Here is a 57,671-nt window from a genome sequence, read left to right as displayed (position 1 = left end):
TTACGTTGGGACTCTTTAGGTGAATTCTTAGCACTAGCAGCTTCTCTAGAGCATCTAGCGGTCGTTTCTGGTAAAGAAAAAGCGAATGTACTAGCGAAAGCTCTTGATGAAGCAACAGGCAAGTTCCTAGACAACAACAAGTCGCCATCACGTCGCGTTGGTGAGTTAGACAACCGTGGTTCTCACTACTATCTAGCTCTATACTGGGCTCAAGCACTAGCTCTTCAAACAGAAGACAAAGCACTAGCAGACGAGTTCGCGCCAATTGCAGAGCACCTTGCATCAAACGAGAGTGTTATTGTTTCTGAGCTAAACAATGCTCAAGGCGTTGCAGGCGATCTTGGTGGTTACTATCAATTTGACGATGTGAAGACTTCAACGTTAATGCGTCCAAGCTCCACATTGAATAACATTGTTGGCTAATCGCTAAACATCGAATTGTGAAAGGCATAAAAAAACCACCGAAAGGTGGTTTTTTTATAGGTCGTGTCTTCTGTAATGGGTGATTGTTTTGTGAAACTACTTCGCTATGTCACCTTCGACAGGCGTAACTGAGCTAGCGTGATAGCCCTTTGGCCCTTCTTCTACTTCGTAATTCACTTGTTGACCCGCTTTCAGAGTACGGTAGCCATCCATCTTAATAGTGGAGTAGTGTGCGAAAATGTCACCATCCTCGCCTTCTGGACAAATAAACCCAAATCCTTTGGCGTTGTTAAACCATTTTACTGTACCTGTAGCCATGCTATACATCCCTCATGCATTTTTTGTTACTGAAGTCGCTTTGAAGACACTGACCAATCGTGTTTGCTTCTTCTTTGCTGTGATTCAAACTAACTAACCACAACCTAAGTCGTGGCTCTATACCACATTCATCCGTTTTGAATGTGTTTTTTGCTGTAAGGGTATTCTTACTTTGTGGGGAATACCGATGCAAAACTTGTTAAATTTTAGTCACTAATTAACCACTGTAGTCAAACATTGAGCGGAGTCAATAGGAAAGTCGTATAAATAACTACATATTCTATACATATGCGCTTTGGTTTTAACAAAAGTGTAAAATCTATCTTCTGTTTGCATGAGCTTCATGTATTCTATTTATGAGGGAGGCGAAAGTTTTTTCAACTTGGCTCATATGTGACACACACTAATAGCATTGTTTTGTTTGCAGCGATACAATTGGTGCATTAGTCTCTTAATAGAGATGTTTTTTGAGTGTTGGGTCTCAGGTGTTTTTAGCGACGCTTTTAGCATTGAAATTCAGCACAGTGTTTTGTAATTAAAAGAAAACTCTCAACATTTGGCCATGAGTAAAAATTTTGAATGGGTGACTCCAGACTCAGACTTACTGGAGAAAGAAAAAACTAAGGTTGAGCCGCCGGCAATGTACAACGTTGTGTTAAACAACGATGACTATACGCCGATGGACTTTGTAGTAGAAATCTTGGAACGCTTTTTTTCACTCAACGAAGACAAAGCGACTCAAGTGATGTTAGCGGTGCATTATGAAGGTAAAGCTGTCTGTGGCACCTACACATCCGAAGTCGCGGAAACGAAAGTTGCTCAAGTGACCATGTATTCAAGGGAAAATGAACACCCACTTTTGTGTACCATGGAAAAAGCCTAATTTTCGCATGAATGACGTTTGTCATTCCTTAGGAGGTACTTATGCTTAATAAAGAATTAGAATCGAGTCTGAACGGCGCATTTGCTCGTGCTCGTGATAAAAGACATGAATTCATGACCGTAGAGCATCTCCTTTTAGCTTTGTTGGAAAATGACTCGGCTAAAGAGGCACTAACTGCTTGTAACGCAAATTTAGAGAATCTGCGTAATGAGCTCGACATTTTCATTGATCAAACAACTCCTCTTATCCCTGATGCCGACGACACGCGAGAAACACAACCTACTTTAAGTTTCCAACGTGTTCTTCAACGCGCCGTATTCCATGTACAGTCTTCTGGGCGCAGTGAAGTAACAGGCGCTAACGTCTTAGTAGCGATTTTTAGTGAACAAGAATCACATGCTGCTTACCTTCTTAAGAAAAATGACATTAGCCGTTTAGATATCGTTAATTTTATTTCTCACGGTATTACCAAAAACATCGGTCCAACTGGTGACGAACCATCGAGTGGCTCACTTGGTGGCGGTAGTGAGAACATTGAAGAAGCCAACGGTGAAGATCGTCTTGAAAGCTTTGCAACGAATCTGAACCAAGTGGCGAAAGCAGGCAACATAGACCCTCTTATTGGTCGCGATAAAGAACTTGAGCGTACGATTCAAGTGCTATGTCGCCGTCGTAAGAACAACCCATTGTTGGTGGGTGAGGCCGGTGTTGGTAAGACTGCTATCGCTGAAGGTTTGGCTTGGAGAATCGTTGAAGGCCAAGTGCCAGATGTTATCCAAAACAGTGTTATTTACTCTCTCGATATAGGCTCGCTACTTGCGGGTACTAAATACCGCGGTGACTTCGAGAAACGCTTCAAAGCGATTCTCAAGCAATTGGAAAAAGAAGATGACGCCATTCTGTTCATTGATGAGATCCATACAATTATCGGTGCAGGAGCGGCTTCTGGTGGACAAGTAGACGCAGCAAACCTTATTAAACCTCTTCTAAGCAGCGGAAAACTGCGCTGTATTGGCTCTACAACTTACCAAGAATACAGCAACATTTTTGATAAAGAGCGTGCACTATCTCGTCGATTCCAGAAAATCGATGTAGTGGAGCCTTCTTTAGATGATACGACTAAGATCTTGATGGGTCTTAAACCTAAATATGAAGAGCACCATGAGGTTCGTTACACTAACAAAGCGTTGCGTGCTGCCGTTGAATTGTCAGCGAAGTACATCAACGAGCGCCATTTACCTGATAAGGCTATTGACGTTATCGATGAGGCGGGCGCACGCAGTCGTTTGGTTCCGGTGAGCCGTCGTAAGAAAACGGTTGGTGTGGCTGATATCGAAGCGATGGTTGCCAAGATGGCGCGCATTCCAGAGAAGTCTGTATCTTCTTCAGACAAGGATATTCTTCAAAACCTTGATGACAAGATGAAGATGCTGGTCTTTGGTCAAGACAAAGCCATTGACGTGCTTTGTGAAGCAATCAAGATGACTCGCGCTGGATTAGGTAATGATGATAGACCTGTTGGCTCATTCTTGTTTGCTGGCCCAACTGGGGTTGGTAAAACGGAAGTGACCGTTCAATTGTCTAAGCTATTGGGTATCGAGCTGCTTCGTTTTGACATGTCGGAGTACGGTGAGCGTCACTCAGTAAGCCGTTTGATCGGTGCTCCTCCAGGTTATGTAGGCTACGATCAAGGTGGATTGCTAACCGATGCGGTTATCAAGCATCCACATTCTGTAGTATTACTGGATGAGATTGAGAAGGCGCACCCTGATATCTTCAACTTGCTACTGCAAGTCATGGATAACGGTACGCTAACGGATAACAATGGCCGAAAAGCTGACTTCCGCAATGTAATTTTGGTAATGACGAGTAACGCAGGTGTTGCTGAGACTGAGAAGAAATCTATTGGTCTGATTCAACAAGACCACAAACCAGACGCGATGGGTGCCATTAAACGTGTGTTCACTCCGGAGTTCCGCAACCGTCTTGATGGTATCATCTGGTTCAACAGCCTAGATGACACGGTTATACATCAAGTGGTTGATAAGTTTATTGTTGAACTTCAAGCGCAGTTGGATTCTCGAGGCGTTTCGTTAGAAGTGTCTGATGATGCTCGCGATTGGCTTGCGATTAAGGGTTACGACAAGACAATGGGTGCAAGACCTATGGGTCGTGTTATCCAAGACAAGCTTAAGAAACCACTGGCGAATGAACTCTTATTTGGTTCGTTGGTTGATGGCGGAACAGTGAAAGTGTCCCTTAAAGATGATGATTTGGCGTTTGAATATGTAGGCGCTAAGGAAGAAGCAGAAGCGCATCACTAGCGCTTCTTCATCTGAATCACTACTTAGTGGGTAACAAAAAACGGAGCCTAAGCTCCGTTTTTTTGTGTTCGTTTAAACGTTGAGATTAACGAGCACGGAAGACGATGCGGCCTTTAGTTAGGTCGTATGGAGTCATCTCTACAGTTACTTTGTCACCAGTAAGGATACGGATGTAGTTTTTACGCATCTTACCAGAGATGTGCGCAGTAACTACGTGACCGTTTTCTAGTTCAACACGGAACATTGTGTTTGGTAGAGTATCAAGGACTGTACCTTGCATCTCAATTACGTCTTCTTTAGCCATTTAATCCTCTTTCGAAATGCGGCGTTTTAACGGCAGGCATTGTGCCGTTAAAATCTTAATAAGTAAAGTTGCGGTGTATTCTACCCTCGCCATCGCTGATTTACTAGCCTTTGATGACGTTGGAACCGTGTTTTGTAGTTCATTGCTGAACAATCATCGATTTGGTAGCCCAAATAGAGCCATTGTTTGTTATATCGTTGGCAGTATTCAATTTGACACAATACAGCGTACGTACCGAGAGATAACGTATAGTCAGGGTCGAAGAAGGTATAAAAAGCACTGGCGCTATCAGAGAGAATATCGGTGATGGCGATCCCTATCAGCTTATCATCGTCAAAGATGTGCAGATAGTGCAAGGTCATCCATGAACACTGTGCAAACTCAAAAAACTCTTGTTGTCTTGGTGGATACATACTGCCTGTTGAATGACGTTTCTCAATATAGCGAGAGTAAAGATCAAACCATTCTTCGTCTAATGTTGGTCTTATCTCCCAGTGAAATGATTTGGTTTTGGCAAGCAGACGTTTCTGGCTCTTAGATAGCTTAAAATCATCGATAGCTACTCTGAGCGCATGACAGGCACTGCAATGGTCACATTGAGGCTTATAAATGGCGTCCCCACTTCTTCTAAAGCCATTAGCTAATAACATTTCGTATTGATTGGCTTCATGCAGTTCTTTTTCCAAAACAATAGCCACTCGCTCCTGTTGAGCGGGCAAATAGCTACAGTCTTGTTTGCGACTCAGACCAATTCGGATCTGTTGGACAGCCATGTTCATCAACTCATCTCCTGTTGTATAGGAAATGATAGCTCTTGTTGAGAAAAACAGGAATCTTGTACGGTTTGTTCGCGTAAATCATGCAAAGCCGTTATAAACTGCTCGCGGGTCAGTTCTTGTGCTCCTAGTGAGTTCAAGTGCGGATTCATAACTTGGCAGTCGATGAGTTTGCCTCCATGGTTTTTAAAGTGATGACAAAAGTACCAGAGAGCAATCTTGGAAGCATTAGTTTCCAGAGAAAACATCGATTCGCCACAAAAGACTTGGCCAATGGAAAGTCCGTAAAGCCCACCAACTAGGGCATTATCGTTCCAAACTTCGACGGAATGACAATGACCTTTTTTTGCTAACTCTCCATACGCAGAACGCATATCCTCATTTAGCCAAGTTTCTTCGATAGGGCGTGTACTTGCACAATATTCTATGACTTGCGATGTGCATGTATTCATCGTGACTCGATAATCTGCTTTGCGCTGAAATTTACGCAGGCTTTTTGCCGGACGGAAAAGAGATGGATCAAATACGGCTCTCGGGGCTGGACTCCACCATAGAAGTGGTTCATTTGGGCCAAACCAAGGGAAAACACCATGTTGATAGGCAGACAGCAGTCGTTGTGGGTTGAGATCACCGCCAAACGCTAGCAAGCCATTGGGCTCATCAAGCGCTTCGAAAGGAGAGGGAAATGTAAAGTCATTGCTGTCTAGTTCTGTCAGGTAGATCGTCATAGTGCTGTAATGTCGCGTTCCTTTCTATTAATTATAAGCAATACCGACTCATTTATTAATTTTCATTAGTACTAGTTGGCTAGTACTGAGTGTCGAGATATTGACCATCTAGCGGTGTATTAGCTCTGGTGTTTACCTTGTATTTTAGTTACGCTGCAATTACCAAGAATTATTTAAGACGCTTCATTACAAGGACTGAAGTGTCTACAAAGGATTAGATTCAACTAATGGAAAGCTTAACACTCCAACCCATCCAAAAAGTATCCGGAACGGTTAACCTTCCAGGTTCAAAAAGTGTCTCGAATCGTGCTTTATTGCTTGCTGCGTTGGCAGAAGGTACGACCACACTCACCAATCTTCTAGATAGTGATGATATTCGTCATATGCTTAACGCCCTCACCAGTTTGGGTGTCGAGTATCAGTTATCCGAAGATAAAACTCAATGCATCGTTAAAGGTTTAGGTCAACCATTCAGTGTCTCGGAACCAAAAGAACTATTTCTTGGCAATGCAGGTACTGCGATGCGTCCTCTAGCAGCTGCGCTTTGCCTTGGTGAAGGCGAATATGTTCTTACTGGCGAACCAAGGATGAAGGAAAGACCCATTGGTCACTTGGTTGATGCGCTTAAGCAAGCTGGTGCGGACGTCGAATATCTAGAAGCAGAAAACTATCCGCCTCTAAAGATCGTTGGTACCGGTTTGACAGGTGGACTGGTCAAAATTGATGGTTCCATTTCCAGTCAGTTTTTAACAGCATTCTTGATGTCTGCACCACTAGCAAAGGCTGATGTCACTATCGAAATAGTCGGTGAATTGGTATCAAAACCATATATCGATATTACGCTGCATATAATGGAGCAGTTTGGTGTCAAAGTTGAAAATCGTGACTATCAACAGTTTATTATTAAGTGTGGTCAACAATACCAGTCTCCAGGCCAGTTTTTGGTAGAAGGGGATGCGTCTTCAGCCTCCTATTTCCTTGCTGCTGCAGCCATTAAAGGCGGTGAGATAAAGGTGACGGGTATCGGTAAGAACAGTATTCAGGGTGATATTAGATTTGCCGACGCACTAGAAAAAATGGGTGCAGAGATTGAATGGGGTGATGACTACATTCTGTGTCGTAAAGGTGAATTAGTGGGTATTGATATGGACTATAATCATATCCCTGATGCCGCCATGACTATTGCTACGGCGGCACTCTTTGCAAAGGGCACAACTGCAATTCGTAACGTATATAACTGGCGAGTAAAAGAAACAGATCGTCTTGCGGCTATGGCTACCGAATTGAGAAAAGTAGGTGCTACAGTAGAAGAAGGTGAAGACTATATTATCGTCGAGCCAACCGATGACCTAAAACATGCTGCGATTGACACGTATGATGATCACCGAATGGCAATGTGTTTCTCTCTCGTTGCGTTGAGTGACACACCAGTGACGATCAACGATCCTAAGTGTACGTCAAAAACGTTCCCTGACTACTTTGATAAATTGGCAGATTTAAGCCAGTAACATAGTGAATAATAACGCCCCTGAATCGGGGCGTTATTATTTAGTTCTGTAGAGTAAACTCTTTCGAAAGGTGGTGTGCAAGGTATTTAAACATATTAAATACCGCCGTTGTTTTCTCGGTTGGTAGCCCTTTATCATCGAGGAAGTAGTTACCTTTGAAAACTAGGACACCGTCTTTTTCTTCGACGCTGTCTGCACGCATTCCTTCAATGAAATCATCATGTTCCTGAATGATTTGGTTGGCGATGAGCAACAAATCAAACTCTGTGATGGCGGTTTTCTGTGACATATTGATGTCCTCTATATAAAACATTACCGCGTAGTGTATGAGTGCCAACACATTTTGCAAGGACAAATATCTCGGCTATAGTTAGCAGCAATTTGTGATAAGCAACAAATTTTGGTGAATGTTGCTAGGCAACAATCATAAATGGCGTTTAATATTGCGCCATTTTTCAAGCGATGAGTTCTATTTGATCGGACATTTGTCGAGCAATCAGAATCTAATTGCAAAAAAACTGGTTGATCTTCTTTTGTTCTCGCTCAATAGTAAAAAGAAGCATAAATTTCGAACATCGTGCGATTAAATGTCGCAATGTGATATAGGACGTTAGTGTCATTATGGGAAAGTCACTGGTTATAGTGGAGTCACCCGCTAAGGCTAAAACCATTAACAAATACCTCGGTAAAGACTTTATAGTGAAGTCGAGTGTAGGTCACGTGCGTGACTTACCAACTGCAGGGCAAAGTACTGGTAAAAAAGCAGCAGCTGTCTCTACAAAAGGCTTAAGTGCTGAAGAAAAAGCACGTATTAAAAAAGAAAAAGACCGCAAAGCGCTAATTAAAAAAATGGGTATTAACCCATATGATGATTGGGCAGCAAACTATCAAGTATTGCCTGGCAAAGAAAAAGTAGTTGCCGAGCTACAAAAACTTGCGAAAGACGCTGACCATGTTTATCTCGCAACCGATTTGGACCGCGAAGGAGAGGCTATCGCATGGCACCTTCGTGAGATCATCGGTGGCGATGAAGAGCGATATAAACGAGTAGTATTTAACGAAATTACCAAAAACGCGATCCAACAGGCATTCCAAGATCCTGGTGAACTGAATATGGATGGCGTGAATGCACAGCAAGCACGACGTTTCTTAGACCGTGTTGTTGGTTTTATGGTGTCTCCGCTTCTTTGGAAGAAGGTCGCACGAGGCCTATCTGCTGGTCGAGTCCAGTCAGTTGCCGTTAAGCTTCTAGTAGAGCGTGAGCGTGAAATTAATGCGTTTATCCCAGAAGAATTTTGGGATATTCATGCGGATACTAAAACTTCGGATAAAACAGATTTCCGACTACTAGTTGCACAAAAAGCGGGCAAGGCGTTCAAACCATCTAATGAAACAGAAGCGCAAGCCGCTGTTTCTGTATTGGACAAGGCGACGTACGAAGTTTGTAAACGTGAAGACCGTCCAACTCAAAGTAAGCCATCAGCACCTTACATCACTTCTACGCTGCAGCAGGCAGCAAGTACGCGCCTAGGTTATGGTGTTAAAAAGACCATGATGTTGGCTCAAAGGCTGTATGAAGCGGGTTATATCACCTATATGCGTACCGACTCTACCAACTTGAGTGCAGAAGCCGTTGATGCAGTCCGTGGCTATATTGATAGTGAGTTTGGTGGTGCCTATCTTCCTGAAAAACCAAACTTCTACGGAAGCAAAGAAGGTGCTCAGGAAGCGCACGAAGCGATTCGTCCTTCAGACGTTAACGTGAAAGTTGATGATCTTTCAGGTATGGAAGCCGACGCTCATAAGCTATATGCACTTATCTGGAATCAGTTCGTTGCTTGTCAAATGACACCAGCGAAGTACGACTCCACAACGATCAGCGTGAAAGCTGATGAGTATACGTTGAAAGCGAAGGGACGTATTCTTAAGTTTGATGGTTGGACTCGTGTTCAGCGTCCAATGGGCAAAAACGAAGATGCTATCCTTCCTGCAGTACAGCTGGGCGATAAGCTTGACCTTGTTGCGTTAGATCCTAAGCAACACTTTACCAAGCCACCCGCACGTTACACCGAAGCGGCTTTAGTTAAAGAGCTAGAGAAACGTGGAATTGGTCGTCCTTCTACTTATGCGTCAATCATCTCAACGATTCAAGATCGTGGTTATGTAAAAGTTGACCAGCGTCGTTTCTATGCTGAGAAGATGGGTGAGATAGTGACCGATCGTCTTGATGACAGCTTCACTGATTTGATGAACTACGACTTTACTGCTCGCATGGAGCAGAAGCTCGATCAAATCGCCGAAGGTGATGCAAGCTGGAAAAATGTATTGAACGAATTCTTCGAAGAGTTCACTACTGATTTAGGCAAAGCTGAGCAAGACGAAGAGCATGGCGGTATGAAGCCAAATCATATCGTTATGACAGAAATTGAATGTCCTACATGTTCACGCCCTATGGGTATTCGTACTGCTTCAACTGGCGTATTCTTGGGCTGTTCTGGCTATGCTTTACCACCTAAAGAGCGTTGTAAAACGACGATTAACTTGGGTGATGAAGAAGGCATTATTAACGTTCTTGAAGAAGACGTCGAAACGGCAGCTCTGCGTGCTAAGAAACGTTGCCCAATTTGTGAGACGGCAATGGATGCTTATCTGATTGATGATAAGCGTAAGCTTCATGTTTGCGGTAATAACCCAAATTGTGAAGGCCATGTAGTTGAACAGGGTGAGTTTAAAGTTAAAGGTTATGATGGCCCGACGGTCGAATGTGACAAGTGTGGCTCTGAAATGGTACTTAAGAACGGCCGTTTTGGTAAGTACATGGACTGCACCAGTGAGACCTGTAAAAACACCCGTAAGATCCTTAAAAACGGTGAAATAGCACCTCCTAAGGAAGACCCAGTTCATTTCCCAGAGCTTCCTTGTGAAAACTCGGATGCTTACTTTGTACTGCGTGATGGTGCATCAGGCCTATTTATGGCTGCTAGCAACTTCCCTAAATCTCGTGAGACTCGCGCACCGCTTGTAAGTGAACTTGCGAAATACAAAGAACGTTTATCGCCGAAGTTCCACTATCTTGCGGATGCACCAACAGAAGATCCAGATGGTAGACCAACGGTAGTTCGTTTCAGTCGTAAGACTAAAGAGAATTATGTTCGTTCTGAAATCGACGGTAAACCATCGGGTTGGACGGGGTTATATGTTGATGGTAAATGGGAAATTACCGATAAGCGTAAAAAGCCTAAAAAATAATCTCTGAACGTTCTAATTAACAGCACTCATTTGAGTGCTGTTTTTTTATCCTCACTATTAAATCCTTAATTTTGTAAATGATTGTATATATTTAGTACATTCATTATCTATATATATCCATTAAACTGGTCATAGCAGTTTAGCTCATTGTTTTTCAGGCAGTTTTCATCAAAGAGTGGTTGAGGTGAATTGCATGTTAACAATATGTATTGATAAGGTGATGTCGGTATGCCATTCTGTGATTAAAGGCATAAGTTTTGATGCAACTGTGTTCAATGCCAAATAATGCGTCATGATGCATTGTAATCTTATTTCAAAACGATAATTTAGATAAAAACCATATTAAAAAAATGGTTGGCCTAGGTTGATAATTAAACAACTTGGCCTCAAGCCTATTTTATATACAAGATTCAACGTTTGAATGGTCGATGAAATAATCGACATTGTCATCCGTTAATAAAGAAGTCGGGTACCCCCAAATGTAATTTAACTGCCCGACAATAAATGGAAAAAAGCTGTAATAAAACGGAGATATCAATGGCTGGTGTATTGGGAATGATTCTTGCTGGTGGAGAAGGCTCTCGCCTACGTCCTTTAACCGAATCACGTAGCAAACCTGCGGTACCATTTGGAGGAAGCTATCGTCTGATTGACTTCGCTCTGAACAACTTTATCAATGCTGACTTAATGCGAATTTATGTCCTCACTCAATTTAAGTCTCAATCACTTTATCAACACATGCGTAAAGGTTGGAATCTAACGGGAATCACCGATAGATTCATTGACCCCATTCCTGCACAAATGCGTGATGGTAAACGTTGGTATGAAGGTACTGCGGATGCGATTTATCAAAACGTTCGTTTTATCGAGTTAGCCAATCCTGAGCACGTATGTATCTTTGGGTCTGATCATATCTATAAAATGGACATTCGCCAGATGCTAGACTTTCACAAACGCAAGGAAGCGAAACTAACCGTTTCAGCACTGCGAATGCCATTAGAGGAAGCGTCAGAATTTGGCGTGATTGAAGTTGATGAAGAAGGCAAAATGATTGGCTTTGAAGAAAAGCCACAAAACCCGAAGTCAATTCCTGGTCATCCTGATATAGCGTTAGTGTCTATGGGTAACTATATCTTCGAAGCAGAAAGTCTTTGCAATGAGCTACGTATAGATGCCGAGAATACTGAGTCTAGCCATGATTTTGGTAAAGATATTATTCCTAAGATGTTCCCTGAAGGTGATGTCTATGTTTATGATTTCTCTACCAACAAAATCAGCGGTGAGAAAGACACTACTTACTGGCGTGATGTAGGTACGATCGACTCGTACTGGGCGGCTCATATGGATCTACTTCAAGAAGACGCTCAGTTCTCGCTATACAACCGTAAATGGCCGCTTCACACTTATTATCCACCATTGCCGCCAGCAACGTTCGTTGACGCTGAGCATCAAAAGATCAAGATTACTGACAGCTTGATTGCGGGCGGTAGTTATGTTCGTGGCTCATCAATCTATCGCTCTGTATTAGGTTTTAGAAGTAATATTGCCGCTGGTTCTGTGGTGAGTGAATCTGTTATCCTAGGTGACGTAAAGATTGGTGCTGGTTGTACAATCAAGCGCGCGATCATTGATAAGAACGTAGAAATTGCCCCTGGGACTGTGATTGGTGAAGATCTTGAGTTGGACGCGAAACGTTTCCATGTCTCCCCAGGTGGCGTTGTAGTCATCAAGAAAGGGACGAAAGTTGGATTCTAAAATGCGAAACATAGATGTATGGTTTCCAGTTTCAGAAGCGCAAGGACTTGTAAAAAGTGGAGGCTTGGCAGATGTTGCCAAGGCTCTGCCTAAAGCTCTGCAAGAACTGGGTAAAAACGTAGCCATTACTTTACCCGGTTACCAGTCACTGCCTAACAAGGATCAGTATGAGTTTGTACTAGCTACGGAGTTAGAGCACTGGCCACATACACCGTACCAAGTTAAGAAAACGCAACTCGACGGCGTTGATGTGTTCGTGATCGAATGTGATCGATACTTCGATAGGCCTGAATTGTATGCTGAGCACAATCGAGCTTATGCTGACAATGGCGAACGATTTGGTTTCTTCGCGGCAGCGAGTCTGGATGTGTTACCGAAACTCGGTATTCGACCTTCTATTGTTCATGCCAATGACTGGCATACTGGTTTGATCCCATTCTTGCTTAAAACACGCTACGTTGATGACGAGCGTTTTGCAGGAATGAAGTCAGTTCTAACGGTTCACAATGCTATTTTTAAAGGCATCTTTTCCTACAGTCAGCTGGAAGTCATTCCGGAACTTCGTCTTTCTGGAATGGAATTTCTACAGTATGGGGACGGTTGGGTAAGCACACTTCGTGCGGGCATTGCCTTCGCAGATAAAATCAACGCAGTAAGCCCTAACTATGCCGCTGAACTAGTGACCCCTCTAGGTTCACATGGTTTGGTAGACGATTTTGTTCATCGTTCCAAAGATCTTCATGGCATCGTTAATGGCTGTGACTACTCAGAGTGGAACCCTAAGCTTGACGACTTTCTTCCGGTCAATTACGACGACGAGTTAGAGAGTATGCTAAATGGTAAGCTCGCCGCCAAGCAGGCGTTGCAAAAGGAGCTATCGCTGCCAGTACGCAATGTTCCAATGGTTGGCATGGTATGTCGATTGACTCACCAAAAAGGTTTTCATTACATACTGCCAATATTGGATAAGTTTCTGAAAAACGATGTTCAGGTTGTCATTATCGGAACTGGTGAACCACAAATCGCTTCCCATCTTAACGATATTGCTGAGCAGTTTTCTGATAAGTTGGCGTTTGTAGAGGCGTATAGCAACCGATTTGCTCATCTAGTAGAGGCTGGCTCAGACTTTTTCCTAATGCCTTCTGAATTTGAAGCATGTGGTCTGAACCAAATCTACAGTATGGCTTATGGTACCTTGCCTATTGTACGTAAAGTTGGTGGGCTGAAAGATACGGTAATCGACTTTGATGACAATCCACAGCAGGCAACGGGCTTTGGGTTTGATGAGCCTTGCCATGACGCGCTGTTGATTGTCTTACAGCGAGCGCTTCTGTTCTATTTGCAACACCCAGAAGAGATGCGTGAGATGCAACTTCGAGCAATGCGCAAAGACTTTAGCTGGATAGAATCTGCCAAGGAATACATCAAAATGTATGATTTGGCGCTTGAAGCCTCACATAGCTAATATCATTGGAAGAGCGGCGTAATGCCGCTCTTTTATATGCACTTGTTGGCATTTTTTGACACAATTGGAAATCATTTTTTCTAAATTTCCGCGCAATTTTCTCCTGAGACGTGTAGAGTTGTGATAACTTTATTTTCGTACTACTAACCAATCCGAGAACTATGTCCGAAAGCCTACTATTTCATAAAACGTATACCCATCCTACAAGTGATGAATGGGTGGTATTTGTGCATGGGGCAGGGGGCAGCTCATCTATATGGTTTAAGCAGATACGAGCTTATCGTGAGCACTTCAACTTACTGTTCATTGATTTGCGTGGACATGGTAAATCAAATCAGTTCTTAAAAGATATCATGGCCAACAAGTACACATTCAAAACGGTAACAATGGATATCGTTCGTGTACTGGACCACCTTAAAATACAATCGGCCCATTTTGTCGGCATGTCTCTTGGTACCATCATCGTGCGCAATATTGCTGAACTGGCAATGCCAAGAGTGCGCTCGATGGTTCTGGGTGGAGCGGTAACGCGCTTTAACACACGTTCACAAATACTGGTAAAAATTGGCAACATGAGTAAGCACATAATCCCTTATATGTGGCTCTACAGCTTATTTGCGTACATTGTGATGCCTCAGAGGGGACAGAAAGAGTCTCGCCACTTGTTTGTTAGAGAAGCTAAGAAACTGTGCCAAAACGAATTTAAGCGTTGGTATCGACTAACTACGGAAGTCAACCCACTGAATCGTTACTTCAAGGAGAGGGAACTACCGATTCCGACCCTGTACCTAATGGGTGAGAAAGACTACATGTTCATCAAGCCGGTGAAAGAAATGGTGGCTGAACATAAGTCCAGCCAACTATTAGAGATTAAAGATTGTGGCCATGTTTGTAATGTCGAGAACCCCGAAGAGTTCAATCGTCACTCAATTGCCTTTATTAAGTCGGTGACACCTCAGTAGGCGCTAACGCTTGGCAACTCCAACAGGCGCCAAACTGCGCTTCATTCACTTCATGACACCTTGGACACACCCAATCCCTTTTTTCCAAATCTGCTTTTAACTGTTCTTGCCACTCGGCTATGATAGCTTTCGCTTTAACATGTTGTTTGTTATCGATTAGCCAGACATAAGGCAAGGTATTTTCATCAAATGGCACTTCACCTCGAAGCGTGTAAACCCCTTCACCTCTAACTTCACAAAGGATTCCTTCATTTTTCAATTGTTGTTGAACGATATGTGCTTCCGTCGGACTATTGCCAATAAAAACCTTCATTATTCTTGTACCTGTGGTGAGCGAGAAATTCGCGCCATAATCCACTTAGCAATCAGTGGAAATAATCCCAACAAGGCAAATGAAGCTAAAACTGCTGGGGAAACGATACCTGACAAACTGTTAATATTGGCGAGCTGTGTACCGGCATTTAAGTAAACCGCAGTTCCAGGCAACATGCCTAGCTGGCTCACTAAATAGTACTTTGACACTTTAATTGGTGTTAAGCCCATTAATAGGTTGATTAAAAAGAACGGAAATACCGGAATCAATCTTAGCGAGAATAGATAAAAAGCCCCGTCCTTTTCTACACCTTTATTGATAGTTTCTAACTTTGAACCGAACTTGCTTTGAACCCAGTCACGCAATAAAAAGCGACTACTCAAAAATGCAATGGTTGCACCAATGGTACTAGCAAAAGAGACAAGAAGAAGGCTGGTCCAAAAGCCAAATAAAGCGGCACCTAGTAACGTAACGACTGCAGCTCCCGGAATTGAGAATGCGGTAATGGCAATATAGGCAAAAAAGTACACTAATGCGGCAGTAACAAAATTCTGACTGATATATTCGCTGAGTGCAGCTTGCTGAGCCTGAGCATTTTCCAGTGTTAAATATTGTCCAAAATTAACACCTAGAATGATAATGACGGCGAGAAGTGCGATTCCGAGTATTAGCTTTTTGCTCATGATGCTGTCCTTGTGACGACTCTGTATTAGTTTAGTAGACAGGGCGTGGATAGATTTACTTTCATCATAAACTAAAAAAATCAGCCGTTAGGCTGATTTTTTGTATAGAGCGATAAGGGCTAGTTTATAAGACTGGCCAATTCTTCTCTTTTATTTTGCGGAATCACGGACCAGTGCGTGCCATTAATGGCACCCTCTAGCGCCCAAAGTAACTCAAGACCTACAGTATTTGAGTGAGTTCGTTGGATTGCTTTAAAAGCCTCCACAGAACCTTGCTCTTGCAGATCGTATACCGATTCAATTCCAGCTTTCTTAAGCATACGCTCAGTAGCCAGTCTTAAATTAGGTAAATCTTTGAGTCGATTGGGTTTTGTTTCCGACTGTTGCACTTTTTCTGTTTTTGCGAACTCTAAGGCAGAGCGAGCATGAGTCAAGATAACATCCTGATCTTGCCAACAGTCCTCAGGGAGTGCGAAATACTTAGTGACAACGGGGAACCCACGCTTCTTATAAACGTATGGCTTGTAGCCAAGTTGCTTAAATTTAGCGATCGTCTGACGGTTAGTTCTGATATGTAATTTGTTATTCACTGCTAATGCAAACATGGTATCGTCAATAAAGATACCAAATCCACCAAACATAGAACGAGACTTAACTCTTCCAAGCTGAGCGAACAATTGCATCGAGTTTTTTAGTATAGGATTGTCCATGCTTATTCTTTTCTCGGTGTTATTGATTGTGTCACCAAAATCAGGTCCGAGAGTATAGCAAACGGGTGTCAGCCTTCTGTTAGCGGTAAACCAAAAGAATGCTAATACCTTTGCCATCGGTAACCCCGCTACCTATCAAATAAATTTGGTTTAGGCCGGTGGCTTTGCGTCCCACCCTTTCAAGTGGTTTGCCCTGTGCGTGACATATTTAGAATAAATGAAAATGACTCACATCTATGACGGTTGTATGGTAAAAGTGTGATATTGCTTCAGATAATCGATTGGGATTTGTGCGGGAGAGTGTGTCGAAACAAACAATAAAGCGTTCAGTTTATTGGATGAGGATCAAAAAAAAGTGCCTAGAAAGGCACTTTTTTCAGGATTATGTGAGTTTTTTGACAGAATCACGTTCTACAATCTCAGGGTGCATTTCGAAAATGCGTTTTTCGTGACCTTTATCTTTGATTCGTTCTAGAAGAATCTCAAACGCATTCTTACCTACACGACGCTTCGGTTGGTGCACTGTTGTCAGTGGTGGAGAGAAATACTCAGCCAATTCGATATTGTCATAACCGATAACGGAAATATCTTCTGGAACTTTTACACCTAATTGTTGCAGGCGACTCATTAAACCGAATGCCATGGTGTCGTTGAAGCAGAATACGGCAGTTGGACGAACTTCCATTGCTGCAATGCGGTTAGCGGCAATCACGGCCGTATCACATTCGAAGTTACCTTCTAAGATTCGGTCATCTTTCATCTCGATACCCGCTTCCGCTAGAGCACGCTGATAGCCGACAATACGCTCTTGGCAAACGGCTTTCTCTAGGTGTCCGCTCAAGCATGCAATGTCAGTATGACCGTTATCGATCAGATATTTAGTTGCGAGATAGCCGCCTTCTTCCGAGTTATCAATGATCTTGTCGGCTTGAGAGCTTTCTGGGCCCCAGTCCATAATCACTTTCGGAATATCTGAATGACGGTCTAGCATTTCTAGTAGCTCTTCAGTTAAGTCGGAGCACATAACCAAAATGCCATCAACACGTTTTTCTGCGAGCATGCGAATATAGTCGCGCTGTTTCTCGTAGACACCACCCGTGTTACATAGGATTAAAGTATAGCCTTGGCGATAGCAGTAGCTTTCAACACCGTCGATGACTTCCGAGAAGAACAAGTTTGTAGATTGAGTGACAAGCATTCCAATCGTTTTGGTCGAGTTACATTTCAAACTACGAGCAACCGCACTTGGTGCATAGTTAAGTTCATCTACCGCTGCCATCACTTTTTCTTGTGTGGCTTCTGCTACAAAACGAGTTTTATTAATTACGTGAGAAACGGTGGTCGTTGAAACGCCAGCCAGACGGGCGACATCTTTGATTGTTGCCATAGCTATATCCTTTTATCGCGGAGTGCTATTAATAGCCAATACCGCTTCGAATTCTGGAAGCCAATATATGGGTTCCTAATAAGTAGTGCATTCTGAATGAAAAAACCGCTTTTCAGCGGTTTGGTTCAACAGTTCGACAGATTATTATTGTGCTTGTTGAATACCAAAGCGGCTTTTGCATTTAAACGGCGGATTGTAGTCTTCCCCATTGATACAAGCAATCACTTATACAACAAATTTATAGATAAGACGCACTTTTGTCTGTAACGGTGAGGGATAAACAGTACGTGCGCCTCAAAATCTTAAGCTTGATCACCTTTTAAGTAATCAAGATCTAGCTTGATGAGTGCTTGAAGTACTGTTGATACCGCAGCGTAAAAACCAAACTCATCGTGCTGCTGACATTTAGTCACGAATTGTGGCACCCAAGTTAGCAGGTGTTGTTCAATAAACTCTGCTTGCTGCTCCATCGCCTCATTCATGTGAGCTTCTGACTCTAACTCGTTGGAACGAATAATGAGGTTCCCGAGAAAATCGAGCTCAATAGCCAAATGATCCGCTGGTTCGTTTAAGTTTTCAGTTACCGCAATATTGTGCTCCGCAAGCAACTCTGACATTACTTGAGCGGGTTTGTCGTTTAACAGACCTGACTCACCAATATATAAAGAAGCATAAGGTAGTGCCCCATGCTTATCTGTTTTCAAAAACAGATCACAAAAATCAGCAGACAACTCAAGTTGGGCATCTTCTCTTACTTGCAGTCTGTTTAGTGCGTCGACCATAGAGGCGATAGGAGCTGATAGTGTTGGGTTTTCACCCAGTCCAGTAAGGAAAGCGCGTATATCTGGGCTTTGATATTTCTCGAGTTCTTCTGTGGTTAGTTCTCTAGCAAAGAGGCTCGAAAGCCACCAGTATAATTCAGCACGTTGTTCGTTAAATGCTTTGATTTCTTGCATTTTCTTATCTCCAAAAGTGTTATCTCTATTTTAGCTAATAAAGATGAACAACAGTAATCATTGATGTGAAAAAAAAAGATGAAAAATGAAGGGTTGTGAAGACGTGGTCATGTGGAACAAGGTTTTCGGATAAATCTCTGTTGCATATCTGAAGTTAAGATTTCTATTTGTTTTGAATCAAGAAAAAGCAAGTTTTCTTCAATTCACGTCAATGTAGGCTAGAATTGTGACTAATTATGAATAGAATGACTCTGTCATTGAAAGATTGAGATAGAAAGACATGAAATATCACGTACTAGTAGTGGAAGATGATGTCGTTACGCGCAGCAAACTAGCGGGTTACTTCGAAAGTGAAGGTTACTTGGTGAGTGAAGCGGAGAGCGGCGAACAAATGCGTCAGATTCTACAGGAAGCCAGCATCGACTTGGTGATGTTAGACATCAACTTGCCGAAAGAAGATGGACTGATGCTAACGCGTGAATTAAGAAGTCAATCGGATATTGGCATCATTCTAGTGACGGGTCGCACAGATAGTATCGACCGTATCGTTGGTTTGGAAATGGGCGCAGATGATTATGTGACGAAACCATTCGAATTGAGGGAACTCCTAGTCCGCGTCAAAAATTTGCTATGGCGTATTTCTCTAGCCAGAAAACAACCTATTATTGAAGAATCGGTGCAGAATGAGAACTTGATTTACTTTGGTGAATGGGTGTTTGACAAGCAACGCCGTTCGCTAAGTAACAATGGAGAGCCAGTAAAACTCACTAAGGCAGAGTACGAACTCTTAGTAGCACTATCGGCATATCCTAACCAGGTACTTAGCCGAGAGCGTATACTTAATATGATTAGCCATCGAGTTGACGCGCCAAACGACCGCACTATTGATGTTTTAATTCGTCGCATGCGTGCGAAGATGGAGCTGGATCCGAAGAACCCACAGATTTTCATTACTGTTCACGGTGAAGGGTATATGTTCGCCGGTGATTAGCTTTCTATTCTGTTGCAATCATGACATAAAGTCCGTTGCAACTAGACTTTTTGAATAGTCGAAAAAAACGCCTCACTTTATAAGTGTGGCGTTTTCTTTTGTGCCTGACTTTTATTGAGCGTTTGCGGCTTCTTGCGGTTCTTCAGGAGCAAGCTGCGCTTCAATGTCTTGCTCAGTGATCTTATCTACACCCTCAGAAGACTCTAACTCAGAAACGGAAGGTAAAAACTCTTGGTTACCTTCGTTAGCCACCCAATCACGAAGGTTTTGCCATATTAACCCCATGGTCTCGTGCCAGTACCGCTCAGTTTGCTCCAAGTAGCGAGATGATGGCGTATATTTCTGCCATGCTTGCTCGATGTCTTTTTGTGCTAGGAAGTTAGTTGGCGCCGGGAGTGGGTTTAAGCCTGCAGCTTCAAATTCGTGCATAGCGCGCTTCATATGGCTAGCTGACGTCACCAAAACCAGCTTCTTATTTTGCACGAATCCAGCAGCTTGTCGGGCTTCTTCCCATGTGTCTTTTGCTGTTTCCAACAAAATGATATCCGGTTTAGCAATACCTAAAGCAAGGGCAACTTTCGCCATGGTTCTAGCGTGACTGACACCGGTACCACCATCATAACCAGATAGAATTAATTTAGCGCCTGGATACATTCTGAGAATCCGGATACCTTCACTTAAGCGCATTAATGAAGCTCGGCTCAGTTCTGAAGTGGGCGGAATTTGGTCGTCGACCACGTGCCCACCACCAAGGACCATCACGTAGTCGATGGTTTCATTAATGGGTAAGAACGCACTGTATTGGCGCTCAAGTGGCATTAACAGGCGGCTAGATAAGGGTTGGAATGAAATAAGAAAAGTCCCACACAGAGACACGAGAATAATCAGGCTTCCTAGTTTACGGCGTGCCGTAAACATGATGAGAACTAAGCCCAAGAAGCCAAGAATTAACATGGCAGGTAAAGGCATTAGTAATGAAGACACAACCTTTTTCAGCTCAAACATAGAATAATAGTCCGAAAAAACACCACTTAACGCTAAAAAAGGGAGTTGCCCCTTTATTCCTGTCACTTATATGACAGAATAGCTGTACAACTGGTTATCTTAACTCAATATACCGTGATGCAAGACCGAAATTTCGACGATATCGCCCACAAATTTGCAAAAAATATTTACGGCTCAGAGAAGGGTGAAATCCGCCAAACTATTGTTTGGGAAGACTTAACCCAAGCTCTCGCTGCGCTGGATGATACAAGAAAAAAACTAGAAGTTTTAGATGCAGGTGGTGGATTAGGGCAAGTTTCGCAACGAATTGCTGAGAGAGGACACAAGATCACATTGTGTGACCTCTCTTCTGAAATGCTCAAGTTGGCCAAGGCAGATGTTGAAAAAAACGGGCTACTCTCGCAATATCGCTGGATACATAGTCCAGTACAGCGTATTGCAGAACATATGAGTCAACCAGTAGACCTGGTGTTGTTTCATGCCGTTATGGAATGGTTAGCTGAACCTAGACCCGCTCTAGAAGCGGTTTTGCAGCAAGTGAAACCTGGTGGTATCGCTTCTGTCATGTTTTACAATCATCATGGATTGGTATTTAAGAACGTCATATGTGGCAATATTCCTCATGTACTTGAAGGCATGCCACATAGAAAAAGATTTAAGCTTCAGCCACAAAAAGGGCTGAAGCCAGAGGAAGTGTATCAATGGATAGAGGATGCGGGATTTGAAATATGTGGCAAATCTGGCATTCGTTCATTCAGTGATTACATTGGCAATATGCAATACATGGGAGACTACACCGCTGAAGATGTTCTAAAAATAGAACAGCAGCTGTGTCGCCAAGAACCCTATCTCTCCATGGGCCGATACATACATGTATGGGCGAGGAAAAAACAATAACAGGAAAGACCATGAGTGATAACACTCTGATTGCAGATGACCGACCGATTGATGAACTTGTCGGCTGGGTCAAACAGCATGATTTTGCATTGAATCTTTCCACTGAACGGTTGGCATTTCTCATATCCATTGCGGTATTGAGTAATGAAAGATTTGATGAAGAACTTGGGGAAGGGGAACTGCATGATGCGTTTAAGATCGTCACCCAACAGTTCGAGCAAACGGGCGAAGCGACCGCGTTTCGTGCCAATAATGCAATTAATGAATTAGTTAAACAGAGGCTGCTAAGTCGTTTTACCAGTGAGGTAAACGATGGCGCGAGCATCTACCGTCTCAGTCCACTTGCGATTGGCATTACGGATTACTACGTCAGGCATCGTGAGTTCTCCAAGCTCAGACTCTCTATTCAGCTTTCAATGGTGGCGGATGAAATGGCGAAAGCCATTCTCGCGGCTCAAGAAGGCGGAACGGTTGGTCACTGGCGCAAGAACGTATTTGGCGTTTTGAAATACTCAGTGGGTGAAATCTTCGACCAGATTGATTTGAACCAACGAGTTATGGATGAACAGCAGCAGTCAGTCAAAGTGCAAATCGCAGAGCTACTCAATAAAGACTGGCGAGAAGCGATCAACAATTGCGAAGCTTTGCTGTCTGAAACCTCCGCGAATCTTCGTGAGCTTCAAGATACTCTGCAAGCAGCTGGGGATGAGCTACAAACTCAAATTCTAGATATCCAAGAGATCGTCTATGGTGACGATGAGCTTGAGTTTGTGGGAGAGGCGCTCTTTGGCTTGCAAATGAAGCTGGATCGAATCATTAGCTGGGGTCAGCAAGCGATCGATTTATGGATTGGTTACGATCGTCACGTACATAAATTTATTCGTACTGCGATCGATATGGATCAAAACCGTGCATTCAGCCAAAGACTTCGCCAGTCAGTAACGGACTACTTTGATGCGCCATGGTATTTAACCTATGCCGACGCAGAAAAACTCACAGATCTTCGTGATGAAGCTTTGGTGCTTCGTAATGACGAAGTGACGGGAGCTGTGCCACTTGAAGTGGAATATGAAGAATTTGAACAAGTGAATGATGAACTAGCCGAACGTATTGGAGACATGCTGAAAGTGCATAAAGAGCAGGGTGCTCCAATTGATTTAGGCATAGTGCTTCGAGATTATCTTGCAGCACACCCATACACTCATCATTTCGATCTCGCAAGAATCGTTGTGGATCAAGCAGTTCGGTTGGGCTACTCCCAATCCGATTACTCAGCCATTCAACCAGATTGGCAAGCTATCAACGATTTTGGTGCAAAGGTACAAGCAAATGTCATCGACAAATATTGACGAATACATGTCAGAAAAACTGGCAAAAGCGATAACAAATCCGCTTTTTCCTGCACTAGATAGTGCACTTCGTGCGGGTAAACACATCTCCTCAGAGGACATGGATAATCACGCCCTTTTGTGTGATTTTGATGTGGAACTGGCGAGTTTCTATCAGCGTTATAACACCGAATTGGTGAAAGCGCCTGAAGGATTCTTCTATTTACGCCCTCGTTCGACCACGTTAATCGGTCGAAGTGTGTTGTCAGAATTAGATATGCTGGTGGGCAAAGTACTGTGCTTTTTGTATTTAAGCCCAGAGCGTCTAGCTCATGAAGGCATCTTTACCAATCAAGAACTGTATGACGAGTTATTGGCACTCGCTGATGAAAAGAAACTGATGCGCCTCGTCACTAATCGCGCAACAGGATCGGATCTCGATAAAGAAAAACTGTTTGAAAAAGTACGTACGTCTTTACGACGTCTACGCCGCCTAGGTATGACGATCTCTATTGGCGATACTGGTAAGTTCCGTATCAGTGAGGCGGTGTTCCGCTTTGGTGCCGACGTTCGGGTTGGTGACGATATGCGTGATGCTCAATTGAGACTAATTCGCGATGGTGAAGCGGTAGCGCATACTCAAGCACCATCACAAGGTAGCTTAATTCCTAACGAAGAAGTGAAAGAGACAGAGTTAACCGAACAATTGGATATTCAGCAAGATGATCAGGAGGCTGACGTATGATTGAAAGAGGTAAGTATCAATCAATGACGATGGTCAACTGGAACGGCTTTTTCGCGCGTACTTTTGACATTGATAGCCTAGTGACCACGTTATCTGGAGGTAACGGTGCGGGCAAATCTACTACAATGGCGTCATTCATCACGGCTCTGATCCCCGACCAAAGCTTGCTTCACTTTAGAAATACGACAGAAGCCGGCAGTTCTCAGGCATCGAGAGACAAAGGCCTATACGGTAAGCTGCAACCAGGTACATGTTACTCGGCACTCGACGTTGTGAACTCACGCAATCAACGAGTCTTGTTCGTGGTTAAATTGCAGCAAGTTGCTGGACGAGATAAAAAAGTCGATATTAAACCGTTTATTATTCAAGGTTTGCCAAGCAGCGTTAAGCCAACCGATATCCTAATTGAAGCAGTGTCTGACAACCATGCTCGTGTCCGCCAAATCAATGAAGTGAAAGATGCGGTCAGCGGTATGGAAGGCGCTCACTTTAAAGCGTTTAATTCTATTGTTGATTATCATGCGCAAATGTTTGAGTTTGGTGTCTTGCCAAAGAAATTGCGCAATAGCAGCGACCGCTCGAAGTTTTATCGCCTGATTGAAGCCTCGCTATATGGTGGTATTTCAAGCGCCATTACTCGCTCGCTTCGTGACTATCTATTGCCTCAAAATGGTGGCGTGAAAAAAGCATTCCAAGATATGGAATCGGCACTGCGCGAAAACCGTTTGACCCTAGAAGCAATCAAAACGACGCAAGCCGACCGCGACCTGTTCAAGCACCTAATCACCGAATCAACGAACTATGTTGCTGCAGATTACATGCGCCATGCCAATGAGCGCCGTAATAAGCTCGAAAGTACAATGGCGATGCGCAATGAGTTGTTTGGCTCAAGACAGACCTTGATTGCACAGAATGAATTGCTCAACAAGGTTCAGCAAGAATTGTCTATGCTTCTCGAAAGCGAATCTGGACTCGAACAAGATTATCAAGGCGCGCAAGATCACTTACTGTTGGTTCAAAATGCTTTGCGCCAACAAGAGAAGATCGAACGTTATCAGGAAGATCTTGAGGAGCTCAACGAGCGTCTTGAAGAGCAAATGATGGTGGTTGAAGAGGCCACCGAACGCAAGTTAGCCGCAGAAGAGCAAGCGACATTCGCTGAAGAAGAAGTGGATAGCTTAAAAACGCAGCTCGCAGATTACCAACAAGCTCTGGACGTGCAACAGACCCGCGCGCTGCAATATCAGCAGGCGGTCCAAGCGTTAGAGAAAGCGCGTGAGCTGCTTGATGATGATGCTCTTGAACAACATGGTGCTGTGACTAAGCTAACCCAGCTGAAAACTGAAGAAGCTGAACGTACTACTCAATTGCTGGAATTTAAGCATAAGCTGGATATGTCTTCTGCTGCGGCGAAGCAGTTTGAACTTGCATTAGAACTCGTCCAGCAAGTTGCAGGCGATGTACCTCGTAATAAAGCAGCAAGCGCAGCGAGACTAGCGTTAAAGCAAGTGGATGAGCAGCGTCAACTGCTAGGCAATGAATCCCAGTTAAGAGCACAGTTCCGCGATACTGAAAAGAATATTGAACGTAAAGAGCAAGCTCAGCAACTGGTTAACGATCTCCATAGTGTTGGCGTCACAATAGCCAATGAGATGGATATTGAGATAGAAGCGGAGCGTCAGCGCGAAAAAGTGCTAGAAGGCGAGCAACGACTTGAGCAGTTACGTGAATCATCAAGTGACGCGAAGCAGCGTGAACAGGAACTCGTTTCTGAAATTAGTAAACTTGAACGTTATGCTCCTCAATGGATTAAGTCATACAATGCGCTAGAAGAGTTAAGAGAGCAAAGTGGCCTGGAACTGACAGATCGAGCGGATGTTATCAGCTCAATGCAAGAAGTGAATGATAACGAACGTAAGACCTCATTTGAGCGCGACTCACTAGCGAAACGTCGTGAAGAACTTGATCTTGAGATTGAACGTCTTGCGTCTCCGGGTGGTTCAAATGATCCACGCTTGAAAGGCTTGGCAGATACATTGGGTGGCGTGCTTCTCTCTGAGATTTACGATGACATTACTATTGATGATGCGCCGTACTTTAGCGCAATGTATGGTCCTGCTCGTCATGCGATTGTAGTGTCAAACCTTGACGGAATTAAAGAAAAGCTGGTAGAGCTTGATGACTGCCCTGAAGATCTGTACATCATCGAAGGCGACATCGATGCATTTGATGATAGTTCATTTGATGCTGACGAATTAGATGGTGCAGTGTGCGTACAGCTTAATGAAAGACAGTTACGTTACTCGCGTTTTCCGAAGATCCCTCTATTTGGCCGAGCGGCGCGTGAACAGCGTTTGGAGTTACTGCGTGAACAACGTGAAGAGACCGTTGAAAAACACGCGAAAGCGGCGTTTGATGCTCAAAAGCTGCAACGTCTATACCAAGCATTCAATGCTTTCGCAGCACAGCATATGCAGTTAGCATTTGAATCCGACCCTGAAGTACAGCTAGCGCGTCTGCGTGAGCAACGAAGTGCTGTAACTCGCGAGCTAAGCGATCACAAACAACGTGAACAGCAGATCAACGCGCAGCTGGTGGCGACAAAACAATCCGTTGGTTTACTTGACCGATTGGCGATTTCATCAAATGTCTTGTTTGATGAGACATTGGTTGAGCGATTTGCAGAGCTGCAATCGCAAATGGAACAGCTAACCTCAGCGAAAGCGTATGTTAATCAACATGGTTCTGCATTAGAAAAACTATCTAGTGTAGTCAATGCGTTGGATAGTGACCCTGAACAGTTTGAAGCGTTAACGGAGCAATACCAATCTGCGGACAAAAATCTACAAGCATTAAAAGCTCAGATCTTTGCTGTTGCCGATTTGGCTGAGCGTCGTCCTTACTTTGCTTATGCTGATTCCATAAATATGTTGAATCAAAGTAGTGAACTTAGTGAGCAACTTAAAACGAAGTTGGTGCAAGCTGAATCAACGCGTGCTCGTTTGCGCGAAGGCTTAAAGCAAGTTCAGGAGCAAGCCAACCAATACAACCAAGTATTGGCATCTCTAAAGAGCTCACATCAAGCTAAACTGGAGACGGTTCAAGAGTTTAGATCAGAGCTTCAGGAATACGGTATTGTCCCTGATGAGTCTGCATTGGAACGCGCAGAGCAGCGTCGTAATGAGCTTCAGTTAGCGTTGCAAACATCTCGTACTCGTAAGAGCGAGTACGAGAAAACCATGACGTCCACTGAACTTGAAATGAAAGGTTTGGCGAAACGTCTGAAAAAGGTTCAGAAAGAGTACGTTGAGTTACGTACTTATGTGGTAGCAGCAAAAGCGGGATGGTGCAGCGTATTACGTCTAGCCAAAGCTAATGACGTAGAACGTCGATTACACAAACGTGAACTCGCCTACATGAGTGCTGGTGAATTGCGTTCAATGTCGGATAAGTCACTGGGTGCACTGCGTTTGGCAGTTGCTGATAATGAAGACTTGCGTGATTCACTGCGTCAGTCGGAAGATACTTCAAAACCAGAACGCAAAGTCCTGTTCTATATCGCTGTATATCAACATCTAAGAGAGCGCATCCGTCAGGATATCATCCGCACCGATGATCCTGTTGAAGCTATTGAAGAGATGGAAGTAGAGCTGGCCCGCTTGACCGAAGAACTGACGCAACGCGAAAACCGTTTGGCTATTAGTTCGGAATCAGTATCAAGCATCATCAAGAAAACGATTCAGCGTGAGCAGAATCGAATTCGTATGCTTAACCAAGGTTTATCGAATATTCATTTTGGTCAGGTGAAAGGCGTAAGACTTAATGTCAAGATTCGTGAGAGCCATGAGCAATTGTTAGTAGCTCTAACGGCTGAGCACAAAGACTTGTTCGAGACAACGCGTTATACCTTCTCTGAAGCGATGGCCAAGTTGTTCCAGCGTGTTAACCCACATATCGATATGGGGCAACGCTCTCCGCAAGTATTGGGTGAAGAGTTACTAGACTATAGAAACTATCTTGAGCTCAGTGTCGAGGTTAACCGTGGTTCTGATGGCTGGTTACAGGCAGAATCGGGCGCACTATCGACAGGTGAAGCCATCGGTACAGGTCAGTCAATTCTGTTAATGGTAGTGCAGAGCTGGGAAGAAGAATCGCGTCGTTTACGCAGCAAAGATATCTTGCCTTGTCGTTTACTGTTCCTGGATGAGGCTGCGCGTCTTGATGCTAAATCCATCGCGACATTGTTTGAACTTTGTGACCGCCAAGGGATGCAGCTACTCATAGCCGCACCGGAGAACATTAGTCCAGAAAAAGGGACGACGTACAAATTAGTGCGTAAAGTGTTCAAAGATCACGAGCATGTTCATGTTGTCGGTCTTCGCGGTTTTGGTGAGAATAAACGATTAGATGACGCTGAAAAGTTAGTTGAACAAGCAACAGCGTAAAGAAAAACCAAAAAGCCTTCTTGTTAGAAGGCTTTTTTTACGGCTTATGAAGTTTGGGTAGAGATTTTGGCCTAAGAGTTCTCCGCTTTTCTTAATAGATCGCTTTTCACGATTTCTAGCGCCTTGAGTGCCACTTTAGGATCAATCTCATTACTTTCCAGTAGAAAGATGAGATCAACGGCAAGTTTGATTTCTTCAGGTGCGTTATCGAGCCCAGATTCAGAAGACATTATATAAACCTCATCTTTTGATTGATGGTGTGCTGAATCGCATTCATAGCATTGCGGCAGCGTTGTAAACGTTGTTCGGTCGAGATAAGTTGTAGTTTGGTAGTTTGATCATCTATCAGGCACTGTTCTTGTTGCCTCACAAGAGTGCACAACTTTTGTTCCCAAACTTGATGTTGTTTAAGATCAGCCCTCAGTTGTTCGAGGGACTTGCATTCTAAAGCAGTATCAGTGTGTGTATTAGCAATGAGCAAGACTCGCTCAATCGCTTCAAGCTGCTCGGTAAACTTTGTCACCCAAATCTCTGAAGAAGAGCCGCTAATAGCTTGTTTACTCAATGTGATGATTTTATCTAAGTTTCGCTCGGCTTCTATAACGCAAGGTTGAAGCTGTAAGTTGGAAGCGGAGAAAAGGTGTTCATCAAAGAGTGGCTTTTTATGACCACGATTTTGAAAATCAAATTCTTGAGCATCTTGATGGAGTTGTTTTAGTCGAGCTTTAACTTCTGACAATTTCATTGCAGCTCCCCTTTCTCTTCTATCAAATTATAACCAAGCATCATACGCTAGTTTGATGGCCAGAATGCTTACCACGGTAACAAAGATAGGTCGAATGAACTTGGCACCAAATCGAATAGCGGAATGTGCGCCGATATAAGCACCAGCCATTAAGCACAGTCCCATGGTTAAGCCCAAGACCCAATTAATATGGCCCAATACCGCGAACGTTATCAGTGAGGTAAAGTTACTGGTGAAGTTCATAGCTTTTGAGAGACCGGAAGCGAATAAAATGTTCAGCCTGTATAAAGCCATTGAACTGACTGTCCAGAATGCACCAGTACCGGGACCCGCAACACCGTCGTAAAAGCCTAAAGACAGTCCTTGCAAGTACTGCTTTCGATTAAACTTTGGACAGCCCACATGAACCTTGTTCTGTTCATCGCCTTGAGGTGCTTTTTGAAATACCGTGTAGAGCGCTGCAGCAAGAATAATAAGAGGTAGGATCTTCTCTAACCATTCGGTGCTGATCATATCAACAACGAGAGTACCAATAGTCGCGCCGATGAGGGTCGCAATAAAAGCACGATACCAGCATTCAGGGCTAAATAACCTTTTGCGATAGTACGTAAATGCCGCGGTAGATGAAGCGAACGTAGCTGCCAGTTTGTTGGTACCAAGTGCTATGTGTGGGGGAAGTCCTAGCGATAGCAGCGCAGGTACCGTTAGCATTCCACCACCACCTGCGACCGCGTCAATAAAGCCAGCAGCAAAGGCGACAAGCGCCAAAACAACCAACATGCTAGGTTCGATAAATTCCATCGAGATTTGAGACCTTAGTATTCTATTGTTCTTTTAAAAGGGGGTAGGGAATCGAGCAGAGACTTGCCATACCTTTTTGTGACGATTCGCCTATCGAGAATATAGAGAGTTCCACAGTCTCTTTCTTTACGTAGCAAACGGCCTGCAGATTGTATCAGTTTTTTACTCGCCTCTGGAACTGTAATCTGAAGAAACGGATTGCCACCTTTGCTCTCTATATATTCGGCGTGTGCTTGCTCGATGGGAGATGTGGGCACCGCAAAAGGTATTTTAGTGATAATCAAGTTCTCTAGTAGCTCCCCTGGTAAGTCTAGCCCTTCGGAAAAGCTTCCTGTTCCAAAAAGCACACTGGTTTTTTGACATTGAGTCAGTGTTTTATGTTTATTTAGAATTTCTGTACGTGATTTCTCGCCTTGAATCTGCAGATGCCAACCTTTTAGAGCGAATTTCGATCGCACCTCATCGGCAACTTTATTCATTTGCCAATAAGAGGAAAACAGCACCAAATTACTTTTGCCGTCCTGAATAAAGTCGAACAGCTTCTCCGTCAACTCTTCTGTAAATTGAGGAACCTGCGGTTCATTACGCATTTTGGGCACAACAAGCTCTGCTTGTTCTGCATAATTAAAAGGTGACGCTAAAGCTAAAAATTGAACGCCATCTTCAGATTTCTGACTGATACCTGCTTGGTTACAGAAAAAAGCGAAGGAATTGAGCGCACGCATCGTCGCTGAGACGAGGACGGCGCCTACGCATCGGGACCAAAGTTGTTGATCTAGTTGCCAACCTACTTCAAGAGGAGCGACACTTATAACGTGGTCACCCTCACGCTCTTTGCTTTTTTCTACCCAGCGTGCCAATGGTGCACCTTTCTCTTTTTTAGGTTCAGCCATGAGTCGCCATACCGCAGCTAGATTATCAAATCGTTGAATATAGAAACCCAATTCGGCTAAAGCGGGTTCGGCTAGTTTTCCTGAAACCTCTCCGTCTTTGAGTCTTTCTGAAATGAGGTCAGCGATTTTGGCTGATGCTTGTGCGCCTTTTTGAGAAAACTGTTTGAGTGCTTTAGACTGTTCTTCTAGCCAACTGGGTAACTCACCATTCTCGAAACGACAGCTTTCTTCTTCAAATGGAAGACCTGAGCAATAAGTGTTGACCTCGTTTAATAATGGGATTAATTGTTGTATGGAATCCTGCAGTTCGTTGCGAAAGCGACCAACCCGCTTCTCATCAGCTAAACCAGAGAACTTACTCGCAGACTGATCCAATCTTTCTAACCAAGAGGAGGCACCCTTTAAAGTAGCCGCAGCGGATGCATGGTCTCGAGCTACGTGCGGTAGATGGTGAGCCTCATCGAAGATAAAAATGGTATTTTCGGGATCTGGGAGGATGACGCCGCCGCCAAGGTCTGCGTCCGCCATTACCAAGCTATGGTTGGCAATAATGACATCATTTTTATCCAGTTCAGATCGCGCTTTAGCGAAAGGGCATCCTCGGTGAGCTGGTAAACTGTTATTGCAGCTATGCTTCTCACTGACTATCGTTTGCCAAATGACATCATCAATGGGCTTCGGCCAGGAGTCTCTGTCTCCGTCCCATTTACCTTGAGCTAGCCTCTCGTACATGAGTTGAAGCTGTTCGATATCAGATTTTTTAGGCTTACTTTCAAACATGGCCAATTGACCACCATCGGCACCGCATGCCACGGCCAATTTCTCGGCGCAGCAATAACGCTGTCTTCCTTTAGCAATAATAAAAGAGAAGTTTTGATCGGTAATACGTCGGAACAGTGGCAAGTCTTTATCAAGAAGCTGTTCTTGCAAGGCAACTGTTGCGGTAGAAATAACCACCTTACGATTATTTTGAACGGCAACAGGTATAGCTGCCATTAAATAAGACAGACTTTTTCCAATCCCAGTACCTGCTTCTGCAACAATCATACGAGTTGATTTGTGATACTGGCCACAAAGTGTTTTAGCGATCTCTGAAACAAGATAGTTCTGAGCTCGACGCGGAACAAAGTTTTCTAGCTGATTCTGAAGGTTTTGATAACTCTGGCGAATGGATTGTTGGATTTTACTGGTAAGCATAAACAGCCCTAATTTGACGACGAGCGAGTGTAGCACACTTTAGCTAGTGAAAAATATGTTCAAAAACAGTCGCATCTAGTGTGGGTATTTAGATCAAAGTCACAAAAAATAAGTGAACTTTCATACTAGGTTATATTTTTCGCATGATAAAAAATATAAAACGCCAAAAAACCCATTTGTAACGAATAAAATTCTATTAAGTGTTTGTAATGTGCACTATTTATAGAATTATATTTATGATTGTTACCTAAAAACAAGACTGGAGTTGCAATTGAAAGGTGTTCAAAAAATTTGCGATACATCACTAATAAATTTGTAACTCATTGATTTTTTTGGTTTTACATATATTTATTTATTTCGTTTAGAGTGTTTGACATTGTCTGATAACTTTTGCATTCTTGGTTTCGAGATTTAAAGACGCTGAATCAACCAAAGGACAAAAGGTTGTCGTTCTGAAGGAAGGTTTAGACGTCACATATATTAAAAAAGGGAACCGAAAAGGAATTCCCATCTAAGAAAAGGCAGTGGATTATCATGAAAAAAACTCTAGTAGCTCTAGCTGTACTAGCAGCGGGTTCTGCGCAAGCAGGTATCGAAATCTATAACGAAAACAAAGTTACTGTTAACCTAAAAGGTGACATTGAAGTTGTTTACTTGAAAGATGTGACTGATGGCGCTGAATTCCAACAGCAGATTCAAGACGCAGACTTTGGTTTTGATACTCGCTACGCAATCAACGATGACCTTCAGTTTGGTGCATATTGGGAATTTGATGGCGCAAACGACAGTGTAACTAAAGGCACAAGCAAAACAGTTGAAGCTGGTAACACTTACGTAGGTGTTTATTCTCAAGCAGCTGGTTCTTTGATCGTTGGTCGTCTTGACTCAGTCCTAGATGATGCAGGTATTGGCTCAGATTACCAATTTGGTGTGAACTCTTTCTTCTCTAAAGGTTCTCCATTTGGAGCTGACGAGTCGGTTCGTTACGACCTTGATAAAGGCATGTTTTATGGTGCTTTAGCGTATAAGCAAGACAAAAACGGCAACGCAAGTCTTGGTAAAGACGGTTACATGTTCGATGGTAAAGTTGGTGTACGTGTAGCTGATTTTGACTTTACAGGTTTCTACGGCAATGCAGATTTCTCTGGAGATGATGCACGTCTAGGTGGTTCAGAAACTAAACTTGAAGGTAAAGAAACTCTTTACGCAGTAGAAGGTCGTTGGGCTGGTGTTGAAAATCTAAACCTAGAACTAGGTTACTACAACATGAAGCTAGATCCTACTGGTGATGAGTCACTTACACGTCAAACTTACGCGTTTGCTGCAGACTACACTATCAATCAAATTATCATCGCAGCAGGTGTGAGCCAATCTAAGTATGATGAAGACCTATCTGATGGTACTGCTAACGGCACATGGGATACACAAACTAACTGGTTTGTTAACGCTGGTTATCTTGTAGCTCCAGGTGCGACTGTTTATGCTGAAGTTGGTGGTAACGATGGTTACTCGAACCTAGGTACTACAGCTGCCCCAGACATCAAGCAAAATGGTACAGGTTTCGCAGTTGGTGTTAAAGCTGAATTCTAATAGCTGAAACTAAAATCTTATATATTGAAAGAGCCACCTAACGGTGGCTCTTTTTTATGCGGGGAATCAACATTTTATGGCCAAATATTCTTAAATATGGCTATTTTAGTACAAAAATCTGTGGCATTCTAAAGCCATAGCCCAATTGTATTTTGTAAGGGAGTAGGGTCTGTGAAAAAAAGTATGGTGGTCGCGTTAGTTGCTCTTTGCTATTCATTTTCAGTCAGTGCAGCGACACTCATTCCGTTGAAAGGTGTCTCAGTTTTTTTCATTAATGGTCAGGAAGCGGATAATAGAATCGGGGAAAACGAGCTGGTACCCGGAGAAAACCAAGTCGTCGTTAGAATGGATAAAAAGGTGGGTAAGGGAGGCAGTGCAAGTGTATATACTTCTGCTCCTTACGTTATCACATTCAATGTTTCTGGTGATGAAGTAAAAATCAATCATCCGGTTGCCAGAAGTGAGCAAGAGGCAAAAGCCGCATTTAGAACAGATCAACCTGCCTGGCGCATCACACAAGACGGCAGTACCCTTTCCTATTCCCAAGAGAAACTTCAAGCACAAAGCGGTTTCTTACCTTATATGAAAATGGATGAGCTGATTGCAGCACACAATGCTGAAAGAGGTATTGTCTTCGATAATGGTCAAATGACTAAGGCGGAACAAGCTGCTACAGCAACCATAGTGACAACAGCTGCGGTAGCAACTTCTAAGGATGTTACTGCTGTAAATAATAACGTTCCGAAAACTACAGTAAAAGCTGAACCGACAAAAGCAGAAAATGTCGAGCAGCTGAAAGCTTGGTACCTTAAGGCCTCAAAAGAAGAACGTAAAGAATTCCGCAAGTGGATGATTGATCAGGAATAATCACTTCATGTGATGAATATTACAAAAAGGAGGCGTCTGCCTCCTTTTTTTATTAGTCGGGTCTGACAGGAAGTTAACCAACGTTTAGTGATTTTAGGCTATCATTGCTTTAACTAACGTTTGTCTCAAATCTTACTGTGAACCGATTTATCTCTCATATTCTACGCTTTCCTAAACTAACACTTTTTCTCGTCCTTTCTCTGACCGCCCTTTGTGCTTGGTATGGTCAACAACATTTTAAAATGAACGCGGATTTGTCTTCTCTAGTAAAACAAGAGGGGCAATGGGTTGAGAATTTAGCAACGTTAGATCGCACGTTCCCTGATACTGGGAATGTCGTATTGCTTATTACTAGTAGTAGCGACCCGCAGTTAAAGCAGCATGTTGACGATTTATCGGGCGCTTTAGCAAAAGAGGCTTTGTTTAAAGACGTATTCGCGCCAAGCTCACTGTCTTGGTTTGAACAATACTCGCTGGGCTTCTTTTCAGATACAGAATTTCAACGTTTATTAGAGACAGCACAGGATGAAATTGCCCCCGCAGCTCAAGCAGCAAGATCACGAAACATTAACCAATACTTTGGCTCCCTCGATAAGCAAGATCAAGCATCCCTTGGACCTCTGCTGTCAGCGATTGATAGCAAAGTAGTGGATTGGCAACAATTATTAAAAACTAACATAGAGCTACCTAAAGCGTTTGCTATTACGATAGTGGCTCAGCCTAACGAGACAGTAAAAGAGCCCAATAGGGCGATAATAGAAACTATTCACCGTGTTATCGAATCTCAGAATTTACCGAATGACATCAAAGTCCAAATTACTGGCCAAGCAGCCTTAGACTTTGATGAAATCGCCGATGCGAACAACAGTATTACTATTGCTGGGTCTGCGTCTTTGTTAGGTTTGGTTCTAATACTAGCTATTGGCATTCGCTCTCTACGTGTCATTCTTGCTTGCTATGTAACAGTACTAGTCGGCTTAGTATGGACATTTGCGGCAGGTCTATTTGTTGTTGGTTCTTACAATACGATATCCATCGTATTTATGGTTATGTTTATCGGTTTAGCCGTCGATTTTTCCATTCACCTCTGTTTGCATATTCATGAACTGAGAACGAGAGGTGATAGTAGTGTGACAAGTTTGAAAGAGGCAGCAGCCCATTCCATTAGACCGCTTACACTGTGTGCTTTATCTTCGGCCCTAGGGTTCTTAAGCTTCTATCCTACTAGTTACACTGGTTTAGGTGAATTGGGCATTATATCTGCGTTGGGTATGATTTTAGGTCTAGCCGCCACGTTTATCATTATACCGTTGTTCTTCACTTTGTTTGGGTATCCAACCGTGAAGCACCAAGTGGATACTCACCGATTTGTATGGTTTGGAAAAAAACTGAATGAAAACAAAAAGCTGGTAGTCGCAGCTTCATGCCTTCTTGCTGTCGGTATGGGGTATGGTGCAACACAATTTAAATTCGACTTCTCGACATTGGTTCTTAAAAACCCTAATTCCGAGTCGGTGGCGGGCTTAAATGCACTTCAGCAACACGGTCTTGGTTCGAGTTACCAATTGTATGCTATAGCAAAGGATCAGCAAGAAGCTCAGCAGTGGAAAAAAAGGCTATTGAATCAGACGAGCGTTCAAGACGTAACAATTGCGAGTGATTTTATACCTAATAATATCGAACAGCGATACTCACAACTAAACAATGCTATAAATGCTCAGTCAGTCGACGAACCAATGGATTATGCCGAATTTAGACAGTCTGCATTGTCAAAACATTGGGTTGATGCTGAGAAATTACCTACAAATATTGACACCCAGAAAGTGACAATGGACCTCTTTGAAAACCTTTCATCACTTGCGAATAATCCAGAAGCTAAGCTTGTCGCTCCGACAGTCAGTCAGTTACCAAAATCACTTCAACAACGCTACATTGCTAATAGTGGAGAGTGGTTGGTTGCCGTTACTCCCAAGGGAGATATGACAAATGTTCATGAATTAGAACAGTTTATCTCCCAGGTGAAAAAAATCGCTTCTAATGCAACAGGACGTGCAGTAGCAGAGCAAGAAGTTGGAAGCATTATTGTCCAAGCGTTTCAAGCCGCCATCTTGATGTCGGTATTTGGTATTGCACTGATTTTGATTTGGACAGTAGACAAGAAGCGTGATGTTATTTTGATCTTTATTCCGCTTGGCCTAGCTGCAATCACCACTTTAGGCATGATGCATTGGTTTAATCTATCAATGAACATGGCCAATATTATTGTCATCCCTTTGATATTTGGATTGGGAGTCGATAATGGTATTCACATCGTTAAGCGTTTTAGAGCCGTTAGAAACATCGATGCTTTCTTTAAAACCTCTACACCTAAAGCGTCCTTGATTAGTTGCCTAACGACACTCGCCACGTTTGGAGCGCTAATCGTCGCAGAACATAGAGGGATGCATTCTATTGGCTTAGTGCTAACCATCGCACTTAGCTGCATCTTGGTATTTAGTTTGGTTTTACTACCGGTATTACTGGAACTAACAAAGAAAAAAGCGACATAATCGGCGCAAAGACAAGGCCAAAGCCAAAAAGGTGGTCATCCCTGCGCAGGCAGGGATCTACTTAAAGCGCGCATTCAGTGCCGTTGCAACAAGACCCCAGCCTTCGTAGGTAATCAATCACCTGAAGCGACCCTAGCGAAGAAGCAATGTCATTCCTGCGCAGGAATGAATCTATCCAAAGCGAACATAAGCTCAAATTAGATGCAAATTCCATTATTATCTAATTAAGTCGATGCGTTAGATTTCTCTTTAGCAATCTTGGTAGCTAGAATCGCGCATCCAAAGTAACAAAAAAGCTCTTACGTTGCCCCAAACCCATTTCAGTTACTAAAACCCAATTTGGAGTAAACTCGTACTGAGCGCCTAACAGGGTGTTCCAGTTATTTGCAAGACTTTGATTAACAGTAAACTTGGCGTTTTGTATGAAGCCTAGGTCTCCTAATCCACCAAGAGGCAGATCTTTGACGTTTCCAGTTAAAGTTTGTTCGATGTTTTGATACTGAGCACCAATCCAAGCTCTAACTGGAAAGTCCGTATTTCTTGAAAAGTCGTAGCCAATTCGCGGCGATACAACAATAGAATCTATTTCACCATCAATTACTGTCAATTTTGTTTTTGTATAACTGGCGTCAACAAGAGCAAAGACACTTTCGTAGCCACCGGCTATAACCGTACCTGCACCGTACATATATCCATCTAAGTCCAGACGAAATGGTGCATTAATATCGTCAATACTAACTTCGTGCTGGCCCAAAAAGCCTAAGTCAATTGTACCGTTGGCGGATGTAATAGTGGTTTCTGAATAGCCATTTAACTTACCACCAATTGCATAGAAATTAAGAAATGGCAGGACCCAAACATCTGCCTTTAATGTAAGTACTTCACTTTCTTGGTAGCCGCCCTGTGTGTTGATATTCAGGTCTTTAATAATGCTAGGTAAACCAGTCAAAGCAATAGAGTCGACATTAATACCTTGAGACACATTCATATACCCTAAGCTAAGCCCAACCGCTTCGGGTAGAGTATATCCACGCTCTTCTGCTTCCTTCTTAAATAGAGGTAGCTCGATGGCGTTCGCTGAACTTAGACCTAGAGAGATTAAGGCAGAAGTGCTTACGGCACGCTTGAAAACGGTAACAAGAAAATTGGTCATTTAAGGACTTACTATTGGCTCAAATTATAAGATCGCGGATTGTAGTGGACTAAAACATATATGGGAAGAGAATTAGTGGTGAGTCTGAGCAAAAAGTCCGCTAAATGATCATTGCGGACTTTGATTAGAAGCGAGCTTTTAGTTATTTGTCGACATTGAGTGCAATTGAGTTTTCAGTTGCGAACGCTGTCGCGACGTTACCATTAGCTAGTGTGACTCCAGAAGCAGACAAGAGTACGTTTGTCGTTCCAGCGGCTGCAATGGCAAAATCATAGGTTCCAGCATTGACCTCTAATACAGCGGTTTCTTTAAAGTTAACGCCTTCCAAAACAACGGTGTTCGCAGAGAATCCGGTGCCTGCGGCTGCTGCATGAATATCAACGGTGCCTGCAACTGGATTTGCGTGTAATACACGTAGTTTTGCGTAGGAGGCCACACTTCTGAGATCATCTTCGATCACCACAGGTTCAATAGATTGATCCGAAAAACGTCCCACAGCAAAAATCGTCGTTTCCGAGCCAGCAGAAAATAATGTTCCTGGAGCTTGAATTGCTTCTGGTGTAGTTGCTCCAGTAGGAGTGACGGTTAAGTCATATGACGAAGCGGCCAAATCAAGGCTTTTGATTTTTTCAAAACCAATAACATTTAATCCTGTCACTACGTTACCTGATGCTCGAACGTCGACGTCACCGAGGTCGGCAACGGCATGACCTACTCGCACCGTTGCTTTTTCTCCTGTACTACGCAACACGCTGACAGCGGAACCGTCAGCAACCAGCAAATTAACAGGTGATACCATTCCTCCACTGACATTTGGCACAGCGGTAACCATTAGATCGCTGCCACCGTCTAATGTCAGGGTTCCACTGTCGTAAACTACATCTGCATCAGTACTCTTTCCAGCCAGCGTAATTCTAATGCGATAATCACCCGCAGGTAGTGTAACTGGGAGCTGAGATTCGTCTTCTTTGAAAGTAAGGTCTGAAACAGCGATAGTGCTGGCACTAATACTTGCGTCTGTCGTCAGGTGAATATCGACGCCACCAACTCCCGGATGACCATGTAATACGTCCAATCGCACGGATTGAGCATCTGGACCGCTTGTCGAACGTGACAAAATCACAGGCTCGATTGCGTTAACGTTATTTACCGCAAAAACGTCATACTGCATGTCTGGTGCAAAATTGACAGCATTAGCAGTGATGACATCCGCGGTCGTATCTCCTGCCAATAAACCTCTGACGATGAGGTCGTGATTGCCCGCATCTACAGTAATTAGCCCGCTGCCTTGTTGATAATCTACTTCAGAAAGTCCGCTGGCGATAGCGCCGTCAAGTAATATTGAAACCTGCGGTGCATCAGCACTAGCATGCGTTACACGAAGTTGAGAAGTAGGGGTTGAGTCGTGAGAGTCGCTTCCACAGCCAGCTAGGAACGTTGCTGCAGAAGCAAATAGTGAAAGTTTGACGATGTTCATGTTAAGCCTCATTGCATTCATTATTTGCAATTTGGCTTACGGTTTCCCTAGGCTATCAGTTCATTGCGTGTTGAGTAATTAGCTCTTTAGTTAAGAATTAGGTGGTAAGTTCTAAACTAAAAGATAAGCACTCGGACTGCTATGATTTCTAATCTAGTTGTTCTAAAGGTAGCCAATCTACATGAACACCTGCTTGCTCAAACATATCTTGGCTCAGTGAAATTTTTTCACCCCAACGAGACAGAAAGTCTTCCGTTTGTTGCGGACAGTGCACGACCGAAATACCAGTTTGAATAATCTTTGCAGCGCAATTAGGGCATGGGAAATGGGTAACCCAGATCTCACAACCGTCTAAATCTCTCTTTGCAAATAAAATTGCGTTCTCTTCAGCATGCAGAGTTTTGAGATATTTGGTTTCTCGTTCATCGACTTCTGCACTATCAGAAATGCCATGGGGATACCCATTAAAGCCGACAGAAACGATTCGATTATTTTTGGTAATAACGGCACCAACTTGCGTCGATGGGTCTTTACTCCAGGAACCAACCAGTTCCGCCATCTGAATGAATCGTTTCGCCCATTTAGAGACCATAACTACTCCGTTCTTTATCTAATTTGACCAATTCAAAATCTTTTCTGAGTGTACAAAACTTACTAGGGTAAAACGAGGGATTTCTGTAAACGATTGCAAGGCTGAGCCTTGTAGGCTCAAATAGGGCGGGACTTGAAAAGGCAAACGATATATTTGTGCTTAGTTTGCGTTCAACCCACAACATTTTTGTGACTAATACGAAATTCTTTGTCAGAGTATCGCTAATTCTGTTTTAATTAGTCAGAAGATTATTAATCATATGGCAGAATTTGACGACGTCTTTAAGGATAGGAATAAACAATGCGAAAAACACTGTTAGCGGTTTCCCTATGTGGTCTGTGTTTTAGTGCAGGAAGCCTTGCGTTTGTAAAAGATTGGTCAACAGTGAGCGTAAAAAAAGTTGAGCAAGGTGCCAAGCAAGGCGATCTATTTGCTCAAATAGAGTTGGGTGACCGCTATGCTGACGGCAATGGTGTCAAAGAAAATGACGCCAAAGCGGTGGAGTGGTATCACAAAGCGGCCAAACAAGGCAGCGAATCCGCCATGTACAAGCTAGGCATGATGTACGACAACGGTCATGGTGTAAATTACGATGCCAAAGAAGCGGCGTCATGGTTCGAAAAAGCGTCTCAAAAAGGTAGTGTTCAAGCCCAGTATTATTTGGCTGGTATGTACAAATGGGGACGCGGTGTTCCCAAGAGTAATAGTAAGGCAGTAGAGTATTATCAATTAGCTGCTGAACGCAACTTTGATGTAGCACAGAATAGTTTGGGCGTAATGTATGCTAAAGGGCTGGGCGTCGAGCGTGATGATCTTGAAGCAGTAAAGTGGTATCGAAAGGCTGCTGAGAACGGATACGCTTATGGGCAGCGAAATTTGGCTTATAAGTATTCATTAGGAGAGGGCGTAGAGCTCAATAATGTAGAAGCTTATGCTTGGGCCTCTGTTGCATCTACTAATGGTTATGCGACGGCGGAAAAGCTCCGTGATGATTTAGCGCTCAAGTTAAACGCGGACGAGTTACAGCAAGCTCAACAGAAAGCAAAACTTTATTTAGAGTCGTACTCTTCGCATCAATGATAGAGCGGAGCCTTCTTAGAAACAAAAATGAGGAGCTGTAGCTCCTCTTTTTGTTTCATGTTGTACCGCATTGAGGCTGAACTACCACTCATTTTTTGGTGCGTCGTATTTTCTGCGATAGCGGGGTAGCATGGTCTCATTACCCAGTATGCCACCTTGGTGAATGTACAATAGAGAAACATCTGGGTTATCACTTAACCAAGGTAGTAGGCAACGCCACATCATTGGGTCGTAAAGTAGATCAAACTCTACGTGGGTTTCAGCTTGTAGTAACCGCCAGATCTCATAATCTTCTAAATACAACTTGCCAAAGTGATGTTTGTTTTCGAGCTCAAGAATGGTCGGGTAATAAGAAAAGTTACCAAGCTCGTCAAACTGTTGTATTAAGTAATCTTTACCGCCCACACAAGGGCAAGTAAGAACCTCAATACCTTGGGGGGCGAGAACTTGTGCCAAATACAGAGCTGTCGTTCCAGTTCCTGAAGGTAATGCCACTTTAATCTGCTTGTTTTTTTCAAACCTCGACCAACTTAGAATTTCCTCTGCTAACTGCACGATACCTTGACGGGCTGATTGAAAGCGTCCCCCCTCTGGTACGATATAGCTGTCAGTAGAATTGGCGAAGTTGGCTTGTATATAGGCATGCGGATGCATTGCGTTGGGACCTAGCAGCTCTTTGAGGGAGACTATCTCTGCACCAAGCTCTTTAGCTGCCCTGTAGTTACCATTAGGGTTTTGGTCTAACCATTCTGGTTTGTGATCAACAAAATACTTGAGCTTTATACCTTTTATTTTAGCCAGTGCAGCCAAAGAGGTTAAGGAGTTTGCTTGAGCGGAGCCCCAACCAATGAGTTGAGTAACGTTCGTCAAATCTGTTTCAAGCAACTCAGCGAACTTCCTCGCCTTATTGCCGTTGAAATGACTATGTAGCAAGTCATCTCGCTTCAAATGAAAATCGTGTCCTTGAAACTGATGTTGTGTCACAGGACTGTTATTGAGGTTCACGATCATACCTGACTCAAAAAAGTGGACGCTGATTCTACCTTCTCACCATGATAGACACAAACAGAGCACATACAAATGATTACATTGGCGAGCCATTAAATGTGGCAGAATAGCGCGTTTTCTTAGCTTAGCTTAGAAAGTGTGAAACAAGAGTCAGCTAAATTTACATAAAACTGACTTAGTGCCCTGAGTGCTATGCTGATTAGATAAATCATAGGATTTTCACTGTTAGGCCAAGAATATTTATCGATAAGTGGCACTTTAGTAAATATTATTGTTAATTTGCCGATACACACATAGGTGTGGGTTATATTTGCGGTAATTATGTTCTAAAGGTCAATGTTTTGTATTGCTAAAACGCATCGACCCTTTTAATTCTTTGAACGCCCTAGTAAACTTTGTTGTCCTTCTTCGTGTCAGAGTACACGATTTAACTGTGAGTTTAAAAAATGAGCCAGCCTTTTCTCCCTTTATGTAGACCTGCTGTAGATGAGCAAGACATCCAAGCCGTGGTCGATGTCCTTCGTTCCGGGTGGATCACCACGGGTCCCAAAAATGCAGAGTTAGAAAATAAAGTGTCTGAACACACTGGTGCTCCACATGCCGTTGCTCTTAGTAGCGCGACTGCAGGTATGCATCTAGTATTGTTGGCTTTAGGTATCGGTCCTGGAGATGAAGTTATCACTCCATCACTTACTTGGGTTTCTACCGTCAATATGATTACGCTTGTTGGAGCAAAACCAGTATTCGTAGATGTTGATGCTGACACCTTGATGACGGATGCTGAGAAAATTGAATCACTGATCACTAGCAAGACGAAGCTTATCATCCCGGTGCATTATGCTGGGGCATCGCTTGACCTTGACCCTATTTACCAGTTAGGTGAGAAGCACAATATCCCTGTGATTGAGGATGCGGCTCATGCTTTAGGTACCGAGTACAAAGGCAAGCCAGTGGGCAATCGTGGTACATGCCTGTTCTCTACTCACGCAATCAAAAACGTGACGACGGCAGAAGGTGGTGTACTTACCACGCATGATGCTGAATTAGCTGACAAAGTGCGTCGTTTAAAATTCCATGGTCTGGGCGTTGATGCTTTTGATCGTGAAACTCAAGGACGAGCGCCTCAAGCAGAAGTCGTGGAGCCTGGCTTCAAATACAATATGCCTGATATCTGTGCAGTGTTAGCGCTTGGACAAATGGATCGAATTGCGGAAATCACCGAAAAACGTACGCAGTTAGCGCTGTCTTATCGCAGTCAGTTGGCGTCTATCAAAGGTGTGACGCCACTAGGTTTGGCTTCTCATGAGCACAAACACTGTTGGCACCTAATGATCGTTAGAGTGGATCCTGCTGTTGCAGGCCTTACGCGCGACGACCTAATTGCCGCACTAAAAGAAAAAGGTATCGGAGCAGGTATTCACTTTAAAGCCTGTCATACTCAAAAATATTACCGCGAAAACTACGCGGAATTGTTCGGGGCGATTAACCCTGATTTACAGAATACAGAACGTAACAGTAATCAAATCTGCTCACTACCGCTGTTTCCTGATATGACTCAGGATGATGTCGAGCGTGTAGTTAGCGCCGTTTCAGAAATAATTGGGTAAACCATGAAACACAATCAAGCAATCAACTTTGTCTCTATCGTTATTCCGGTATACAACGAAGAAAACTGTCTACAAGAACTCATTGACCGTACGACCAAGGCGAGTGATAGCCTAGGTAAAGATTACGAGCTCATTCTTGTGGACGATGGAAGTCGTGATCGCAGCGCGGAAATCATTGAAGAAGCATCAGCGAAAGAAGGGAGCCACGTTGTTGGCGTTATCTTGAATCGTAACTATGGCCAACATAACGCTATTATGGCTGGCTTTGAGCAAGTACGTGGTGATTTGATCATCACACTTGATGCAGACCTTCAGAATCCACCAGAAGAAATCCCTAACCTTGTAGCAAAAGCTGAAGAAGGGTTCGATTCTGTGGGGACAGTTCGTAAGAATCGTCAAGATAGTGCACTTCGTCGTTACCCATCAAAGCTTATCAACAAGCTAGTGAAGCGTTCTACTGGCGTAGAGATGAATGATTATGGTTGTATGCTTCGTGCGTACCGCCGACATGTTGTTGACGCAATGCTTGAGTGTCACGAGCGCAGCACGTTTATTCCTGTGCTAGCGAATGGCTTCTCTCGCCACACCACTGAGATCGACGTGCATCATGATGAGCGTGCTGATGGTGAGTCGAAATATAGCTTTATGAAGCTTATTAGCCTAATGTTTGACTTGATCACCAGTATGACAACAGCGCCATTACGCCTGTTGAGCATTGTTGGTGGTGGTATCGCTGCGGCAGGTATCGCGTTTGGCGTCATCCTTATGTTGATGCGCATTATGTTTGGTTCTGAGTGGGCAGGTGATGGCCTGTTTACTTTGTTTGCTATCCTATTTGTATTTGTTGGTGCACAGTTTGTGGGTCTAGGCTTACTTGGTGAGTACATTGGTCGTATTTACTCTGATGTAAGAGCGCGCCCACGTTTTTACGTGCAAGATGTTTTAGTCGGTGAAGCCACTAAAAATGCACGTGAAAGCGACGAATTAAAAAATAAAGAATAAGATTTGTATTTAGAGGAATATTCCATGAAAGTAGTAGTGTTTGCCTACCACAATATCGGTTGTACTGGTATTCGTAGCTTGCTAGACGCGGGTGTAGAAATCGAAGCAGTATTTACTCATGTTGATGACAGCAACGAGAACGTGTTTTTTGACTCTGTAGCGAAACTTGCAGCAAAGAACGGTATTCCAGTTTACGCACCTGAAGACGTGAACCACCCACTATGGGTTGAGAAAATCCGTGCGATGAAGCCAGATGCACTGTTCTCTTTCTACTATCGCAATATGATCAGCCAAGAAGTGCTAGATATCGCTCCTAAAGGTGGTTTCAACCTACATGGTTCTTTGCTTCCAACATACCGCGGTCGTGCACCAATCAACTGGGCATTAGTTAACGGCGAAACTGAAACTGGTGTAACGCTGCACCAAATGGTTCAGAAAGCGGATGCTGGCGATATCGTTGGTCAAGAAAAAATTGCTATCACTGACGCTGATACGGCAGAAACGCTTCATAAGCGTATGAACACAGCATCTAGCGATCTACTGAGCAAAGTGCTTCCAACTATCGTAGATGGTTCATTCAAAACAACGGCTCAGGACGAAAGCAAAGCAACTTACTTTGGCCGTCGTACTCCTGCTGACGGTGAGATTAAATGGTCTAACGATTCTCGTACCGTATTTAACCTAGTTCGCGCGGTAACAGAACCGTTCCCAGGCGCATTCACTTTCCTTGGTGAGCGTAAGCTGACTATTTGGAGCGCGGAAGCAAGCGACAAAACATTTGATGTAACTCCTGGTACTATCGTTTCTACTACACCATTAACGATCGCTTGTGCTCAAGGTTCACTGATTGTTAAATCTGGTGAAGCAGAAAACGGTCTATACCTAGGTGGTGAGCAGCTAGCTGCTGAGCTTCACCTTGTTGAAGGCATGCGCTTTGGTCCTCAAGCAAGTGCACTTATTAACGCTAAGAAGCGTCAAAAAGTACTTATCCTCGGTGCTAACGGCTTCATCGGTACTCACCTAACTAAGCGTCTTCTAGACGACGGTGGTTACGAAGTTTATGCAATGGACATGAACTCGAATCAAATCGAAGAGCACCTAAGCCACCCAGATTTCCACTTCGTTGAAGGTGATATCACTATCCACAACGAGTGGATCGAGTACCACGTTAAGAAGTGTGACATCATTCTTCCACTAGTGGCTATCGCAACACCAATCGAATACACGCGTAACCCACTTCGCGTATTCGAACTCGACTTTGAAGAGAACCTGAAGATCGTTCGTGCGTGTGTGAAATACAACAAGCGCATTATCTTCCCATCGACTTCTGAAGTTTACGGTATGTCGACGGATCCTGAGTTCAACGAAGATACTTCACCACTGATCGTTGGTCCTATTAACCGTCAGCGTTGGATCTACTCAGTATCTAAGCAGCTACTTGACCGTGTTATCTGGGCTTACGGTAAGAAAGATGGCCTTAAGTTCACGCTATTCCGTCCGTTCAACTGGATGGGCCCACGTCTAGATAGCTTGAACTCTGCACGTATCGGTTCTAGCCGCGCGATCACTCAACTTATCCTAAACCTAGTTGAAGGTACGCCGATCAAGCTTATCGACGGTGGTGAACAGAAGCGTTGTTTCACTGACATCTCTGAAGCGATTGAAGCGCTATTCCGCATCATCGAGAACAAAGAAGGTCTGTGTGACGGTCAAATCATCAACATCGGTGCACCAGAAAACGAAGCGAGCATCAAAGAGCTTGCTGAGACATTGGTTGAGAAGTTTGAGAACCACCCACTGCGTGATCAGTTCCCTCCATTTGCTGGCTACAACCTAGTAGAAAGCAAAGCGTTCTACGGTGACGGCTACCAAGACGTTCAACACCGTAAACCAAGCATCGCAAACGCGAAGAAGCTGCTTGATTGGGAACCAAAAGTTCACATGAACGACACAATCGAAGAGACTCTAGATTTCTTCCTTAAAGGTGCAGTAGCAGAAGAGAAGTAATGGAACAGAATGAAGTCACTAAAGTCGGTCTTCGTATCGATGTAGACACTTTTAGAGGCACCAAACTTGGTGTACCTAAGCTACTCGAAATTTTCGAGAAGCACGGAGTGAAGGCTTCATTCTTCTTTACTGTTGGACCTGATAACATGGGGCGCCATATATGGCGCCTTTTGCGTCCCGCATTTCTGAAGAAGATGCTTCGCTCTAAGGCCGCTAGTCTTTACGGTTACGATATTTTAATTCGTGGCACTATCTGGCCAGGTCCTGTGATTGGCAAAAAACTTCGTCCAATTATTGAGGCGGCTGATAAAGCTGGTCATGAAATTGGTTTGCATGCTTGGGACCACCACAAGTGGCAGATGAAAACCGATACCATGTCACCGGAAGAGCTGCGTAGTGAGATTTCCAAAGGCTATAACATGCTGAAGGATATTACTGGTAGAGATCTGCCTTGTAGTGCAGTAGCTGGTTGGCGCTGTACTGATCAAACGCTTATTGAGAAAGATGCTTTCCCATTTAAGTACAATAGCGATTGTCGCGGCGATTCTATCTTTTCTCCAGGTGAAGGAATGGCACCTCAAATCCCAGTGACTTTGCCTACCTATGACGAGCTTGTCGGGCAAGATGGTGTCGACAACAGCAACTACAATGATGCTATTCTTAAGCTTATTAAGCGCGATGGTTTGAATGTTTATACAATCCACGCGGAAGTAGAAGGTATTGTTTGTGCTGAAATGTTTGAAGATTTGATTGTCAGAGCTAAGCAACAGAATATAGAATTCGTACCCATGATAGATCTGCTTGAAGGGGCAGAATCGCCACTTCCAAGTGATGCAATAAAAAACATCGAAATGGAAGGGCGAGAAGGGTGGCTAACACACCAAGCGTCATTTGTAGAACGCATGGGATTGTAGTCGCTTTTACGCCTTAAATGTCGCTGCATGTAGATTTGAAACTAGTATAAGCCCATGATGTCATGGGCTTTTATTCAATTGGATGAAGAATGCAACAATCACGAATTAACTGGGCGGTGTGGATACCGCTTTTCTTTATTGCGTTATACATACTACCGCTTGATCTGCGCCCACTGTGGTCACCAGATGAGCTACGCTACGGAGAGATCTCTCGCGAGATGGTGGCTTCCGGTAACTGGATAGTTCCTACCTTTAACGACTTACGTTACTTCGAAAAGCCGATCATGGGTTATTGGTTTAACGCCATTGCACAAGTTATTTTTGGTGACACCAATTTTGCTGTGAGAATTGCGTCGGCACTTGCTATGTTTGGTTCTGCACTCTTTTTAGTTTCTCTCGTTGGCAGAATGACAGATCGCCGTCAAGGTTGGCTAACCGCAGGTGTGTTTCTTAGCATGTTTATGGTGGCAGCAATCGGTACTTATAGCGTACTCGATGGCATGTTGGCATTCTGGCTTACTGCTTGTTATGCCGCCTTCTATTTTGCAACGGAAGCGACCTCTACGAAACAGCGATGGTTACACTATGGCTTAGCAGGGTTCTTCTGTGGTTGTGCTGTTTTGACGAAAGGCTTTTTAGCGCTAGCGTTACCAGTTATTGTCGTTATACCTTACATGATTATGCAAAAGCAGTTCCTAGAGATATTAAGATGGGGCTGGTGGGTGATGTTTGTTGCGCTTATCACTTGTTTGCCATGGTCTCTAGCTATACATGCAGCTGAACCAGATTATTGGAATTACTTCTTCTGGGAAGAGCATATCCATCGTTTCTCTGCTGAAGATGCGCAGCACGCTGCGCCGATATGGTATTATGTACCGTTCCTATTCTTAGGTACTCTACCTTGGGTATTTTGGGCTCCGTCTGCTCTTGTTCAGTTAAAGGGTGAGTTTTCAAAGCCACTTATTCGCTACTCTATTCTTTGGGCGGTAATGCCATTTTTGCTGTTCTCCTATGCAAGTGGAAAACTGGCGACGTATATCTTACCTTGCATGGCTCCAATTGCGATTCTATTGACCCATGGCATTATCAAAGCCTATAACAGCAAAGCGAAAGGTCTAACAATAGGTTCGATTATTAATGGTTTATTCTTTGCAACGGTTGCTATTACATTAATGGTGATGTTCTTTATGGGTAAGCTACCTTTGGATGAGTCTGAATCTTATCGTCCTTGGATTGCGTTGTTCATACTAGGATTTTGGGCTACTTGTGCTTTCTATGCAGTGAAAGCCAAAGCGTTCGAACACAAGTTTGCTGCGTATATGGTATCGCCTTTGGCTCTTTTCGCCTTGTTCTCCACTGTGCTTCCAAATACGACGATTGACTCAAAAATGCCAGCACGTTTCATGGAGCAATTAGCACCAAAAGTCACCGATGATATGGTTCTTATTGCGGACTATCCGGATACAATGTCAGCACTAAACTGGTACTTGAAGCGCAGCGATGTCTATCTCACCAAGTCTATGGGTGAGGTGGATTACGGTCTGAAATATGAGGACTCGAAGCATCGCTTCATTGAGTGGAATCAGTTAGATGACTTTATCAAAGAGAAACAGTTGACGGGTCCAGTGCTCTTACACTTTAGAGACCTACCGCCGTTGCCAGAAGGTTTCCCTGAACCAGATGATCACGTTGATCGTGGCCGTTATCATGCGCTGATCTTTAATCAAAAAGATGCCCAGTAATGACAGTACTGCTGTTTGTACTTTCAGTCGTCGCAAGCTCGCTTAGCCAATATTGGCAAAAGCGAGCAGCTATGTATTTTGAAGAAAACCCGCAGCTGTCCGCAGTAGGGAAGCTATTGAGCTTTCCTATGCTTCTTGGAATTGTCTTCTTGGGAACCAGTGCCTTAACTTGGTTGGGTGTACTGAGTCAGTGGGATGTATCAGTTGCTTATCCGTTACTAAGCGTTAATTTCGTTATCATGTTATTGGTTTCTAAATTTGCCTTTGGTGAAGTCATTCTGCCCAAGCAATGGCTTGGTGTAATGTGCATAATGATCGGCGTTGGCATTATTGGAGGAGCTGGTTGATGGTAGCGAAAGATCTTAAAGCCGGCTTGCCAATTGCACTAGTGAGTGTCCTGCTAATATCTGCTGCTCAGCTCTCTATGAAATGGGGAATGGGAGGGATTGCATCGCAATGGGATAGCATTGTTGTTTTATTTGAACAAGATCAACTGCTTGATCTCCTAGTACATGTGTGGCCAGCTTTAATTGGTGTTGGCATCGGCCTAGGGTGCTATGCACTGTCTATGGCGTGTTGGGTAATGGCTTTAAAGCACTTGCCGCTAGGGGTTGCGTATCCTTTGCTTAGCTTGAGCTATGTGATTGTCTACTTGCTAGCAGTGACTTTGCCTTGGCTCAATGAGACATTTAGTTGGGTGAAGTTGTCCGGGATCGGTTTTATCCTCCTAGGGCTGACTTTTATCTTTACCGCGAAAAAGTCCAGCCAATAGGCCGGACTTTTTTTGTCTTAGACTTATCTGCCGCGTCCATCAACCATGATTTTTAGAGTTCTAAAGACAATATGAATGTCAGTGGACAGCCAAGTCTTAAATGACGACAGTGATAAGGCATAACTGTGGTCGTAACCAACCTTACTTCTCACATCTTCAATGCACGTATCATAACCTTGATTAACTTGTGCTAGTCCAGTGATACCGGGTAGTACGTCGTAAGTTCGTTCTACAAAGAATGGAATGTCATTCTCAAGCTTGTTATAGAAGTCAGGGCGTTCTGGTCTTGGCCCTATGAGCGACATATCGCCTTTGAGTACATTAATAAACTGCGGGAGTTCATCAAGTCGGGTTTTGCGAAGAAAGCGGCCTACAGGTGTGATTCGCGGATCGTCTTCTGTCGCCCATGTTGCGCCTGAATGGGATTCGGCATCCACATACATTGAACGATACTTGAGTACATAAATGAAATCCATTCTCTCAGGAGTCCATTTCCCTACTCTGAGCTGCTTATAAAATATGGGTCCTCTCGAGGTAAATTTAATTGCTAGCGCTACAGGTATAAAAGTGATTGCAAGGATGATCATGCCAACACTAGCACCTACAATATCGAAAATTCGTTTTGAGAAGTGAATTGAGCGTCTTTCATAGTTAGTCATAATTATCCTCCTAGCGCGTGAGACGCTGCCATTTTCCATTTTCAAGTCCAAATAAGTAACGAAGCCCACCAATCAAGTTAGCAGTATGGCCAACGATTAAGTATGTAATTAAACGAATGAGTCGCAGCTTTTGAAGAGGTGGGCAGTAGTTCGCTATTGCGGCAATAACGTAAACGGCTACCTGCGAATAAAACAGTACCAAGAAGATAGCGTTTGTTTGCGCCAACCAAAGTGACGAAATCAAGCATGTAATCATTAAGTATGGTGTAAATAGGCGTAGTCCTTTGCCCGAGAAAAAGGTAAATGCAGTCCGGCCATATTGCGGCGAGAATAGATCAAACAACATGATTACCTGTTGCATGTTGCCCGCTGAGATACGTAATCGTCGCCGAAAGTCTTGGACTGATTCAGTGGGTTCTTGCTCGATGGCATTCATATTAGGTGCGTATGCGGCTTGATAGTGATGGCGAACAATCCTCATCGGAATGATGAAATCATCGTTGATTGTATTGTCCGGTAACAATTCAAATAGCGGTGTACGTATGAAATACAGCGCTCCATGTGCACCAATCGTAGACCCCATAGTGGATTCACGATATTTGATGTTGTTTTGGTATTGCCAGTAGTCTGACTCTCCGGTTTGACCGGCATGAAGCAGCTGATAGGTTGAGTTTACGACACCGATGTTCTGATCTTTGAAGAACTCACTGGCAATTAGAAGGGCATCTACGGAGATAATTGCTGAAACATCTGAAATGCAAGTAATATCACTGTCGACTTTCGGAATGTATCGGTTAAGGATCGCAACTTTCCCGGTATTATCTTGCTGATTGATAATTTCAAAATGGGTATCCGCGCATATGGCCTCTTGTATTGTTGACTCAGCGATATTAAGAGTGCTGTCTTCACTGCCGTCATCAATAATCACAATTTTCAGCTTATCTCTTGGATAGTCTAACGATGCGCAATTTCTGACTTTATCCGCTATCCACTGCTCTTCATTATAGGCAGGTATGATAATGGTAACCGTCGGTAGTACACGATCTCTACGAACGCAACGATAGCCTCTTGGTGTTGCACCACTTGTGATTATTGGATGTCGATTAGCCCACCAGCGGAGAATCACTGGATATCCAGCATGGTGATACACTATGAAAAATGCGCTTAGAATGAATATTCCAATCAATACTACTTCCATATTATGTCCTTTCTATAATTAATCTTGACTAGCCAAGAGTTAAGCCTTGAACACAAGATTTCGATAGGCTTCGCTCATTGAACGTACATCATTATTCTCGACAACAAAGTCTCGTGGACAGAATAGGTGACGTGTTTTTAATGCGTTCTCTAAAGCTTGCACCAATGAAAACACTCGGTTCGATTTCGTTGTCACACCAGATAAAGGGCATAGAGTTTCCTTTGCCGCACCAACATCCGTAACCACAACTGGAACGTTGCACGCTTGTGCTTCAAGGGGCGAAAGTGGAAATCCCTCACACACTGAAGGGAGACAGAACAGATCAAGCGATTGGTAAAACGAAGGCATATCGTTTACTAATCCAAGAAAGTGAACCCTGTCCTCAACTTTCAAAGCTTTGGCAAGGTCTTTGAGCTCTTGCTCAAGGGAACCTATACCTGCAATAGCGAGGTGGATATCGTTCGAAAGTCGTGCAATGGATTTGATCAAAGTCGCTTGTGCTTTAACAGGTTCTAAACGACCAGCGGTGCCAATGAGGGTAACTTTGGCTGGCAAACCAAGGATACGCCTTGCTCCAGCCTGATTCGCAGGTACGAATCGGTTACAGTCCACTCCATTTTTAATTACAGTCGGCGTGGTATAAGGGAATAGCTGAGAAAGCTGCTGCTGAACTTTTTGCGCATCAGCCACTAAGATTGGGTTAACCACCTTGAGTGCGAGATTTTCTACCTTTTGACGTTTTGCATCGGTTAAGTGCCACATATCGTGCTCGGTATGAATTCGTGCTGGGACTCGGTTGAGTCTTGCTGCAATGCCACCATAGATTAGAGGGCCAATATGATGAGTGTGGACAACTTGAGGCTTTAGTACCTTAAGTAGTCGATACATCACTCGAAGCAGAGTAATTTGTGAACCGGGCTTTTTGCCGAGAAAGAATAGATGTGAGCGATATTTGATAAGTTGTGGCCAGTGTTTAATTGCTTGTTCAAGCTCCCCTTCCAAACTGATGATGAATACTCTTTCATCTTCTTTCGCTTGCTTAAGCAGTTCAAGAACCATTGTTTCAAGTCCTCCAGGAGCGAGGTGTTGAACAACGTGTACGACCTTGTATGTGCTACCAGAGTTGTGTTTTGGAATAAGGGGTGAGCTTGCCATAATTTGCTCCTTGCATAGGCGTTGCATTGTTAATCTAACGTTGCACGGGTTGTGCCAAGTTAATAAGTAAATAAAAACATGTAGTTAAGCTCAAAATATATGGCTTTCCCGATATGACATTCATTCTGAATATCATTCGGCGGCAATCTTAGGAATCGCAGTAATCAAAGGCACACCGGATATTTGAGTGAGTTGATCCCTACGGCGTATAGTTGTATCAAAGAGCTCAAGAACAATTGCCATACCTATGCCCAGAACAAGTCCAGCGATAACACCAACAGCCGCAAATACGGTTGGCGTGAAATTCGTTGGTGAACTGGGTGTATAAGGGAGATCGATGATTTTGACTCGTTTATTTTGCTCAAACACACCTAATGAACCGGTCAATTGTGCCATTTCGTAACGTTCCACTAGTTCATCGTAGAGTTGTCTTTTAAGACTGACATCACGTTGTAGCTTCAATAATTGTTTGGCATTACTACCGTAACTTTGGGCGTTGACGGTGAGCTCATCAATCATAGACTGCAAGCTATTAGTTTCTTGCTTGAGTGATTCGTACCGACCTCGAACAAGTTGGAGGCTGTGAAGCTGGGTAATTAGAAGTGGCTGAATATCGCCTACATCGCTAACTGAAGTCACACTGGCAATATCCCACAGTTGGTCGCTGTTGAGTTCGGGTTGCTCAGACTGAAGTAATTGGTTGCGCTCTTTCTCTAGCCTACTAAGTTCTCTAAGTTTGGCCTGCACGGCACTGTGGGTATCAGTGTATTTTGCTTTAAGTAAGGTTAACGCGCTTCGAGTTTCAATGATCTGTTCTTCCAATTTGCCGACTATCGGGTTGGTTTTGGAGAGTTGCTGATCAAGCGAGCCTAGGCTTTGTTCTACGCCAGATAGCTCAGCTTGTTTTTCCGCCAAAGTTTGCTTAAGCGAGGCTAGTCGGCTCAGATTCTCATTTTGCATTTCAGGTGTCGCTGAAGAGTGTTGGTTGTAATAATCGGCTAACGCTTGTTCGGCGTTTTCTAGCTCTTGTTTGCGTTTCTTAATATGGATAGTCAGAAATTCACTGGAATCTCTGATCGATGAGCGTTCAGGTGCCAAAAGTTCTTCGACAAAGTGAACACTTACTGATTCTAGCAGCGCCTTCATGCCCTCTGGTGAGGATGAGGAGTGTTCAATTTTTATGAAGTCTTTGCCTAATTGAGTAACGGTTAGGTTGGCAGAAAGCTCAGCGATAATTTGATCTTTTTGAGATGCGGTCATGGAGTCATTAATAAGGCTTAGGTCACTTGCAACTGACAACAGCACGTGTCGGCTGTTGAGGAGAGTTTTAAGTGCTGACAGACGATCTTTGAGCATGGTCGAGACGGCAATATCTTCAAGGAACGGATTCATTTTGGCGGTTTCTTGAATCAGCATGCTGGTATGCGATTTATATTTCAGAGGAGTCAAGACGCCAATAGCATAAGCGACAAACGGCATGATCAAGATTGGCATTGCTATCGCATAACGACGCCTCCACGCTGCCGTTAAGATAGCTAAAAGCCTCAGCTTTAGCTCACTCATAAGGCCTCCAAATAGCGCTCTAGTACTTGAGTTCTTTGTTCCCAGCTCTCGCTGTCGACTAGACCTTCAGGAAGCTTAGTCGATTGCTTTGCCGCTGACTCAAGCGCTTTTATCATTTCGCCAACATTTTGAATCACGATGACATGTTCACGGTAGGGCTTAAGTGCCGGAAATTCGGTAGTAATAACCGGTCTTCTTGCGGCTAAATACTCTTTCAGCTTAAGAGGGTTGCACGCACTAATTTGTGCGTTTAAGACGAATGGCAGCAAACTGACGGTCCAGTGCTGGCTGTAACATGCGAGTTGCGCATGAGGCTTGGGTCCCAGATAAAAGACGTTGTCGGCCTGTACAATTGGAAACTGTTCTAGTTCGAGTTGACCAATAAATACGAAATCCCAATGCGGCATGGCACTTATCACCTGATTAAGGAGATCATAATCTAGCCAACTAGAAAGACTGCCATAGAAGCCAGCAATTGGACGTCCTCTGTTTGGTAAGTCATTGGCGCGCTTGGTAGGCTGGGAGAAGCGCTGACAATCCACACCATGAGTTAGCAAGCGAGTTTTCCTTTCCGGGAATTTTCTCAGAAGCTTTTCGCTTGCCGTAATGACCATATCAGCCTCTTGAACCAGATGACGTTCATGCTGCAATACCGTGTCATGATCAACTCCTGCGAGCGCTCCAAAATCGTCACCGCAGTAGTAGACAATAGGTAGATTACCTAATCGTTGGCAGACGTCAGCAGCGGTGGGTAATGAACTCCAAATAATGGGATTGTTGAGTTTTAGTCTTTTAATAACGGGAACCAACTGTGACTCCATCAAGGCTGCTGCCAGCTTTCTAGACCATGTTGAACGAGGTGCTGGAATCGTCATCAGGTTTACAATAGTAATAGTCTCTGGTACTGGCTCGGATTCGAGTTTCAGTTGTTTGGACTTATCACGTCGGAGTAGCTTGTTTAGTGCTCGGGCCGCATCGTGTTTAGTAAACTTGGGTTGACGTAAACCAATGGAATTTATCCAGAGTACTTTCCGCTGACTGGCAAGGCGCTTGACGAGATGCTGAGTGCTAGAAGGCAAGGCACCATAGTCTTCTCCGAATACAATCAAATCTCTCATAACATAATCCTTGTTATTCAGTAACGGCCAATTAACGCTATATCGTCTGATCGATATGTCTAACGACTTTCGCAGGGCATCCAGCGGCGATAACATTGGCGGGTAAATCGTTAGTCACGACGCTACCTGCAGCGACGATGGTTCCCTGTCCAATTGTCACGCCAGTTTGCACGGTTACTCCTGTCGCTAGCCAAACGTCTTGCTCTAGGACAATGCTTCCAATGCGATGATCTTCATCGGGTGCACCTTCTGCTCTTTGGCGTGCATTGAGCGGATGTCCTGAGTAACCAAATAATTGACAACGTCCCGCGATTCTCACGTTGTCTTGAATTTCAACTTTTTCGGCAACAGCGATAGTGACCTGCCAACCTATATCAACATTGCTACCGACGATAAGTTCTGGATGTATTGCAGGGTTAGGGTGAGGTGTAGTTCGAGCGCTAAAAGTGGTGTGTCCTGACACTCGGCAGTCATTGCCTAATGCAATTTTCAGGGGACCAGTGACAAGTGGCAATCCGCTGTAAAGATAGAGTGAGTGACCACATTTCGATACGCGCCCTTTAAATGCAGGCGTGTATACAAGTAGTCGAGATAGTGTTTCGATTCCATTTCGCAAAATAGTTAATAACGCATAGAGCGCTTTGTTATAAAACGATGGCGTGGGAATGCCTGTCGCACGCGCTCTTTTCAAAATGACAAAAAGGTTTCTCATTTTGGGATTTGGATGAGACCGAAGCCAATTTTTGAAATCGAATGACGAAGTAGTATTCATTTTGACATTCCTTCTCATTATTCTGAGTCGTAGATTTTAGGATACTAGAAGGGGTATCAAGAAATGCGCCAATAATTATAGTTATATTAATCAAAGGGTTGTCGTCTACTTATGTTCTGGGCTTTCGCACTTCTCAAATTGCGAAGCAATTTGTGACACTGCGATGGTCAGTGCAGCGAGAATATAAATCGGCCATACGAAGCCTTGAGTGAGAAAAGTACCGGATACAAAGGTGCCTATAAGGCCACTGTATACCGCCAGTGCCATTGAGCGCAGATAAGGTGGGATATCCGCTCTACCATCTATGAAAGTGAGCGTTTGCCTAGCACACTTCAAAAGCTGATAAATGAAAAGTAAGAAAACAATAAGCCCAATAAAGCCAGTCTCGGCTAACACACCAAACCAAGTACTGTGAACAGCGTGGTTTAATCCATCCCAATGAGGACTGTAGAAGAAATAGTTATAGTAAAAGTTATCCAGTCCAACACCTAAGACAGGGTTGTCTAGTGCCATTTTATAGGCAGCTTCCCACGCATAGATCCTGCCCATTGCAGATTCATCAATGCCTTCTTCCGCAGCTCCTCCAGAGGCTCGTCCGGATATGCCAGCTAATGAGTAGAGCGCCAGAGCACCGATAACACCTAAAAAGGCAAATAGAGTCTTTGATGGAATGATGCGCCAAGCGTAGAACCCCAGCACCGCAAGTGACCCTAACAATCCTCCTCGGCTTTGAGTTGCGACAATTGCAAAAAACAGAACCGCAGAAGTTAGGAGCGACAGGGCTCGAAATGACCACCCGATTCCTTTCGTCGTCATAGTGGCGACAGTAAATGCAAGAGGAAACAGCAGCACTAAGGCAAGATCATTTGGGTCGCCAAGCATAGAGCCGAAACTTCGACCAATAGTGACCCTTGAGCCTTCGACTAAACCAATACCATTAGCGGAGTTATAGAGTGCAACACAACCTACAACAAGCCCCGAAATAACAATCAGAAATGAAAAACGTGATAGCTCTTTGGGAGAGGTAATCAACCATGACACGGCCAATGTCATGA

At 43.7% G+C, this 57,671-nt stretch carries 50 protein-coding genes and 1 riboswitch (2 of these 51 running past the window's edge); of the genes, 24 read left to right on the top strand and 26 right to left on the bottom strand.

What is annotated here, in order from left to right; translation table 11 throughout:
• A protein-coding gene (locus HOP38_RS11005) for an NADP-dependent isocitrate dehydrogenase (protein WP_124939981.1) crosses the window boundary here: on the top strand, positions 1-423 show its end. It extends 1,800 nt beyond the left edge of the window; only the last 423 of its 2,223 coding nucleotides appear in the window; the start codon falls outside the window, past its left edge; its stop codon occupies positions 421-423.
• 96 nt (positions 424-519) lie between these two features.
• On the opposite strand, the gene cspD is transcribed toward HOP38_RS11005, so the two are convergent.
• Entirely contained in the window at positions 520-741 is a 222-nt protein-coding gene (gene cspD / locus HOP38_RS11000; protein ID WP_006075342.1) for a cold shock domain-containing protein CspD, read from the bottom strand.
• A gap of 562 nt (positions 742-1,303) precedes the next feature.
• Between cspD and clpS the strand changes: the two genes are divergently transcribed.
• Entirely contained in the window at positions 1,304-1,624 is a 321-nt protein-coding gene (gene clpS, locus HOP38_RS10995) for an ATP-dependent Clp protease adapter ClpS (RefSeq protein WP_031494481.1), read from the top strand.
• A gap of 41 nt (positions 1,625-1,665) precedes the next feature.
• Positions 1,666-3,948: an ATP-dependent Clp protease ATP-binding subunit ClpA gene (gene clpA, locus HOP38_RS10990; RefSeq protein ID WP_006075346.1), complete on the top strand. Its 2,283-nt coding sequence runs from the start codon at positions 1,666-1,668 to the stop codon at positions 3,946-3,948.
• An 85-nt stretch (positions 3,949-4,033) separates the two neighbouring features.
• Here the strand turns inward: clpA and infA are convergent, their stop codons facing one another.
• The 3 genes from infA to aat form a co-directional block, all read right to left on the bottom strand.
• Entirely contained in the window at positions 4,034-4,252 is a 219-nt protein-coding gene (infA, locus tag HOP38_RS10985) for a translation initiation factor IF-1 (RefSeq protein ID WP_006075347.1), read from the bottom strand.
• 80 nt (positions 4,253-4,332) lie between these two features.
• Complete coding sequence (locus tag HOP38_RS10980) at positions 4,333-5,031, bottom strand: arginyltransferase (RefSeq protein WP_198558059.1); 699 nt, start codon at positions 5,029-5,031, stop codon at positions 4,333-4,335.
• Positions 5,031-5,756, bottom strand: a complete 726-nt coding sequence (gene aat / locus HOP38_RS10975) for a leucyl/phenylalanyl-tRNA--protein transferase (protein WP_198558058.1) — start codon at positions 5,754-5,756, stop codon at positions 5,031-5,033. Before aat ends, HOP38_RS10980 begins: the two co-directional genes overlap by 1 nt.
• 227 nt (positions 5,757-5,983) lie before the next feature.
• Between aat and aroA the strand changes: the two genes are divergently transcribed.
• Positions 5,984-7,264, top strand: coding sequence for a 3-phosphoshikimate 1-carboxyvinyltransferase (gene aroA / locus HOP38_RS10970; RefSeq protein ID WP_198558057.1), 1,281 nt, complete (start codon positions 5,984-5,986; stop codon positions 7,262-7,264).
• Positions 7,265-7,304: 40 nt separating this feature from the next.
• On the opposite strand, the gene HOP38_RS10965 is transcribed toward aroA, so the two are convergent.
• Positions 7,305-7,553 (bottom strand): YciN family protein, encoded by a 249-nt coding sequence (locus HOP38_RS10965; RefSeq protein ID WP_031494484.1) that lies wholly within the window; start codon positions 7,551-7,553, stop codon positions 7,305-7,307.
• A 332-nt stretch (positions 7,554-7,885) separates the two neighbouring features.
• Here HOP38_RS10965 and topA point away from each other — a divergent pair, with 332 nt between their 5' ends.
• From topA to HOP38_RS10945, 4 genes are all read left to right on the top strand, one after another.
• On the top strand, positions 7,886-10,513 hold the full coding sequence (topA, locus tag HOP38_RS10960) for a type I DNA topoisomerase (RefSeq protein ID WP_038229594.1): 2,628 nt from the start codon (positions 7,886-7,888) through the stop codon (positions 10,511-10,513).
• Between the two features lie 537 nt (positions 10,514-11,050).
• Positions 11,051-12,268, top strand: coding sequence for a glucose-1-phosphate adenylyltransferase (glgC, locus tag HOP38_RS10955; RefSeq protein ID WP_198558056.1), 1,218 nt, complete (start codon positions 11,051-11,053; stop codon positions 12,266-12,268).
• Between the two features lies 1 nt (position 12,269).
• Positions 12,270-13,733, top strand: coding sequence for a glycogen synthase GlgA (glgA, locus tag HOP38_RS10950; RefSeq protein WP_198558055.1), 1,464 nt, complete (start codon positions 12,270-12,272; stop codon positions 13,731-13,733).
• Positions 13,734-13,894: 161 nt separating this feature from the next.
• On the top strand, positions 13,895-14,695 hold the full coding sequence (locus HOP38_RS10945) for an alpha/beta fold hydrolase (protein ID WP_006074947.1): 801 nt from the start codon (positions 13,895-13,897) through the stop codon (positions 14,693-14,695).
• Here the strand turns inward: HOP38_RS10945 and HOP38_RS10940 are convergent.
• The 5 genes from HOP38_RS10940 to torD all read right to left on the bottom strand — a co-directional run bounded on the left by HOP38_RS10940 (position 14,673) and on the right by torD (position 18,744).
• A complete protein-coding gene (locus HOP38_RS10940; RefSeq protein WP_006074948.1) occupies positions 14,673-15,008 on the bottom strand; it encodes a putative signal transducing protein in 336 nt (111 codons plus the stop codon). The genes HOP38_RS10945 and HOP38_RS10940 overlap by 23 nt on opposite strands.
• A complete protein-coding gene (locus HOP38_RS10935; protein ID WP_006074949.1) occupies positions 15,008-15,691 on the bottom strand; it encodes a TVP38/TMEM64 family protein in 684 nt (227 codons plus the stop codon). Before HOP38_RS10935 ends, HOP38_RS10940 begins: the two co-directional genes overlap by 1 nt.
• Positions 15,692-15,810: 119 nt before the next feature.
• The gene (locus tag HOP38_RS10930) at positions 15,811-16,401 is read right to left on the bottom strand and encodes a TfoX/Sxy family DNA transformation protein (RefSeq protein WP_006074950.1); all 591 of its coding nucleotides are present in this window, start codon (positions 16,399-16,401) and stop codon (positions 15,811-15,813) included.
• A 115-nt stretch (positions 16,402-16,516) separates the two neighbouring features.
• Positions 16,517-16,604, bottom strand: a riboswitch (cyclic di-GMP riboswitch).
• 179 nt (positions 16,605-16,783) lie between these two features.
• Positions 16,784-17,788: an HTH-type transcriptional repressor PurR gene (gene purR, locus HOP38_RS10925; RefSeq protein WP_006074951.1), complete on the bottom strand. Its 1,005-nt coding sequence runs from the start codon at positions 17,786-17,788 to the stop codon at positions 16,784-16,786.
• Positions 17,789-18,090: 302 nt separating this feature from the next.
• On the bottom strand, positions 18,091-18,744 hold the full coding sequence (gene torD, locus HOP38_RS10920; protein ID WP_006074952.1) for a molecular chaperone TorD: 654 nt from the start codon (positions 18,742-18,744) through the stop codon (positions 18,091-18,093).
• A 280-nt stretch (positions 18,745-19,024) separates the two neighbouring features.
• Here torD and torR point away from each other — a divergent pair, with 280 nt between their 5' ends.
• Positions 19,025-19,735, top strand: a complete 711-nt coding sequence (gene torR / locus HOP38_RS10915) for a two-component system response regulator TorR (RefSeq protein ID WP_006074953.1) — start codon at positions 19,025-19,027, stop codon at positions 19,733-19,735.
• A 111-nt stretch (positions 19,736-19,846) separates the two neighbouring features.
• On the opposite strand, the gene elyC is transcribed toward torR, so the two are convergent.
• The gene (gene elyC / locus HOP38_RS10910; RefSeq protein WP_006074954.1) at positions 19,847-20,740 is read right to left on the bottom strand and encodes an envelope biogenesis factor ElyC; all 894 of its coding nucleotides are present in this window, start codon (positions 20,738-20,740) and stop codon (positions 19,847-19,849) included.
• Positions 20,741-20,854: 114 nt separating this feature from the next.
• Here elyC and cmoM point away from each other — a divergent pair, with 114 nt between their 5' ends.
• Genes cmoM through mukB form a run of 4 tightly spaced genes read left to right on the top strand, consistent with a single transcriptional unit; the run spans position 20,855 to position 28,155 of the window.
• Positions 20,855-21,637 (top strand): tRNA uridine 5-oxyacetic acid(34) methyltransferase CmoM, encoded by a 783-nt coding sequence (gene cmoM / locus HOP38_RS10905; RefSeq protein WP_038223139.1) that lies wholly within the window; start codon positions 20,855-20,857, stop codon positions 21,635-21,637.
• A gap of 11 nt (positions 21,638-21,648) precedes the next feature.
• On the top strand, positions 21,649-22,986 hold the full coding sequence (gene mukF, locus HOP38_RS10900) for a chromosome partition protein MukF (protein ID WP_006074956.1): 1,338 nt from the start codon (positions 21,649-21,651) through the stop codon (positions 22,984-22,986).
• The gene (mukE, locus tag HOP38_RS10895) at positions 22,967-23,710 is read left to right on the top strand and encodes a chromosome partition protein MukE (protein WP_006074957.1); all 744 of its coding nucleotides are present in this window, start codon (positions 22,967-22,969) and stop codon (positions 23,708-23,710) included. The genes mukF and mukE overlap by 20 nt, the downstream gene beginning before the upstream one ends.
• The gene (gene mukB / locus HOP38_RS10890; RefSeq protein WP_198558054.1) at positions 23,707-28,155 is read left to right on the top strand and encodes a chromosome partition protein MukB; all 4,449 of its coding nucleotides are present in this window, start codon (positions 23,707-23,709) and stop codon (positions 28,153-28,155) included. Before mukE ends, mukB begins: the two co-directional genes overlap by 4 nt.
• A 71-nt stretch (positions 28,156-28,226) precedes the next feature.
• On the opposite strand, the gene rsmS is transcribed toward mukB, so the two are convergent.
• The 4 genes from rsmS to dinG are packed head-to-tail and all read right to left on the bottom strand — an operon-like array spanning position 28,227 to position 31,791.
• Entirely contained in the window at positions 28,227-28,385 is a 159-nt protein-coding gene (gene rsmS / locus HOP38_RS10885; protein WP_038168361.1) for a pleiotropic regulatory protein RsmS, read from the bottom strand.
• A complete protein-coding gene (gene priC, locus HOP38_RS10880; RefSeq protein ID WP_198558053.1) occupies positions 28,385-28,900 on the bottom strand; it encodes a primosomal replication protein PriC in 516 nt (171 codons plus the stop codon). Before priC ends, rsmS begins: the two co-directional genes overlap by 1 nt.
• A gap of 27 nt (positions 28,901-28,927) precedes the next feature.
• Positions 28,928-29,701, bottom strand: coding sequence for a sulfite exporter TauE/SafE family protein (locus HOP38_RS10875; RefSeq protein WP_198558052.1), 774 nt, complete (start codon positions 29,699-29,701; stop codon positions 28,928-28,930).
• A gap of 14 nt (positions 29,702-29,715) precedes the next feature.
• Positions 29,716-31,791 (bottom strand): ATP-dependent DNA helicase DinG, encoded by a 2,076-nt coding sequence (gene dinG, locus HOP38_RS10870; protein WP_198558051.1) that lies wholly within the window; start codon positions 31,789-31,791, stop codon positions 29,716-29,718.
• Positions 31,792-32,325: 534 nt separating this feature from the next.
• Here dinG and HOP38_RS10865 point away from each other — a divergent pair.
• The 3 genes from HOP38_RS10865 to HOP38_RS10855 all read left to right on the top strand — a co-directional run bounded on the left by HOP38_RS10865 (position 32,326) and on the right by HOP38_RS10855 (position 36,797).
• On the top strand, positions 32,326-33,381 hold the full coding sequence (locus tag HOP38_RS10865; RefSeq protein ID WP_198558050.1) for a porin: 1,056 nt from the start codon (positions 32,326-32,328) through the stop codon (positions 33,379-33,381).
• A gap of 171 nt (positions 33,382-33,552) precedes the next feature.
• Complete coding sequence (locus HOP38_RS10860) at positions 33,553-34,248, top strand: YccT family protein (protein WP_236109435.1); 696 nt, start codon at positions 33,553-33,555, stop codon at positions 34,246-34,248.
• A gap of 254 nt (positions 34,249-34,502) precedes the next feature.
• A complete protein-coding gene (locus HOP38_RS10855; protein ID WP_242456521.1) occupies positions 34,503-36,797 on the top strand; it encodes an efflux RND transporter permease subunit in 2,295 nt (764 codons plus the stop codon).
• Between the two features lie 265 nt (positions 36,798-37,062).
• On the opposite strand, the gene HOP38_RS10850 is transcribed toward HOP38_RS10855, so the two are convergent.
• The 3 genes from HOP38_RS10850 to HOP38_RS10840 form a co-directional block, all read right to left on the bottom strand.
• Positions 37,063-37,950 carry a hypothetical protein gene (locus tag HOP38_RS10850; RefSeq protein WP_031493400.1) on the bottom strand — a complete coding sequence of 296 codons (888 nt, stop codon included), beginning with the start codon at positions 37,948-37,950 and terminating at the stop codon, positions 37,063-37,065.
• Positions 37,951-38,092: 142 nt separating this feature from the next.
• The gene (locus HOP38_RS10845; protein WP_198558048.1) at positions 38,093-39,427 is read right to left on the bottom strand and encodes a DUF4397 domain-containing protein; all 1,335 of its coding nucleotides are present in this window, start codon (positions 39,425-39,427) and stop codon (positions 38,093-38,095) included.
• A gap of 148 nt (positions 39,428-39,575) precedes the next feature.
• Positions 39,576-40,019, bottom strand: coding sequence for a dCMP deaminase family protein (locus tag HOP38_RS10840; protein ID WP_031495097.1), 444 nt, complete (start codon positions 40,017-40,019; stop codon positions 39,576-39,578).
• 300 nt (positions 40,020-40,319) lie between these two features.
• Here HOP38_RS10840 and HOP38_RS10835 point away from each other — a divergent pair, with 300 nt between their 5' ends.
• A complete protein-coding gene (locus HOP38_RS10835; protein ID WP_198558047.1) occupies positions 40,320-41,099 on the top strand; it encodes a tetratricopeptide repeat protein in 780 nt (259 codons plus the stop codon).
• 81 nt (positions 41,100-41,180) lie between these two features.
• Here HOP38_RS10835 and HOP38_RS10830 read toward each other — a convergent pair whose 3' ends face one another.
• The gene (locus HOP38_RS10830) at positions 41,181-42,104 is read right to left on the bottom strand and encodes a pyridoxal-phosphate dependent enzyme (RefSeq protein WP_198558278.1); all 924 of its coding nucleotides are present in this window, start codon (positions 42,102-42,104) and stop codon (positions 41,181-41,183) included.
• Between the two features lie 449 nt (positions 42,105-42,553).
• On the opposite strand from HOP38_RS10830, the gene arnB reads away from it, so the two are divergent.
• The 7 genes from arnB (at position 42,554) to arnF (ending at position 50,151) form a co-directional block, all read left to right on the top strand.
• Positions 42,554-43,714, top strand: coding sequence for a UDP-4-amino-4-deoxy-L-arabinose aminotransferase (gene arnB / locus HOP38_RS10825; protein ID WP_006074389.1), 1,161 nt, complete (start codon positions 42,554-42,556; stop codon positions 43,712-43,714).
• Positions 43,715-43,717: 3 nt separating this feature from the next.
• Complete coding sequence (gene arnC, locus HOP38_RS10820; protein ID WP_006074390.1) at positions 43,718-44,716, top strand: undecaprenyl-phosphate 4-deoxy-4-formamido-L-arabinose transferase; 999 nt, start codon at positions 43,718-43,720, stop codon at positions 44,714-44,716.
• A 24-nt stretch (positions 44,717-44,740) separates the two neighbouring features.
• A complete protein-coding gene (arnA, locus tag HOP38_RS10815; protein ID WP_198558046.1) occupies positions 44,741-46,723 on the top strand; it encodes a bifunctional UDP-4-amino-4-deoxy-L-arabinose formyltransferase/UDP-glucuronic acid oxidase ArnA in 1,983 nt (660 codons plus the stop codon).
• Entirely contained in the window at positions 46,723-47,637 is a 915-nt protein-coding gene (arnD, locus tag HOP38_RS10810) for a 4-deoxy-4-formamido-L-arabinose-phosphoundecaprenol deformylase (protein ID WP_006074392.1), read from the top strand. Before arnA ends, arnD begins: the two co-directional genes overlap by 1 nt.
• 89 nt (positions 47,638-47,726) lie before the next feature.
• The gene (arnT, locus tag HOP38_RS10805) at positions 47,727-49,379 is read left to right on the top strand and encodes a lipid IV(A) 4-amino-4-deoxy-L-arabinosyltransferase (protein WP_124939969.1); all 1,653 of its coding nucleotides are present in this window, start codon (positions 47,727-47,729) and stop codon (positions 49,377-49,379) included.
• The gene (locus tag HOP38_RS10800; protein ID WP_124939968.1) at positions 49,379-49,726 is read left to right on the top strand and encodes a DMT family transporter; all 348 of its coding nucleotides are present in this window, start codon (positions 49,379-49,381) and stop codon (positions 49,724-49,726) included. Before arnT ends, HOP38_RS10800 begins: the two co-directional genes overlap by 1 nt.
• Entirely contained in the window at positions 49,726-50,151 is a 426-nt protein-coding gene (gene arnF / locus HOP38_RS10795; RefSeq protein WP_198558045.1) for a 4-amino-4-deoxy-L-arabinose-phosphoundecaprenol flippase subunit ArnF, read from the top strand. Before HOP38_RS10800 ends, arnF begins: the two co-directional genes overlap by 1 nt.
• A 23-nt stretch (positions 50,152-50,174) precedes the next feature.
• On the opposite strand, the gene HOP38_RS10790 is transcribed toward arnF, so the two are convergent.
• The 7 genes from HOP38_RS10790 to HOP38_RS10760 all read right to left on the bottom strand — a co-directional run.
• Positions 50,175-50,810, bottom strand: coding sequence for a sugar transferase (locus HOP38_RS10790; RefSeq protein ID WP_198558044.1), 636 nt, complete (start codon positions 50,808-50,810; stop codon positions 50,175-50,177).
• 10 nt (positions 50,811-50,820) lie between these two features.
• Positions 50,821-52,008 carry a glycosyltransferase family 2 protein gene (locus HOP38_RS10785; protein ID WP_198558043.1) on the bottom strand — a complete coding sequence of 396 codons (1,188 nt, stop codon included), beginning with the start codon at positions 52,006-52,008 and terminating at the stop codon, positions 50,821-50,823.
• 39 nt (positions 52,009-52,047) lie between these two features.
• Entirely contained in the window at positions 52,048-53,163 is a 1,116-nt protein-coding gene (locus HOP38_RS10780) for a glycosyltransferase (protein WP_198558042.1), read from the bottom strand.
• Positions 53,164-53,295: 132 nt separating this feature from the next.
• Positions 53,296-54,726, bottom strand: coding sequence for a GumC family protein (locus tag HOP38_RS10775; RefSeq protein ID WP_198558041.1), 1,431 nt, complete (start codon positions 54,724-54,726; stop codon positions 53,296-53,298).
• Positions 54,723-55,844, bottom strand: coding sequence for a glycosyltransferase family protein (locus HOP38_RS10770; RefSeq protein ID WP_006074400.1), 1,122 nt, complete (start codon positions 55,842-55,844; stop codon positions 54,723-54,725). Before HOP38_RS10770 ends, HOP38_RS10775 begins: the two co-directional genes overlap by 4 nt.
• Before the next feature lie 37 nt (positions 55,845-55,881).
• Positions 55,882-56,616 carry an acyltransferase gene (locus HOP38_RS10765; protein ID WP_198558040.1) on the bottom strand — a complete coding sequence of 245 codons (735 nt, stop codon included), beginning with the start codon at positions 56,614-56,616 and terminating at the stop codon, positions 55,882-55,884.
• A gap of 105 nt (positions 56,617-56,721) precedes the next feature.
• On the bottom strand, positions 56,722-57,671 hold the 3' portion of the coding sequence (locus tag HOP38_RS10760) for an O-antigen ligase family protein (RefSeq protein ID WP_006074402.1). It continues 439 nt past the right edge of the window; 950 of the gene's 1,389 nt are visible here — the last part of the coding sequence; its start codon lies beyond the right edge, outside the window; the stop codon is at positions 56,722-56,724.

Source organism: Vibrio mediterranei (assembly GCF_013364395.1).
GTDB classification, from domain to species: Bacteria; Pseudomonadota; Gammaproteobacteria; order Enterobacterales; family Vibrionaceae; genus Vibrio; species Vibrio mediterranei.
The sequence above is the reverse complement of the archived record's forward strand: the minus strand, read 5'-3'. Positions and strand labels throughout refer to the sequence as shown.

Bases quoted from the DNA above. Each gene is read 5' to 3' on its own strand.
- HOP38_RS10785 (WP_198558043.1), bottom strand. From the start codon at position 52,008: ATGGAAGTAGTATTGATTGGAATATTCATTCTAAGCGCATTTTTCATA.
- HOP38_RS10945 (WP_006074947.1), top strand. From the start codon at position 13,895: ATGTCCGAAAGCCTACTATTTCATAAAACGTATACCCATCCTACAAGT.
- HOP38_RS10940 (WP_006074948.1), bottom strand. From the start codon at position 15,008: ATGAAGGTTTTTATTGGCAATAGTCCGACGGAAGCACATATCGTTCAA.
- arnT (WP_124939969.1), top strand. From the start codon at position 47,727: ATGCAACAATCACGAATTAACTGGGCGGTGTGGATACCGCTTTTCTTT.
- mukB (WP_198558054.1), top strand. From the start codon at position 23,707: ATGATTGAAAGAGGTAAGTATCAATCAATGACGATGGTCAACTGGAAC.
- priC (WP_198558053.1), bottom strand. From the start codon at position 28,900: ATGAAATTGTCAGAAGTTAAAGCTCGACTAAAACAACTCCATCAAGAT.
- HOP38_RS10875 (WP_198558052.1), bottom strand. From the start codon at position 29,701: ATGGAATTTATCGAACCTAGCATGTTGGTTGTTTTGGCGCTTGTCGCC.
- aroA (WP_198558057.1), top strand. From the start codon at position 5,984: ATGGAAAGCTTAACACTCCAACCCATCCAAAAAGTATCCGGAACGGTT.
- HOP38_RS10780 (WP_198558042.1), bottom strand. From the start codon at position 53,163: ATGGCAAGCTCACCCCTTATTCCAAAACACAACTCTGGTAGCACATAC.
- arnF (WP_198558045.1), top strand. From the start codon at position 49,726: ATGGTAGCGAAAGATCTTAAAGCCGGCTTGCCAATTGCACTAGTGAGT.
- purR (WP_006074951.1), bottom strand. From the start codon at position 17,788: ATGGCAACAATCAAAGATGTCGCCCGTCTGGCTGGCGTTTCAACGACC.
- arnB (WP_006074389.1), top strand. From the start codon at position 42,554: ATGAGCCAGCCTTTTCTCCCTTTATGTAGACCTGCTGTAGATGAGCAA.
- HOP38_RS10775 (WP_198558041.1), bottom strand. From the start codon at position 54,726: ATGAGTGAGCTAAAGCTGAGGCTTTTAGCTATCTTAACGGCAGCGTGG.
- arnC (WP_006074390.1), top strand. From the start codon at position 43,718: ATGAAACACAATCAAGCAATCAACTTTGTCTCTATCGTTATTCCGGTA.
- cspD (WP_006075342.1), bottom strand. From the start codon at position 741: ATGGCTACAGGTACAGTAAAATGGTTTAACAACGCCAAAGGATTTGGG.
- glgA (WP_198558055.1), top strand. From the start codon at position 12,270: ATGCGAAACATAGATGTATGGTTTCCAGTTTCAGAAGCGCAAGGACTT.
- clpS (WP_031494481.1), top strand. From the start codon at position 1,304: ATGAGTAAAAATTTTGAATGGGTGACTCCAGACTCAGACTTACTGGAG.
- mukE (WP_006074957.1), top strand. From the start codon at position 22,967: ATGTCATCGACAAATATTGACGAATACATGTCAGAAAAACTGGCAAAA.
- torD (WP_006074952.1), bottom strand. From the start codon at position 18,744: ATGCAAGAAATCAAAGCATTTAACGAACAACGTGCTGAATTATACTGG.
- rsmS (WP_038168361.1), bottom strand. From the start codon at position 28,385: ATGTCTTCTGAATCTGGGCTCGATAACGCACCTGAAGAAATCAAACTT.
- elyC (WP_006074954.1), bottom strand. From the start codon at position 20,740: ATGTTTGAGCTGAAAAAGGTTGTGTCTTCATTACTAATGCCTTTACCT.
- HOP38_RS10980 (WP_198558059.1), bottom strand. From the start codon at position 5,031: ATGAACATGGCTGTCCAACAGATCCGAATTGGTCTGAGTCGCAAACAA.
- infA (WP_006075347.1), bottom strand. From the start codon at position 4,252: ATGGCTAAAGAAGACGTAATTGAGATGCAAGGTACAGTCCTTGATACT.
- arnA (WP_198558046.1), top strand. From the start codon at position 44,741: ATGAAAGTAGTAGTGTTTGCCTACCACAATATCGGTTGTACTGGTATT.
- dinG (WP_198558051.1), bottom strand. From the start codon at position 31,791: ATGCTTACCAGTAAAATCCAACAATCCATTCGCCAGAGTTATCAAAAC.
- clpA (WP_006075346.1), top strand. From the start codon at position 1,666: ATGCTTAATAAAGAATTAGAATCGAGTCTGAACGGCGCATTTGCTCGT.
- HOP38_RS10865 (WP_198558050.1), top strand. From the start codon at position 32,326: ATGAAAAAAACTCTAGTAGCTCTAGCTGTACTAGCAGCGGGTTCTGCG.
- HOP38_RS10840 (WP_031495097.1), bottom strand. From the start codon at position 40,019: ATGGTCTCTAAATGGGCGAAACGATTCATTCAGATGGCGGAACTGGTT.
- glgC (WP_198558056.1), top strand. From the start codon at position 11,051: ATGGCTGGTGTATTGGGAATGATTCTTGCTGGTGGAGAAGGCTCTCGC.
- HOP38_RS10765 (WP_198558040.1), bottom strand. From the start codon at position 56,616: ATGAATACTACTTCGTCATTCGATTTCAAAAATTGGCTTCGGTCTCAT.
- HOP38_RS10845 (WP_198558048.1), bottom strand. From the start codon at position 39,427: ATGAACATCGTCAAACTTTCACTATTTGCTTCTGCAGCAACGTTCCTA.
- HOP38_RS10850 (WP_031493400.1), bottom strand. From the start codon at position 37,950: ATGACCAATTTTCTTGTTACCGTTTTCAAGCGTGCCGTAAGCACTTCT.
- mukF (WP_006074956.1), top strand. From the start codon at position 21,649: ATGAGTGATAACACTCTGATTGCAGATGACCGACCGATTGATGAACTT.
- HOP38_RS10800 (WP_124939968.1), top strand. From the start codon at position 49,379: ATGACAGTACTGCTGTTTGTACTTTCAGTCGTCGCAAGCTCGCTTAGC.
- topA (WP_038229594.1), top strand. From the start codon at position 7,886: ATGGGAAAGTCACTGGTTATAGTGGAGTCACCCGCTAAGGCTAAAACC.
- aat (WP_198558058.1), bottom strand. From the start codon at position 5,756: ATGACGATCTACCTGACAGAACTAGACAGCAATGACTTTACATTTCCC.
- HOP38_RS10965 (WP_031494484.1), bottom strand. From the start codon at position 7,553: ATGTCACAGAAAACCGCCATCACAGAGTTTGATTTGTTGCTCATCGCC.
- torR (WP_006074953.1), top strand. From the start codon at position 19,025: ATGAAATATCACGTACTAGTAGTGGAAGATGATGTCGTTACGCGCAGC.
- HOP38_RS10790 (WP_198558044.1), bottom strand. From the start codon at position 50,810: ATGACTAACTATGAAAGACGCTCAATTCACTTCTCAAAACGAATTTTC.
- HOP38_RS10770 (WP_006074400.1), bottom strand. From the start codon at position 55,844: ATGAGAGATTTGATTGTATTCGGAGAAGACTATGGTGCCTTGCCTTCT.
- arnD (WP_006074392.1), top strand. From the start codon at position 46,723: ATGGAACAGAATGAAGTCACTAAAGTCGGTCTTCGTATCGATGTAGAC.
- HOP38_RS10935 (WP_006074949.1), bottom strand. From the start codon at position 15,691: ATGAGCAAAAAGCTAATACTCGGAATCGCACTTCTCGCCGTCATTATC.
- HOP38_RS10930 (WP_006074950.1), bottom strand. From the start codon at position 16,401: ATGGACAATCCTATACTAAAAAACTCGATGCAATTGTTCGCTCAGCTT.
- HOP38_RS10835 (WP_198558047.1), top strand. From the start codon at position 40,320: ATGCGAAAAACACTGTTAGCGGTTTCCCTATGTGGTCTGTGTTTTAGT.